The organism is Chryseosolibacter histidinae (genome assembly GCF_018598225.1).
GTDB lineage: Bacteria > Bacteroidota > Bacteroidia > Cytophagales > Cyclobacteriaceae > Chryseosolibacter > Chryseosolibacter histidini.
In genome coordinates this window covers 1-57,671 of sequence record NZ_JAHESF010000030.1, presented here as the reverse complement: position 1 = coordinate 57,671, position 57,671 = coordinate 1, and the positions used below count along the sequence as shown (strand labels likewise).

Sequence of the window (57,671 nt, the reverse complement as noted above, 5' to 3'; positions counted from 1 at the left end):
ACATCGCGGTACAGGTTGGTGATGGGCACTTCCGCTGTAGGGATCAGGTACAGGCCATCTTCGGTGATGTGGTACATCTGGCCTTCCTTGTCGGGAAGTTGCCCTGTGCCGTAACCGGAGGCTTCGTTTACCACAATGGGCGGTTGAATTTCCTTGTATCCCTGCTTTTCTGCTTCGTTCAAAAAGAAGTTGATCAGCGCACGCTGCAGCTTGGCACCTTTGCCCTTGTACACGGGGAACCCCGCACCGGAGATCTTGTTGCCGAGCTCGAAGTCGATGATGTCGTATTTTTTGATGAGGTCCCAGTGTGGAACGGCATCGCTGCCGAGCTGGGGTATCGTTCCCCACTCATGCACTTTCAGGTTGTCGTCAGGACCGCCGCCGTCGGGCACTCGCTCATGCGGTACGTTGGGCACGGAGTAGAGAAGTTTTTGAAGCTCTTCTTCAGTTTTGCTGAGATCTGTTGCCAGGTCTGCGATGGATCTTTTCAGCTCGGCTGTACGTGCCTTGATCTTTTCCGCTTGCTCTTTCTGGCCGCCTTTCATCAACGCGCCGATCTCTTTGGCGAGTGTATTGCTCTCTGCCAGAAAACTGTCATGCTGCTGCTGAGTCTGGCGCCGCTTTTGGTCAAGCGACAATATGCTTTCCAGCGTTGCTTCGATGTTCTTTAACCTTCTCTTTTTTAATCCGTTGATAACCTTATCCTTATCTTCCCGGAGCACGGAAACCTGGAGCATATTTTTATTGTTTATAGAATGGATTCCAAAATTAATTTTTTTGGAATGCCTGTGTTATTGATGCCGGAATAAAATATTTTTAATGGTTTGATAATGTTAAATTTTAGCCTATAATTGCATCATCATTCGGCTTTATCTCAAGCCCTCTGAATATAAATCCGGTATTTTGCTTTCGATTTTTTTACTTCAACACTGACTTTCCGTATTGATGCCAATTTCAGGACTATTCTGAATAGAACAACTTCACAACTTATACAAACACACAATTTCAATTTTTTTCTAAAATCGCATGTATACTATTGATGATCTGAACGTCAGACTTCTTTCTGAACTGAAAGAGATCGCTGAGGGGATGGGTATTAAAAATGCCAAAAAGCTTTCCAAACAAGACTTGGTTTACAAGATCCTCGATCAGCAGGCTGTATCATCAGATGATGCAGCTCCCGCCTCCAAGAAAACAGCTGCCCCCGAAGCAGAGCCCGAACGTAAGATGCGCCCCCGTAGACGTGAGAACGTAGCCCCTGCCGCTGCCCCCAAAGCAGAAACAGAACTGTCGTCTGAAGAATTGCTTGACTCCATCAACCTTGACTTCGACAACTCAGTGGCTAAGTTCGATGAAGATAAAGAATCATTCGAGGAGAAACAGCCCAGGAAAGATCGCGAGCGCGATTCATACGAAGACAGAAACGAACGCGAAGGCGCTCAGGAAGACTCACGCAGAGAACAGCGTGGTGAAGAGAGAGGCCCGCAGCAGCCGCGTCCCAATATCCGCGACTTTGATGGCGCCATCAGCAACGAAGGTGCACTCGAGATCATGCAAGACGGCTACGGATTCCTCCGCTCGTCTGATTACAACTACCTGGCTAGCCCCGACGATATCTATGTATCTCCTTCGCAGATCAAGTTATTCGGTCTGAAAACAGGCGATACCGTAAAAGGCCTCATCCGTCCTCCCAAAGAAGGCGAGAAATATTTCGCGCTGCTCAAAGTAGAATCCGTCAACGGAAAGACTACTGAAGAGATCCGCGACCGCGTTGCCTTCGAATACCTGACACCCCTGTTCCCCGATGAGAAGCTCAGGCTGAGCACCACGCCCGACAACATGTCTACGCGTATCCTCGACCTGTTCGCGCCCATCGGTAAAGGACAACGGGGTATGATCGTGGCACAGCCCAAGACCGGTAAAACGGTACTGTTGAAACAGATCGCCAACGCTATCGCTGAGAACCACCCCGAAGTTTACCTGATCGTATTGCTGATCGATGAACGTCCCGAGGAGGTTACCGATATGGCCCGCAGCGTAAAAGCTGAGGTGATCGCCTCTACGTTCGATGAGCAAGCCGAGCGCCACGTGAAAGTTTCAAGCATCGTGCTCGAAAAAGCAAAACGTATGGTGGAGTGTGGCCATGACGTGGTGATCCTCCTGGATTCCATCACACGCCTCGCCCGCGCTTACAACACCGTTGTGCCCTCTTCCGGTAAGATCCTTTCCGGTGGTGTGGATGCTAACGCCCTGCATAAGCCTAAACGTTTCTTCGGTGCAGCCCGTAACGTTGAAGGTGGCGGATCGCTTACCATCATCGCTACAGCCCTTATCGACACCGGCTCTAAGATGGACGAAGTGATCTTCGAAGAATTCAAAGGAACCGGTAACATGGAACTCCAGCTCGACCGCAAGCTCTCCAACAAGCGCGTTTACCCTGCCATCGACGTACCTGCTTCAGGTACCAGAAGGGAAGACCTGCTCATGAGAGAAGAAGAGCTCCAGCGCGTATGGATCCTGCGCAAATTTATGAGCGACATGAACTCCAACGAAGCCATGGAATTCTTGTTAAGCAAAATGAAAGGAACCCGCAACAACGAAGAGTTCCTCCTGTCCATGAACGGATAAAACTTTATTGTCTTACTAATAAAAAACGCAGCCCTCGAAGCTGCGTTTTTTTTATTTCTATCTCCCTAAGGTACGATCCCGACAGCTATCGGGAAGGATATGCGAAGTACGTGAGCCCACCAGTCGATCGAAGACTTTCCCCTTCTGACTCCTGGCTCCTTACTTCTGACTACTATTCTTCCTCTCATGAAACGCCCCCTTAAATTCGGGATCCTCTTTCCGTTTCTGCCTGTCAATCTCCCTCGCCATTTCCTGTGCTTCTTCGAAGGGAGTTTCTGCGATCTCAACTTCACGCGGCATTTGTTTCACCGGGATCTTTTCACGGATCAGTTTTTCGATCTTCTCGATGTGGTACGCTTCCGCTTTCGTTACGAACGTGATCGCCTTGCCTTCCTGGAAAGCCCTGCCTGTTCTGCCGATGCGGTGCACATAGTCTTCGTATAAGATCGGTACGTCGAAGTTGATCACATGCGAGACTTTGGTTACGTCGATACCACGCGCTGTAACATCTGTAGACACCAGCACCTTGAGATCACCCTCCTTGAATTCGTTCACGGCGTTGATGCGGCTGTTCTGTCCTTTGTTGGAGTGAATGACACGCACCGGTCCGAGTCCTTTTCGCTCAAGATACTTGAACACGTTGTCGGCAACTTCTTTGGTCCTGGTGAAGATCATCACCCGGTTGAATTCTTCCTGCTTCAGCAAGTATTCGAGAAAGTTGATCTTGGTCTTGAGGTTGGGCACCAGGTAAAGCTCCTGCTCAACCTGCGAGGCGGTGGTGGCTTGTGGTGTCACCTCGATCTTCACGGGGAACTCCAGGAATTCCAACGAGAGTCTTTCGATGCGCTCTGAGAAGGTGGCGGAGAACAAAAGGTTCTGTCGTTTACCAGGGATCACTTCAAAGATCTTCCGCAGCTGCGGCATAAAGCCCATGTCCATCATGCGGTCAGCCTCGTCGAGAACCAGGGTTTTGATCAGCTTGGTGGGCAGGTCTCCCTTGAGGTAGATCTCCATAAACCTTCCCGGTGTGGCAATGAGGATGTCCACGCCCTGGCTGATGGCTTCGGTCTGCGCTTTTGGACCGATGCCACCATAGATGGGCAGCACGCGCAGGTCGGTATATTTGGTAAGCTGGCGGGCATGATCGGCGATCTGCAACGTAAGCTCCTTGGTGGGTGCCAGGATCAGCACACGCGGGTCGGTGCCTTGTGCATACTTCACTTTCATGAGCACCGGAAGCAGGTATGCTGCTGTTTTGCCCGTTCCCGTTTGGGCGATGCCGATCACCTCCTGGCCACCCAGGATCAGCGGGATCGCTTTCTGCTGAATTTCAGTTGGTGTGCTGAAGCCGGCGTCGGCAACAGCGTTCAGAAGCTGCCGGTTAAGATTAAAGTTTTCAAAAGAAGGGATAGCTGACACTTTACATTTAATTTAGCGGCAATGAAAATTCTGATCACTAACGCAAATATAGTCAATGAAGGCAAGGTCTTTGAAGGTGATGTGCTGATTAAAGACCAGCTTATTGAGCAGGTGGGAAAAGTTTCTTCACAGCAGGCCGATAAGGTCATCGACGCCAAAGGCAAATTCCTGATGCCGGGTGTCATCGACGACCAGGTGCATTTCCGGGAACCCGGCCTTACCCACAAGGCTACCATTTATTCTGAATCGCGTGCAGCAGTGGCCGGCGGCGTCACAACCTTTATGGAGATGCCCAACACCAATCCTCCCACCTTTACGCAGCAGTTGTTGGAAGACAAATACAACATCGCTTCACAGACATCGCTCGCCAACTATTCGTTCTACATCGGCGCTTCGAATGACAACCTCGATGAGGTGATGAAGACCGATCTCCGGAAGGTGTGCGGCCTCAAGATCTTTATGGGTTCATCCACTGGCAACCTGCTGGTAGATGATGAAAAGACCATCGAAGGTTTCTTCTCGCGTTTCCCCGCGCTCATTGCCGCGCACTGTGAGCATGAGCCCACCATCAGAAAGAACCTGCAGGAATACAAGGAGCGTTACGGCGAAGATGTTCCCATCGAATGCCATCCGCAGATCAGAAGCGCCGAAGCATGTTATCTCTCTTCTTCAATGGCCATCGACCTGGCCCGGAAGCACGGCACCAAATTTCACATCCTACACATCTCTACAGCCCGCGAGACCTCATTGTTCGATAACACCATCCCACTCGAAAAGAAAAAGATCACAGCCGAAGCATGTGTTCATCACCTGTGGTTCAACGATACGGATTACAAACGGCTCGGCAATCTCATCAAGTGGAATCCGGCCATCAAAACAGCACAGGATCAGGCAAGCGTATTTGCCGCTTTGTTAGACGACCGCATCGACGTGGTGGCTACAGACCATGCGCCGCATACGTGGGATGAAAAGCAGAACACCTACTTCAAGGCACCTTCCGGCGGGCCGCTCATCCAGCACAGCCTGGTGGCCATGCTCGAGTTTTATCATCAGGGCAAGATCGGCCTCGAAAAGATCGTGCAGAAGATGGCGCACAATCCGGCCATTCTTTTCCAGGTATCGGGCAGGGGATTTATCCGCGAAGGATACTTTGCCGACCTGGTGCTGGTAGACCTGAAAAAATCCTGGAAAGTTGAAAAATCCAATATTCTGGCCAAATGCGGGTGGTCGCCGCTGGAGAATACCACGTTCAGCTCAAATGTGACACATACCCTGGTTTCGGGGCATTTGGTGTATGAACAGGGCAAGTTTGATGAATCGCGGAAGGGGCAAAGACTGCTCTTTAATCGCGATAAGTAACAATTGCTTTGGTATTTTCGGGGGACTATCTAAATTTGCGCTTCCAAACGGTGGATGTAGCTCAGTTGGTTAGAGCATCAGATTGTGATTCTGAGGGTCGCGGGTTCGAGTCCCGTCTTTCACCCCAAAAAAGCCTCTTTTCGGAGGCTTTTTTTGTTTTTCACACCTGGCGTTCCCCGGTCAAAGTATTTTTAAGCCTCAGCTCCGGGCGCTGTTTCCGTTTTACGGCAGAAATGTTTAACTCCGGTGACAAACACCAACAAACACCCCTTTTATGGATCAGCGCATTATCAATCTTTTTGATGAGTACACGCACAAGCCGCTTTCGCGGGAAGAATTCATCGGCAAGCTTATCAGGCTCACCGGCAGCGCGGCGGCGGCCATGGCGGTTCTTCCGCTGCTGGAAGTGAACTATGCCAATGCCCAAACAGTTTCTTCACAGGATGACCGGATCATAACCGAACGCATTACGTACCCAGGCGACGGCACAGAAATGAAGGCGTATCTGGCGCGGCCCAGGGGCGATGCTAAATACGGTGCTGTGGTGGTGATCCATGAGAACCGCGGCCTTAACCCGCATATAGAAGACGTTACACGCAGGGCAGCGCTGGAAGGCTTTATGGCCCTGGCACCCGACGCACTTTCACCACTCGGCGGCACACCCACCGATGAAGACAAGGCGCGGGGTATGTTTCAGCAGCTCGATGCGGCGAAAACGATCTCGAATTTTGCAAAGGCATTCGACTACCTGAAAACGCGCAAAGACTGCAACGGAAAATTTGGTTGCATCGGATTTTGTTGGGGAGGAGCGATGGCCAATAACCTTGCCGTCAACGTTCCTGATCTCAAAGTAGCAGTACCTTTTTATGGCCGCCAGCCCGATGCCGCTGACGTTCCGAAGATCAAGGCAATGCTGCAGCTGCATTATGCGGCACAGGACGAACGTGTGAATGCGGGCATCGCCGCGTATGAAGAAGCGCTGAAAAAAGCCGGAAAAAAATACGAGCTTTTTATGTACGAAGGTGCGCAGCATGCGTTTCATAATGACACGGCGCCGACACGATACAATGAGGCTGCCGCGAAGCTTGCGTGGAGCAGGGCAATGGAATTATTTAATAAAAACTTGAAATAACCGATATTGACGAGGCACTATTTTTTCAATAAGTTTCTGAATGATTACGCGGAGGGAGTTTACGAAGTTGTCGCTTGACAAGAAGATCAGCATGCTCTATGAGAATGGCACGTTCGTCATGGCCATTCGTTACTACGCGTACAAAGTGAACCTCTACCTCCTCGGGAATTTCTACCTCGAAGTGTTCGTCAACCACAAGATGGCCAGCATAGAAAAGATCGTGCCGCTGGACACCACGCATTCAAGAATGAAATTCTATTCCGACCAGATCAAACTTCCGATCGACATTCTTTCATAAGGCGCGGTTCTGCTCAAGAGGCTTCCCGCAGATCTCGCTGATCGGCGCAGATCAGAGCCTTGCATTCATCTGCGTGATTCTGCGCAATCTGCGGAAAATGCATTCAATAGAAAAAGCCCGGCGTTGGCCAGGCTTTCATATCATCATGTAAGATGTTTCTTACGCGGTTGCAGCAGTTGATTCTTCGAATTTCTGAGACATTTTCAGAATTACGGTCTTCTTGGCTTTGTAACCACAGTAGCCGCACTGGAAGTGTTTCAGCAATTCGCCTTCCACGCCAGCCGCAGGTGCTTTCAGGATCTCTTCCCTTACCACTTTGAAAGTTTGGTAGTTGCACTCAGGGCACTGCAGCGCATGCAGGTGGCCGGAATATTTTTCAATTTTAACGTAGCCGGTTTCTTCATCTTTCCATACGTCGTAGTCGATGGAGAATACATTTTCTTCAGCTTGCATACCTTCATCCAGGTAAGCATCTTCTTCATCTTCGCTCAACAGCTTCATAGCCTTGCCTGTTTTCGGAGAAATCCTGGGCTTATAGCGAAGGGCCTTCAATCTTTTTTCGATAAAGAAAGGATAGTAGAATTTCAGCAGGTTCTGAACGATCAGTGCTACGATCATACCCATTGAAACGGTGGTGAAAACGCGGACAAAAATCCAAAGGGCATTCAATTCGCTAACATTTGAGTTCGCAAAAAAGCAGCACCCGATGATCAGGATTATGGATGCCACCCACAATGTCATGATCTCACTCTTGTTGATAAAATCATACTTGGTTTTTGCATCACTCATCGTTGCCAGCCTGATTATGTGACCAATCACGATCAACACGGCAATCGCCCAAGCTCCATAGGCGATATTCTTAGCCATTGCATTCCACGGTGCGTATATTTCTTCCATGATATTGGTAGGTTATTTTTTGTCCACTGTAGCAAATATATAGTGCTGTTTTTACTTTACCTACAGTTGCCTGCAGGAATCTCCGATAAAAACCGGAATACAATTTAATATTTCTTCTGCTAAAGTAAAAACAGCGTTCTGTTCACGATGCTGAATTCAGGGGATTTAATACCATCGTTCATGACTTGGTAACTGTAATTTTTTCAAGAAAAGATCGGATTATTTCAAGCGATTTTTTTTCGTTTTCGAACATGCCCATGTGCGCCACATTCGACAAAATATAACGCTCAATCCGAGGCGAGCGGGCGGCCTGTTCCTGTACGGATTGCACGCTGATGCCCGCGTCTTTTTCACCTGCCAGGAAAAGAATGGGCTTGGGGAAAGTCGTCAACACTTCCAGTCTGTCGGGGCGGTCGCGCATGGCCTGCGTGTATCCCTTCACCGCGGCAGCATCGGCCTCCATGGAAATAGACCGCACCGTAGCAATGGCAGGGTGCTGTTGATTGACGAACAACGGTGCTATGAAATTGGAGGTGAACGCCGTCACCCCTTTTTTGTCTATGAAATCAAGCACTTTATTGCGCGACTCTCTTTTTTCTGCAGAATCTGCATACGCTGTCGAATGAAAGAGCACTAATCCGTTAAAAAGTGTGGGCGCTTTTTCGGCCATTGCTAACGAAACATAGCCGCCCATGGAATGACCGATGAGCACACTTTTATCTAAATTTTTAGATCGCACCCATGCTAACACATGATCGGCAACATCCGCTATGGAAAAGGGTGATTTCAGGCCCGGGCTTTTGCCGAAACCCGGGAGGTCGATCGTAAAAACCTTGAATTGTGCTGACAATTTTTCAGCGAAGCTGTCCCACATGCCCCGGTGCAGGGGAAAACCGTGGAGCAGGATCAGCGGCGCTCCGTTTCCGCGTTCCTGAAAAAAAAGATCGGTCATTATACTGTGCGGGAGACGGATTCCATCAGCTCGGTCACGGTTCTTTCAATGCCATCGGGATCGAACCCGCACTCCTGGTGCAGCTCGATCTGCTCGCCATGTTCCACCACCCGGTCAGGGATGCCCAGGCGTCTTACCTCAGCCGTATAGTTGTGGTCGGCCATGAACTCCAGCACCGCCGTGCCGAATCCTCCCTGGATGCAGCCATCCTCTACGGTGATCACTTTTTTGTACCGTGTGAATATTTCATGAAGCAGGTCTTCATCGAGCGGTTTCACAAAACGCATATCGTAGTGGGCGATCTCCACATTCTTTTTCAGTAATCGCTCGCAAACCTCGGTGGCATAATTTCCGATATGGCCAATGGTGAGGATGGCGAGGTCGTCGCCGTCGCGCAACTTCCTGCCCGTGCCGATCCGGATCTCTTCAAACGGTGTGCGCCAGTCGGGCATCATACCCTGCCCGCGCGGATAGCGGATCGAGAACGCCTTTTCTTTTCTCGGCAATTGAGCAGTATACATCAGGTTGCGCAGCTCCGATTCGTTCATCGGCGCAGCCACGATCATATTGGGAATGCAACGGAAGTAAGCGAGGTCATAGGCGCCATGGTGTGTGGGACCATCGGCACCGGCGAACCCGGCCCTGTCGAGACAAAAATTCACCGGAAGGTTCTGGATGCAAACGTCGTGGATCACCTGGTCGTAAGCACGCTGCATGAATGAGCTGTAGATGTTGCAGAATGGTATCAGCCCCTGGGTGGCAAGTCCCGCCGAAAACGTTACGGCATGCTGTTCGGCAATACCCACATCGAAAGCGCGGTCGGGCATTTCCTTCATCATGATGTTCATGGATGATCCGGAAGGCATGGCCGGCGTGATGCCGATAATTTTGTCGTTCTTCCTCGCCAGCTCCACGAGCGTGTGGCCAAAAACATCCTGGTATTTCGGAGCCTGCGGTGTGTCGTGTGTTTTTTTGTGGATCTCACCGGAGATCTTGTCAAAAGTGCCCGGTGCGTGCCAGGTGGTGGCGTTGCCTTTTTCCGCAGGGCCATAACCCTTTCCCTTGATGGTAACGCAGTGCAGTATTTTAGGACCCTTGATGTTCTTCAGGTCATTCAGGATCATCGTCAGATGGTCCACATCATGCCCGTCTACAGGCCCGAAATAGCGAAGGTTGAGCGACTCGAAAAAGTTGCTTTGGCTTAACAATGTCGACTTGATACCGTTCTCAACTTTGGAGACAATTTCCTGGGCACTTTTGCCGAAAGCAGAAAGTTTGCCCAGCAGCTTCCACACGTCGTCTTTCAGTTTGTTGTACGTTCTGGAAGTAGTGATGTCTGTGAGATAATCTTTCAACGCCCCAACGTTGGGATCGATAGACATGCAGTTGTCGTTGAGAATGATGAGCACGTTGGTGTCTGAAACACCGGCATGGTTCATTCCTTCGAAAGCGATGCCGCCAGTGAGGGCTCCGTCGCCGATCACTGCAATGTGCTGCCGGTCCTGACCTAAATACTTGGAGGCTGCCGCCATACCCAGCGCCGCGGAAACAGACGTGGATGAGTGGCCTACGCCGAAAGCGTCATATGGGCTCTCTTTCATTTTAGGGAAACCGGAAAGGCCCCCGTAGATGCGGTTGGTGTGAAAAGTTTCCTTGCGACCGGTGAGGATCTTATGGCCGTACGCCTGGTGACCCACATCCCATACCAGCTGGTCATGGGGTGTGTTAAAAACGTAATGAAGGGCTACGGTGAGCTCTACCACCCCCAGGCTTGCCCCAAAATGGCCTCCGTAAACAGACACATTGTCTATGATGAACTGACGCAGCTCGTCGCAAAGCTGAACAAGCTGCACCTGATCAAGCTTTTTAACATCGTCAGGACTGTTGATCTGCGCTAAAAGTTTACCCGGGGTAATGAGCATGGCCGTATATGCTTTGTGTATAAATATAAACAGTAAATCAATGTAAGTGTTTCATCAACAGCTTCCAACCTTCTCCCAAACCCGCAAAATTACTTATTTCTGCCTTCAACAAGGATTTTGAAGTATTATAAATAAATTTGTGCCTCCCTATGACGTCACAAGAGAATTTTGAGGTAAAACTGCCACTTTTTGAGGGCCCTTTTGACCTTTTGTTGTTTTTTATCGAGCGCGACGAGCTTGATATCTACGATATTCCCATTGCGAAGATCACCAACGACTTCCTGGATTATGTCCATCATATGGAAACCCTGAATATCGAGGTGGCCAGCGAATTCATTCTTGTGGCGGCTACCCTCATGCGCATCAAATCGAAAATGCTGCTGCCAAGACCACAGCTCGATGAGCAGGGCAATGAGATAGACCCGCGCGAAGAGCTTGTGAAACACCTGCTGGAGTACAAGAAATACAAATCGGTGGTGGATGTCTTCCACAAAATGGAAGAGACCGAGCTGATGAAAGAGAAGCGCGGCAACCTGATGAAGGAGCTGAAGGCACTGGCCGAAAGCACAAACGTGGAGGCCGAGCTTCAGGATGTGACCATCTTCAAATTGATGACGGTGTTTGAAAAAGTGATGAAACGTTTCGAGGCCGAGAAGAACAAACCCGTGCACCAGGTAATCCAATACCCGTATACGGTAGAAGGTCAGAAAAAATATGTGGTAGATGAGGTCAACAAACGTCAGCGGCTTTCATTCATGGAGCTGCTCCAGACATTCCCCACGCGCATCGGATTGATCTTTAATTTTCTCGCCATCCTTGAAATGCTTGCATTGCAGCAGATCAGCATCCAGATCGGCGAAGGTTACAATAACTTCTGGGTCACCAAACATGAACCCGCCGGGGAAGCGGTGAACGGTAACCAGTAATCAGTAACCGGTAAACTGTGTACAGAACAACACAGACAGTACGAACGCTCAAAACCGATTACTCATCACCGAATACCGATTACTGATTAAGCGTAGAGGTCGTTGTTGTCAGCCTGGGCTACTTCTGTAAAAAAGGCGGCTACTTTTTCAGTCACAGCCTTGAAGTAACGTTGCCCTTTTTCCGCTGACGCTTTGCGCGGATCGCCCACGCCCGTATCTTTTGTTACCTGCAGCCACTTGCGCTCAGACCACGCCCATCCTTCGCGAATGGCAGTGATGCGGAATTTTTTGGCAGCACCATCGCCTGCCTCTGACAGAGGTCTTACCAGGTGAGGCGTGAGGTGCATCATCACACTGGTTTCCATTTCGCCTGCATGGTCGTCTTTATTTTCGAAGTACTGTTTCTGATCAACAGCCTGATACCAGTTGCAGCTGCAGAGAAACATTTTCGGATACTGCAGCCCCAGCTCCCGGATCATGGTCTTGAAGTCGTTGCCACCGTGGCTGTTGAGGATCACCAGCTTGTAGATGCCCTGGCGGTTCAGCACGTCCACCACATCGCGCAGCACGGCAAGTTGTGTGCTGGGATTCATGTTCATATCGAGCTTCACATCGAACTGCCCCGTGTTTACTCCAAAGGGAATGCAAGGCAGCACCACCACTTTGTTACCCGCCTCCCACGAGATCCTGGCAGCCTCCGCAGCCACCTGCTCAGCTTCCACGATATCTGTTCCGTAAGGCAAATGATAGTTGTGGGCTTCCGTAGCCCCCCAGGGAAGCACAGCCAACGTATAGGCTGTTTCTTTTACAGTCTTCCAGTTATTCTCGGCAAGTATGTATGGACGCATGGTTTTTAGGTACGTCCCGATAGCTATCGGGATACGAGGTACGAAGTACGAATTTATTGAGGCAAACTACAAATCCAGGTACGAAATACGAGGTACGAAGAACGAGATTCCCACGTACTTCGTATCTCGCCCCTTGAATCGAACTATTTTCCCGGTAACGCAATCTTATACCTCCTGCCTTTCTTCACCGTCAGCTTCTCATCGCGCAGCCATGGGTTGTGGCGTTTGATCAGCTTGTAATTGGTGCCGTGATGTTTGGCAAAGTCTACCAGGCTCTTCACTGTTTCGGTCACCTCTACATATTCCAGCGGCTCTTCGTCGTAGTAATGCTTCGGATTTATTTTGAAACCGTAACGCACCGGGTTCTCTACGATCTCTTTGATGGCGATGATGCGGAACACGTAACGCGAGGTCTCTTCGTTGAGAAAAAGATCATAGTAGGACTTCTCCCGCTGGTTCTCGATGGCGCGTTCAATGCCGCCCATGCCGCGGTTATACGATGCCGCCACCAGAGTCCAGTTGCCGAATTTGCGGTATGCCTGCTTCAGGTATTTGCATGCCGCCTCCGTTGCTTTCAGGGGATTGTAGCGCTCGTCTACTTCGTTGGTGATCTCAAGTCCGAACTCCTGTCCCGAGGTTTTGAGGATCTGCCAGTAGCCCACCGCTTCGGCAGGAGAGACCACGTTCAGCAGGTTGCTTTCGATCAGGGGCAGGTATTTGAAATCATCGGGAATGCCATGCGCTCTCAAGATCTCCTGCATCTGTGGCAGCCAGCGGTTGGCGCGTTTGATAAGGAAGATGGTATTGCTGTGGAGGTAGATGTTGATCTGCAACTCTTTGTCTAGCCGCTCGCGCACATCCGGCAGCTCCATGGGAACCGGCTCGCCCGCAAACGTTACGTTGTTGGGAAGATCGTACGATATCGCCGGCAGCGGACCACTCTCCACGTTGAACTCCGGGGTTGCCACAGCCTCGTCAGACATGGTCTGCGGACTGGAACGATGCCTGAGCTCATTGTAGGAAATATAGGCAAATAGAATAATGATGGCGCTGAGCGCCAGAAAAATGGATAGCTGTTTCATTAAAAATTAGGCGATAACAAATACTTCGAATAGAACTCTTCAATCACTTTCACGGCGTCTTCCGGTGTATCTACCACGCTGAACAGGTCCATATCCTGGGCGTGGATCATCTTTTCGCTGATCAGCACTTTTTTGATCCAGTCAACAAGTCCATGCCAGTATTTTTTTCCCACCATCACAATGGGGAACCGTCCGATCTTTTTGGTTTGGATAAGCGTCAACGCTTCCGTGAGCTCGTCCAGCGTGCCGAAGCCACCGGGCATCACGATAAAACCCTGCGAATACTTCACGAACATCACCTTTCTCACGAAGAAGTAATCGAAGGTGATGAGCTTGTCTTTGTCGATATAGATGTTGCCCTGCTGTTCGAAGGGCAGAAAAATGTTGAGACCAACGGACTTGCCACCCGCACGGTGGGCGCCTTTGTTGCCGGCTTCCATAATACCGGGGCCGCCACCCGTGATCACACCGTAGCCATGCTGCACAAGCCTGAAGGCGATCTCCTCTGCCATCTTGTAATAAACATTGCCGGGTTTGGTGCGGGCGGAACCGAAAATGGTGACGCAGGGCCCAATCTTGGCAAGTTTTTCCATACCCTCCACAAACTCGGACATCACCTTGAATATCATCCAGCTGTTGGCACCTTTGATCTCCGCCCAGTCCTTATCCTTGAATGCTGTACGGATCCGGTTTTCTTCTTCCAGGGCCGTTTTCAGCAGGTCTTCATCTAATTTTTTCTTTCTGGTTTTCATGCGCGATATTCCTGATTAACAATTTCCGATCCCTATCGACCACCTTCGCGGCACGGTCAGGATCAGCAAGCCGCCTACCGGCAGACAGGTTTGAAATTAGAAATTTTATTTGATTAGAAACCTCATTTGAGAACCAGGTCGATCAGTTCCTTTTGTACGTTCCAATCCTTGGCCAGTTTGAGCATCGCAGTTGCTTCCATCTCAGTTACATAACCTTTGAGGTTATTAGCCTGCCACACCATGTTGATCAGCTCTATACGTTTGTCTTTCGGATAGTCGCCGATGATGTTGTTGAGATACTCCCTCGCCCGGTCAAATGCGGTGATATAATCTTCCGAAATAAACTGCAGTGCCCAGGTATACTCTGATTTTGCATCCAGCTCTTCCGATGTTTTGTCCAGGTCTTTCTTTTCTTCCTCGTCAAGTCCGTGGTAATGGAAGATCACCGATTTCAAAAGCATATATACCTTCTTTTCTTCAGAAGATTTCATGGGGTTGTTTGTAATGGGGGCCGGAAATTACCAAAATGGCGTGATAAACCCGGTTAAGAAATCAAAAATAAATCGGATGAGATCTTGTCGGCGAGCAGCCTGCCGGTTCGGGTGAGCTTTAAAAAATTCCTTTCAACCACGGCCAGTTTTCTGGCCAGCAGATCATTGATCAGACCACCGTGTTGCCCAAGCACATCATAGCCGTATTCCTGTTTCAGTTTCTCCAGGTCGCTTCCCCACTGTGTGCGCAGTGTGGTGAGCAGGTATTCGTTTACATGATCTTCTGTTGAAAGCACCTCGCGCTCAAAAGGGATCCTGCCTTCTTTCATCGACCGCACATACTGATGATTATTGCTCACATTGTACTGCCGGCTCACCTTGTCATACGAGTGGGCGCTGGGTCCGATGCCCAGGTAACGCTGCTGTTTCCAGTAGCTGCTGTTATGACGCGACTGATAACCCGGTTTGCTAAAGTTAGAGACCTCGTACTGCTCATAACCTTCGCGCTCGAGCGTAGCCACAAGCATCTCCAGTTGTTTTGCAGCGAGGTCATCATCCGCCGCCTTCAGCTTCCCCTGCGCAGCCCACCGGCCAAAAGCGGTCTTCTCTTCGATGGTGAGCGAATAAGAAGAGATGTGCTCCGGTGCAAGCTTCAGTGCGGCATCGATGTTGGCCTGCCATGCTTCGTCAGCCTGGCCGGGAATGGCATAGATCAGGTCAATGCTGATGTTCTGAAAGCCTGCCTGCCGCGCCTGCCCAACGCACTGCATGGCTGCGGTGGCATCGTGTGCACGGTTCAGGAATTTCAGCACGCTGTCCTGAAACGACTGGATGCCGATGCTCAACCGGTTGATGCCAAGTTGCCGCAGTTCCGCCAGCCTGGAAGGGGTAAGGTCGTCGGGATTGGCTTCCAATGTTACTTCAGCATCGGGTGCCACCGTAAACAATGTGTTTACAGGTTTCAGCAGCAGATTGAGCTCATCTGCGCCTAGCAATGACGGTGTGCCGCCGCCGAAATAGATGGTCTCAACCTTTTCGCCGTAAAGGTAATGTCGCTGAAGCAAGAGCTCGTCTGACATGGCGTTGAGAAGCTCCTGGCGGATGGCTGTGCTGGTGGAAAAATGAAAGTCACAGTAATGGCAGGCCTGCTTGCAAAAAGGGATGTGGATGTAAATTCCTGCCATAATAAATTCAAACTTACGTCCATTTCAACAATGACGCCAATTCGTATAGTTTTGTGTCATGAATAAATTTTACCGGCCGCTGCTTTTTGTTCTCCTGTTACCTTTCACTGCCTTGTTTGCCCAGCCGAAAACTGCTGAGGTGAAAGACCTGCAGTCTGCCTGGATGAAATATGAGAGCGGCACGTACAAGCTGCTGACGGAAACCCACGCATCGCCCGGCAACACGGTTTATTTTAACGTGGAGGCCGGTAATTTTCCAGGTGGCTTTTTGTCGGTAACTTCGGCGCGGCCCTTCTTTGTTTTTTTTAACGGCAAGCTTTCAGGTGAATACCAGAACCGGGCGTTGTTCCGGCTCGACAGCCTGGCGGGGGCGCATTATGCATCGTCGTTCTTTGTCACCATTTACCAGGCCAGCATCAATTCGCGCGATCTGAAGACCACCATCATCACCCGGCAGCAATATGCATCGGCAGCCATCGATATTTTCAAACCCTCGACGTACTTCAGAGACTTCGTTATCCTGTCGGGATTGATCATCATCATTCTTTTCCTGGTCACCATGCGGCTGAATCCTAAACTTTCCGCCGATTATTTCTCTGTTATCAGAATATTTTCCCTGCGTGAAGCAGATGACGCGCAACCCAACGCCCGGTTAACGAGCAGCGCCAACATACAGTTCTACATCGCGTGCAGTCTGCTGCTGGGATTTTATCTGATGATCGTGGTACACCATCTGCCCGACGAGTATGCCCTGCCGTTGTATTTTCAGGAGCGCACTTTCGGTGCAGTAGTGTGGCAGTGGATCAGGATGAGCGCTATTGTACTGGCGGTTTTCTTTACGAAGATATTGTTGATCTTTGCCCTGACGCGGTTGTTTGGGCTTCGTGGACTGGCGCGGGTGCATTTCTTCAACTGGGTGCGGCTGTTGCTGATCGTTTTTGGTGTGGCCAGCGTTGTGCTGTTCGTTTATTTTATCCTGCGAGGTCAGAGTCCGGGATTTTTTGTGGTGTTCCTGTCACTGATAACAGGAACGATGACAGCGTGGGTGCTGATCGTTTTTTTGAAACTTAACAGCAAAAGCGAGCACTCTATGTTTCATTTATTTTCGTACATTTGTGCGACCGAAATAATCCCATTGTTAATTACAATCGAGGTACTGTTCCAATAGCCAGAATACGTTACGTGCTGATATGAGTGAAATCGCTACTGACAGGATGCGTAAGGTAAAAAGCATCCTGGTAACCCAAGAGGCCCCAACTGATGCAAACTCTCCTTACTTAAAGCTTGCCGAAAAATTCAATCTGAAAATTGACTTCAGGCCGTTCATTCAGGTCGAGCCTGTGCCGGTGAAGGAGTTTCGTAAGCAGAAGATAGAGATACTCAATCATACGGCCATTATTTTTACAAGCCGCAATGCGGTTGATCACTTCTTTCACATCTGCCAGGAGCTGAAGGTGGAGATGCCGCCGGAGATGAAATACTTCTGCATCTCTGAACAAACTTCCAACTATCTTCAGAAGTACATCGTGATCAGGAAGCGTAAGATCTTCACAGGTCTGAAAACCGCTCAGGATCTGCTGGAGATCCTCAAGAAGCACAAGAACGAGAAGTACCTGTTCCCCTGCTCTGACATCCGTAAGAACGACATCCCGGATTTTCTGAAAGACAATGGCTATCACTATACGGAAGCGATCATCTATCACACCGTTGCCTCTGATCTTTCTGACCTGAAAGAGGTCTTTTACGATATACTGGCTTTCTTTAGTCCTTCCGGTATCAATTCCTTACTTGTGAATTTCCCAGATTTTAAGCAAAATAATACACGCATTGCTGCGTTTGGTCCTACAACGGCCAAGGCCGTCAGGGATGCAGGTCTCATACTTGATATCGAAGCTCCCCTGCCGAATGCCCCCTCTATGACGGGTGCGCTGGAATTATATATCAAGAAGGCAAACGGTATAAAATAACTTCTTCATACATTGGACTTTAGCAAAGTGTTACTTTTATTACACTTTAATTACATGCCCGTTGAAAGTGTCGAAAAAATAGACGTACTTTAAATCCTATTTTTTCATCTTAAATGCTGAAACGTACTTTTTATACGCTGCTGATTGTCATGTCTGGGGTATCGGTTCAAGCGCAGCAAGACCCGCAATTCACCCAGTACATGCTCAACAATCTGTATGTAACTCCTGCCTATGCGGGTGTAGAGGGCGTTACACAACTTACAGCCATTCATCGCAGCCAGTGGCAGGGTTATCAATCCAGCTTCGGCGATGGCGGTGCACCCACCACACAGATGGTGAGCTTCACAGCTCCGGTCTATAAAGTGAGAGGTGGTTTCGGTACTTATATCGTCAACGACCAGCTCGGTCCGCAAAACAATCTCGAAGCACAAGCCATGTTTGCCTATCACCTGGGTATCAAAGACAGCAAGCTCAGCTTCGGCATGAAAGCAGGCATCTATTCTGTATCGATCAACGGTACGTATTACCGTTATATACAGGATGGCGACCCGCAGATCATCACCGGAAAAGAATCGCAGGTGCGCCCTGACCTCGGGTTTGGCCTGTTCTACCGCTCGGAGAAGTATTACATGGGCTTCGGTATAAATCACTTATTGAAGTCCCAGTTTGATTTCGGTCTCAATGAAGCCCGCAATGCACTTGAAAACCACATGAATTTCACCGCAGGATATTTCTATGAAGTGAACTTCGACCTGAAATTGAATCCAACTGTCCTTGTAAAAACTGACTTCAAGGAATATTCTTTCGATCTGGGCCTGATCGCCACTTTGAAAGATAAGATGTGGGCAGGCTTATCGTTTAGACAATCAGAGGCTGCAAACGTGATGTTGGGTTATAGCTTTTTGAAAGACAAAGCGCTGAAATTCGGTTATGCTATAGATGTAGTGGTTAAAGACCAGGAGGCAAAAGAGAATTTTTCGCACGAATTATTGCTGAGCTACCAGCTACCCGTGGCAATAAATAGCGGCAAAAAAGTCGTCCGAACCCCCAGGTACAGACACTAACCGGCAACTGGTTTTGGTTTTTTTAAGATTTTGAGGAATTTGGTAAGCAATTTTTAAAATAAAGGTTATATAAGTTATCTTTCGAGTCTCAACCCATACATAGCTATAGAATTATGAACAAATCGGTGTCCAATAAACTAGTGATAATCTTCGCAGGTGCGCTGGCAAGTGCATGCGGACTGCTTGGACTGGGCGGTAAAAGTGGTGGAGACCAGGGAGAACTGGTCGGCGTACCGGGCAGAGAGGGCTGGGTGATGACTATTCCCTACGGAATGGTGCCAATCCCCGCAGGGACGTTCCATATGGGACAGGCTGATGAAGATCCTGCTTCCACGCAGATCAACTTCAACAAGCAGGTGACCATCGGCTCATTCTTTATGGACGATACCGAGATCACCAACAACGAGTACCGTCAGTTTACCAACTTTTTCCTGATCGATAATGGTACCATCGAAGGTTTTGAAACCATTGATCCCGAAACATTCAGACAGACTTTATACCCCGATACCACGGTATGGGTGAAAGACTTTGCGCACCACATGGGTGATCCTATTCAAGACTATTATTACTGGCACCCTGGCTATGACGACTATCCGGTGGTAGGTATCAACTGGGATGCGGCCGTGTACTTTGGAAAATGGAGAACCGCTTACCTGAACGACTACAGGAAAAGTGTAGGTGACTTCCCGATGCCTGAATTCAGGCTTCCTTCAGAGGCTGAGTGGGAATACGCCGCACGCGGTGGCCGTGACATGGCTAAATATCCCTGGGGTAACCCGTACATCCGCAACTCGAAAGGTTGTATGCTTGCCAACTTCAAACCCGGCCGTGGTAACTTCTACGACGACGGATTTGCATACACATCACCTGTTCAATCGTATTTCCCTAATGACTACGGGCTGTTCGATATGGCAGGAAACGTTTCTGAGTGGTGTCTTGACGACTTCAACCCTGCATCGGTGCCTACCGTATGGGATTTGAACCCTCAATATATAGATGAGAGAACCAACCCGGAAAGCAGCCAGTACAATCCTAAAGTTCCGCCCAAGAAAGTTGTCAGGGGTGGTTCATGGAAAGACGTAGCCTACTACCTGGAAACAGGTACCAGAACCTACGAATTCAAGGATTCTACCCGCGCTTATATCGGCTTCCGTTGCGCCCTCACGCACCTCGGTCGCTCGTCCGGACAAGAATTTTAATAATTGAAAACTCTCTTTATATTTAAAAACCCGTATTAAAGAATACAGATATAAACTTAAAACCTTACTAAAATGAGCAAGAAAAAAGGCGGATTTACTGCGCTTCTCTACAAAACCATAATGCCTAAAGTTTACGGTATTGGTGCTGCGGTTGTTATTATCGGTGCGTTGTTCAAGATCCTGCACATGCCAGGTGCGGATGAAATGTTGATGATTGGTCTTTCTGTGGAAGCCGGTATCTTTTTCCTGAGTGCCTTTGAGCCGCCTCATAATGAAGTTGATTGGTCAAAAGTATATCCTGAACTGGCAGACGAATATGAAGGACCTGCTGCGGCTCCCCGCATTTCAAATAAGCCTACCGCTTCGCTGACACAACAACTGGATATCTCTCTTGAAAAAGCTAAGATCGGTCCTGAGCTGCTCGATAACCTCGGCAAAGGCCTGAGCAATCTTGCTGAATCAGCCAAGAAAATGTCGAACCTTTCTGACGCTGCCGTTGCTACCAACGACTACGCTAAAAACGTTCAGACTGCATCCAAGTCACTGTCAGAAATGAACAAGTCATACGATGTAGCCATCAAGGCTGTGTCTGCTATGTCTGAAGCATCGAAAGATGCCGGCGAATACCATAGCCAGGTTCAGAAGGTAACTAAAAACCTTGCTGCTTTGAACTCTGTATATGAAATGGAGTTGAAAGATGCTGACAGCCATGTGAAGAACATGAACAAGTTTTACGAAAGCCTGACCGGTGCTATGCACGGACTCTCTAAAGTTGGCGAGAACACTACGAAGTTCACATCAGAACTTGGTAAGCTTACCGACAATATCACTGCGCTCAACAAAGTTTATGGCAGCATGCTCACTGCTATGAAGGGTGGCGCAAACTAATTTTTCTTAAACGAAATATTCAAATTCTAAACGAATATGGCAGGCGGTAAGGAAACACCCAGGCAGAAGATGATCGGTATGATGTACCTCGTACTCACCGCGCTTCTGGCCTTGCAAGTAAGTAATGCGGTTTTGGAGAAGTTTGCGATCATATATGAAACCCTTGAGGAACTTTCGCAGACAGCTACTTCAAAGAACCAGAAGATCTTGAGCGCCTTGATCGAAGAGAAGGGTAAAAGCCCTGATCCGAAGATCGTAAAGGCCCTTGAGAACTCAAGACAGGTAAGGGACCTGACGAAGACAACCATCGAAAGCATTGAAAAGCTCAAAGCAACAATGAAAAGCCTCTCCGGAACCACGGAGATCGATGAGAAGCTGATCAATGACCACAGCTCGAAGGTTGCTACCATGATGATGTCTCAGCCTGAAGGCAAGGCATTTGAAAAATTGTTGAATGACTATGTGACGAAATTGAGAGAGCTGTCAGGACTTGATGCGAAAGCATTGCCCAACCTGGCAAAACCTCCGAAGGAAATAGAAGTTTTCGCTAAAGATGAAGACCACGCTAACAAGGACTTCCTGACCTTTACATTCGAGAACACGCCTGTGATCGCTGCCCTTGCTTCTGTAACACAAATGCAGACAGAAGTGCTGGACTACGAAACAAAGGCGCTTGAAAGACTGAAGGAGATCGCCGGTGCCGGTGATGTGAAGTTCGATAGGATGGTACCTATGATCCGCAGCAAAGAATCGATCGTGGCCGCAGGTGCTACCTACGAAGCTGACCTGTTCATCTCTGCGTCATCTACTTCGTTCCAACCTGAAATGTTCATGAACGGATCGAAGCTTCAGCTCTTCGAAGAGAACGGTATCAAGATGGGTAAGATCAAATTCACCGCTTCTGGTGGTGCTTATAACAAAGACGGTTTTGCAACCAAGAGCTTTAAAGCAGAGATCAAACTGCCTGAGCAAACACTGGAGAGAACCGTTGAATACCTGGTTGCTCAGCCTACTATCAAGGTAACAACCGGTAATGCTCCCACGCTATACTTAAACTGCGGTAACAACGTTACTATCGAGGTGCCTGCGCTGGGAACAAGCTATAACCCTTCATTCTCTTCTTCCGCTGCGGAGATCAGAAAAGGCGACAAGCCCGGAAAAGTTACCATCATCCCCAGTGCACGTAAGATCGCTGTGAACGTTAGCAACGGTGGTACACCGATCGGCGTTCAGAACTTCGACGTGAAACTGATCCCTGAGCCCCGCTTTGTGGCTTACATCGGCAACACACCTGTTGACCTGCGCCAGGGTATTAAACCCAACCAGGTACGCAGCCTCAGGATCGTTATTGAACCTGATGAGAACTTCAAGGAAGAAGTTCCCAAAGATGCACGCTATAGCATCAAGGATATGGAAGTGATCATGGGTGCCGGACCCGTTGCAAAGGCTCAGATGCGTGCTACTAACAGCAGCCCTGACCTCGGCGCCTGGAGCAATTCAGCAAAATCTGGCGACAGGATCGTATTCTCCATCAGGGAGGCAGTGAGGAAAACGTACACAGACAAAGAAGAAAAAGTAGCGATCAAGAGCTCTAATAGTGTAGTTGTTATCCCGGTTAACTAAGGTATATGAAAAGGAAATTAATCTTTGCAGGTCTTTTTTCGGTTGCTTCCGCCTACGCCTTCGCACAGGCTGAGGTTGAAACAAACGAAGTGAACCAGGCATTCAAAGAAGAACTGGAGGAGCAGTATAACCCTAACTCGATCAACCCTATCGCCCTGTACGAACAACACTACAAGGTAAGGGTGTGGAGAACCATCGATCTGCTGGAAAAGCAGAACAAGGGTTTCTTCGCCAAGAACGGGGAGATCTCGAAGATTATCATGGATGCAATCACTTCAGGTGAACTGGTGGATATTTATGCCAGCGATTCCCTGACGACGAAGATGAGCAAGGAAGATTTCATGAAGCGGTTGCAGCAGCAAGGTTCAACGGATTATGCTCAGTGGGATCCTGCCAAGGATTTCTATACTGACGATATCGTTACCTACAACGGAAAGAACTACCGCTCGTTGCAAGACAACCGCGGTGCGAATCCCGAAACTTCTACCGACAACTGGACTCCTACATCAGAAGGTAAAGCCGTAAACTACGTGCCCAGCGATGTAAGCAACCTTCAGCTGATGGAAGACGTGATCTTCGACAGAAGAAGGTCAAGATTGTACTATGACGTTCAGGCCCTGGAGCTTTCAATCCCTGGCTCGAAGACCCAAACAGGCTTCAACCAGTCACTGGCCTGGGTTAAGTACAAAGACGTTGAGAAGATCTTCAGAGCACACCCTAAGAAGGCAATATGGTTTAACAGGCACAACACAGCACAGAACAAGAACTTCGCTGATGCCATCCTGTTGAGACTCTTCTGGGGCGCTATCAACAAAGTGCAGAACCCTGACAACGAGACCATCCTTGAGACTTACATTGCCAACGGCAGACCTTACAGGGAAGCTGTGTGGGCAACAGAGTGGATGGAGATCGAGCTCATGGAAAAAGAGCACAACCTCTGGGAATTCTAAGCTGAGAGAACCAATATTCATAAAAAAGCCAGGAGCAATTCCTGGCTTTTTTTATTTCGGCCCCTCAGGCGTTTCTTGTGGGGTGGTTTCTACTTGTGGAGTGGCTTCTATTGTCTTGCCCTTGACAAGCTCCGCTTTCTTGCGGCCCACAAGCGTGGTGAGCTCTTCCAGCGAAGCTTCACGGATCTTCTTCACCGATTTGAAGTGTCTCAGAAGCTTATCCGCGGTTTGCCTGCCGATACCCTTCAGCTCTTCGATCTCGGTTTTGATCTGCGCCTTGCTCCGCTTTTGCCTGTGGAACGTAATGGCAAACCGGTGCGCTTCGTCCCTCACATGCTGCAACAGCAACAGGCCCGGTGATTTTTTGTTGATATGAAGGGGGATGGGATCTTCCGGATAATAGATCTCCTCGAGCTTTTTGGCAATGCCAACGATGGGGATCTTTCCATACAGGCCCAGCTCTTTTAAGGCATCACAGGCGCTGCTCAGCTGCCCCTTGCCACCATCAACCAGGATGAGGTCTGGCAGTGGGCCTGCTTCTTCCATGATCCGTTTATACCGGCGCCCCACGATCTCCTGCATCGACGCAAAGTCATTGGCCCCCACAACGGTTTTGATATTGAAATGACGATAGCCTTTTTTGTCGGGCTTTCCATTGGCAAACCGCACCATCGAGGCCACCGGTGTGGTACCCTGGAAGTTCGAGTTATCGAAACACTCGATCACCAGCGGAAGTGACGTGAGCTGGAGATCTTTTTGAAGGATCGACAACACTTCAAGCTGTTTCGATTTTTTTCCTTCGCGCAGGATCTCCTTGTCTTTCTTCAGCTCGAGGCCGTTCTTGATCGACAAGCTGATGAGCTTTTTCTTGTCGCCGATCTTCGGGATGATATTCTCCGTGTCTTCGTCCAGCAGCGTAATGGGTACGTTGCTGAGAATGGTCAGGTTGTTCCCTGCCCGAAGCTCCTGCGCTGCAAAGCTCAGCAGGTCTTCATCCGTTTCGTCAGCCTTCTTCTTTACCTCAACGGTTTTGGAGTAAATGATCGCGCCTTCCTTGATCTGCAGATAGTTGATATAAGCGTAGTCAGGAATGCTGGTGATGGTGAGCACATCGATATCGGTGAGGTCGCGGTTCACCACGAGCGACTTCGTTTGGAACCTTTCGAGCGTGCTCAGCTTTTCCTTGAACTTTTGAGCTTTTTCGTATTCAAGGTTGATAGCGGCTTGCTGCATCTGGTTCTTGAAGTACTGATACACAATGCTGATGTTACCCTTCAGGATGTTGCGTGCCTGCTCGATCTCTTCCTGGTATTGCTCTTCCTGCTGAAGTCCTGCGCAGGGAGCCTTGCAGTTGCCGATGTGGTATTCCAGGCAGACCTTGAATTTGCCTTGCGCGATATTTTGCTCAGACAACAGCAGGCTGCAGGTGCGGATGGAGTAGAGCTTGCGCACAAGGTCAAGCACGTTCTTCATGGCCACCACGCTGGAGTAAGGTCCAAAATATTCGCCCTGTTCAGGAATGTATTTCCGGGTATAGATGATCCTCGGAAATCTTTCTTTGAGAATACAGATATAGGGAAAGGTCTTGTCATCCTTCAGCAGGATGTTGTACCGCGGCTGGTTCTGCTTGATGAAATTGTTTTCCAGCAGCAGCGCATCGAACTCGCTGAAGGCAACGGTATATTCTATCGACCTGATCTCAGATGCCAGGCGCAACGTTTTGCGGTTAAGACCGTGACTTTTGCTGAAATAACTGGTGACCCTTTTTTTGATGTTCTTCGCCTTGCCAACATAGATCAGCTCACTGTCTGCGTTGTAAAACCTGTATACGCCAGGTGACTCTGGTAACCGTTGAATAGCCTCCTTGATCTCGGCCATAGTTTTTTTAGTAATTGGTAATCGGTCTGGGGGTTTAACCCTTCTAAATCCCGAAAACCTTACAAATATTTTACATTTTCAGAGAAAAATACATTTCCAGCAGAATGCGCAGATCTACGCAGAAATAGTCCTCATATGGATTTGCGAAAATCAGCGTGATCTGCGGGACACTTATTGTGCTTGTGGTTTAAACACCGGTTACTGATCACCCGATCACCACTTACCGATTAATTGTTGATATCGTCCAGGGATATTTCTTTCTCTACGGGAACTACGCTGGTCGAATCCGAAGCATTGTGGCGGTTGCAGTCGAGCACGATATCAAGACCTGACGCCGGCCTTTTGAACAGTCCTTTGCCGTAGCCCACTTCCGGATGCTCGTAGACCTTCACCATATACTTGTCCCAGATGGGGCGCGCAGTTTTGCTGCCCTGCCCGAACGTCCAGTTCGGAAAGTGGATGGTGCGTTCGTCGCCGCCTACCCAGGCCCCGGTAACCAGGTTATGGGTGATGCCCATGTACCAGCCGTCAGAAGCATCGTTCGTTGTGCCCGTCTTGCCCCCGATCTCATTATCAACCTTCAGCGAATAGCTTATGCCCCGCGAGCTTCCTCCTTCTTCTTCAACACCACCTTGCAGCATATAGATCATTTTGTAAGCGGTTCGTTCATCGGTTGCCTGTCCTGTTTTGGGTACAAAACTTTCGATCACGTTGCCGTTCTTGTCTTCGATGCGCGTGACGTAGTAAGGCTCGATATGCATGCCGAGGTTCACAAAGCTGCAATAAGCCGATACCATCTCATACAAAGACACATCGCTTGTTCCCAGGGCCAGCGACATTACCGGATCCAACGGACTGGAAATGCCGAGTTGGTTTGCAAATTTCGCAACGTTGGCAGGCCCAACCTTGGCGATCAATTGTGCCGTGACCGAGTTCAGCGACCGCGCCATGGCTACACGCAGGTTCATCTTTTCGCCCGAACCGTAAGTTCCGTCTGAGTTCGGCGGATTCCACACGCCGCCCGGTACTTTGATGGTAGGAGAGATATCGAGCAGCTCGAAGCAGGGCGAGTACCCGTCTTCGATCGCCTTCCCGTAAACAAAAGGTTTGAACGTAGAGCCCGGTTGCCGCGTTCCCTGCTTCACGTGATCGTACTTGAAATATTTGTGGTTGATACCACCTACCCAGGCCTTGATGGCGCCGGTTTCCGGATCCATAGACATCATGCCAGCCTGCAGGAACCAGTTGTAATAACGAAGCGAGTCCATGGAGCTGAACAGCGTATCGCGCTCGCCCTTCCACGAAAATACCGTCATGGGCTTCTTCACGTTCAGCATAATGTTCACTGAGTCGGAATTTTCGCCATAACGCGCTACAAGATTTTTGTAGGTCTCTGTTTTTTTGATCTTCCGCTGAAGGAAATTTTTGATCTCCGCTTTGGTATCCGAATCGGTCCAGGGATTGCTGTTCTTCAGCTTCCACTGGGTTTCGAATTCCTTCTGCAGCTTGGACATGTGTTCGGCCATGGCTTCTTCCGCAAACTGCTGCATGCGGCTGTCAATGGTGGTGTAGATCTTCAAGCCCGACTCCCACAGATCGTAGTTATGGTCTTTGCACCACTTCATGAGAAAGGAGGTTAACACACTCCTGAAGTAAGTGGCCAGGCCCTGGTTTTGATTTTGAACGGAGAACTTCAACTGGATGGGTATGTTCTTCAGTGAGTCGTGTTCTGCTTGTGACTTGATGTAGTTGCGGGCGTAAAGCTTGTACAATACTTCATTGCGTTTACGCAATGCGTTGTTCGGGTTGCGCTGAGGATTGTAAAATGAAGGGTTCTGCAGCATGCCCACGAGCACCGCTGACTCCAGCACGTTAAGGCTGTCTGGCTGTTTTTGAAAATACGTTTCGGCGGCCACCTTGATGCCATAGGCGTTGCTGCTGAACTCGGCCGTGTTCAGGTACATGGTGATGATCTCTTCCTTCGTATAATTCTCTTCGAGCTGTACGGAGATGATCCACTCCTTGGTTTTGCTGACCAGGATCTTCAGCGGACCGCCAACACGGGTGAGTGTGCCATCGAGTTCATCGCCCCTTGTTCTGAAAAGGTTCTTGGCGAGCTGCTGCGTGATGGTGCTTCCGCCGCCACGGTTATTGAATGTCAGCAGGCCCCACAGCACGCGTGGGTAAGCCCAGAAGTCCATGCCGGAGTGATCGTAAAAACGGTGATCTTCTGACAGCAGCAGGGTGTTTACCAGATCGGGCGAAAGCTGTTCGTACGCCACCTGGCTCCTGTTATACCTGAAGTACCTTCCAAGTGATACACCATCGGCAGAAATGAGCTCAGAAGAAAGGTCGTTTTGCGGATTTTCGATCGATTTGAGGCTTGGCATGCCTCCAAATAACCCGAACAGGTCAGCCTTGACCGTATACACATATAGCGGCACGCCGATGACCACACACAAGAAAAGGATCCAGACGGCTTTTATTACTTTTTTGAACCACGGCTTCTGAAGCAAGAGAATGTTATTGGTTTTCCGCCGGGTAGTTTTTTTCGAAGAAGTGGATGTACTCATCAAGACCTTTGGTTCTGTAGAAGATGTCGAAGTTATCTTTGGTTATGACAAAATTATTGAATTTATGGTTTCGCAGCGCGGTTATGGACGGTAGCTTTTCGATGAATGTCTTATAATACGCTACGGCCGTACTGTTCCCGGGAAGGTCCGCCACAAAAGTGAGTGTGTATTCATCGTTGAGCACGAGGTTGCTCGTTTTCAGGTTCAGGTCCCGGTAGTTTTCCCTGTTAAAAGTTTCCAGTGCCGCGGAGGCAACGCCGTCCATCCGCTCGGAGCGTTTGTATACGAGCACGAAATAATGTGTTTCATCCAGCGAAAGGATATACTGGATGCCTTTGCGCTTCTCTTCTGTCTGCTGAAACTGTCGCGAAGCATTCAGTAGCTTTTGAGCATAGGCAGACAGCTCGTGGCCCTCGTGTTGTTTGATGAACTGATCGAGCTCATACTGGTATTTTGAGATGTTCTCGTTCTCGCCCGTAATGAGCACCGAAAGCAGGTCGAGCGAAGCGGTGAACGAAGTTTCTCCCAGGGCCCGCGCTTCAGAAATGGTCTGGCGGGCGGCAGCGTAATCTTTTGCCTGAAAACCTTCATAGGCTACCTTGTACAACTCCTTCTGTTTTTCAACGGCCAGGCTCGATTCCTTCAGGTAAGCCGGGTTGATGAGGATCTTGGCAAAGGTGGAGTTCGGGTGTTTGCTTTTCAACAGCGAGGCATACGTTTCGGCTTTGCCAGGATCACTGTCTTTGTAGATCAGGTACAAGGTGTAAAGCACTTCGGGCTCGTGGGCCGTTTCCGGGAAACGCCGCAGCAAGGTGGTATAGGTCTCCGCGGCATTCTCATTCTCCTGGAGCTTGAAGTAATAGATGTCGCCCAGCTTGAAGTAAGCTTCTTCGATCTTCGCCAATGCATCTTTCACCGCTTCGGGTGTTCGGGGGATCTCTTTGTTGAGACGGTTGTACTCCACATCCACCGGGTCAACTTTGGCATCCGGTGTAGCATTACCAGTGTCTTTAGCCACGGCCGCGCTATCGGTAGCAGTGTCAGCCGTCTGTCGTCCCGCGGTACTTCGCTGCGATCGTCGCCAGTTATCTTCGAGTCTGATGCTGCCCCAGATCCTCACGAACTCGTTCTGTCCGATGGCCATGGCAGAAGGGTTGCCAAAATACCACGCCGTGTTCTCGCCGCTGTCATTATCATTCGAGAACACGTTGTTGTTATCATTGGAGGCGATCTCCACACGGTTGGAGCTTTTTTTCTTCTTCGCGGCCTTCCTGTCTTCAGCCTTCTTACGCGCTGTGAGCACCGTATCGATCCGGGCCCGCAACCCTGCCGAGTCGAGTGAAGAGAGCTCCAGCAGGCTGTCCTGCCATTTGATGGTCTTCAGGTGTTTGACAAATTCGTTGAGGATCTCCGAGCGTGTTTTAATAGCCTGGTAGCCCTCGTAGTCCGTTGGCAGCGATGTGATGGCGCTGTCATAATAAGCCTGTGAGAGCTCGTAGTTGCGCAGCGTGTCATAGTAGATCTCACCCAGCCGGAGGTACGCCTCACCATCGATCCTTTTATTGTTACCACGCCTTACCGACAGGTTGAAGTTTTCGATCGCCTCCGGGATGTTCTTCTGTTTCAGCTCGAAGATGCCCATCTCGTAATAGATCTTGTCATGGAACTCCCTGTTCTTGGAATCTTTCAGCAGCTTCCTGAACGACTTGCGCGCTGCGTTGATGTCGCGGCTCCGGGAGATCTCCGTAACCTGGGCCATATACAGGCGTGCATAAAAATCAACCTCGTATTCAGGATTGGTGGAGATACATTTCTTATAATAGTTATAGGCTTCTGCTTCGAAGCCCAGCTCCTGGTATACCTGGCCGATGATGAAGTAGATCCTTCCCCGCCGGTCGCTCTTTTTCAGCAACGGGTCGGCGCTGGTCAGGTTCCGCACCATGTTATCATAGTCGTTCTGCAGCTGATAGAAGTATGCTTTTTCGAGGTGGAATTTTTTCCTGTTCGACCGGTTCAGCTCCTGCTTTTGCAGGTAGTCAATGGCTGCCTGTGCGTTGTTGAGTTCCTTGTGCTCGATGTACGTGCGGATCAGGTTGACGATGGCAAGATGTTTGGCATCCTTATTCTTGCTTTTGGTATTGACGTGTTTGAAAGTTTGTACAGCGTTGCCCCAGTCGAGGCTGTAAAGGCGGGCTTTGCCTACCAGGATGTAAGCGTCGTCTACCCACTTGCTGTTGGGGTGCCGCTGAATGGCCAGGGACGCCATTTTCACTGCCTCCTGAACTTCCTTATCATAACCTTTTGCCAGCGTTGAATCGAAAGTGGGAAACAACCTCAGGATCCGGTTATAGTCATCCACCTGACTTTTTCGTATGGTCGCCTCGATTTTCCGGATCTCCTCGTTGGCATAATAATAGCCGTTGAAGTGAGCCGTTGTGTTGTGGTAGGCTTTGCTGGTCCAGGTGTTTCTTTCCGACGAGCATGAAGCGGCTATACCAGCAGCCAGCACAAGAAAAAAATATAGGGGCAGTTTTTTCAAATGGCAATTATTAACCTACACAGAAACGCAAAAAACCTGAATTCAATATTATAATCAGGCAGAATATCTAATTTTGCAAAAAAACGGGAATATTTTGAAATGCCTATGCAGCGACTGTCCAACTTCATGAAAAATTCAACGAATTTACAGCGGCTGGTCTTCCATGTATCACCTAAAGGTATGGCCATCTGATGAGACCAAAGAAGACGCTTTCGAGCTGGCTTACCAACCGTTACCAGCTGATCATCCGCAATGAAGAGAACTTCGCCGAGAAGACCAGCGTGGGCTTCACGTATTCCAAGATCATTCTTTTTTCCGTGATCATTTTTATCCTGTTCCTGGTCATCAGCCTTTTCCTGGTGGAGACCGTGCTGGAGAAATGGTTCGACCCGAAGTACGAGCAGATGGTGCTGAACCAGCAGCTATATGGATTGGCCCTTAAGGTGGATTCACTGGCGCTGGAAGTAGACCGCAAGGACAGGTTCATCGCTAACTTTCAGCGTGTGCTGAGCGGCGATACGAGTGATTTTCACGACCCGGCAGAAATATTACGCGGAGAGACCCAACCGCTCACCAGCAAGCCGGCGGCACTTAAGCTCGAGCCCGTTGACTCGGCTTTCAGAAGAGACTTTGAAAGGTCTGACCTCTCGCTCATTACCCTGGCCAATGTCAAAAACCGCGAGCTGCAGGAGACATTTTTCTTCTCACCCATCGCGGGTTTTATCTCGGATCGTTACAATGTGAAGAAGAGTCACTTCGGTGTAGACATCGTGGCCAAGACCAACGAGCCGGTGAAGTGTATTGCAGACGGCACCGTGATCTTCTCTGACTGGACCCAGGATGGAGGATGGGTGCTCATGATCCAGCACAGCGCCAACCTGATATCGGTTTACAAGCACAATGCTGAACTTTATAAAAAACTTGGTACATTTGTCAACGCAGGCGAAATAATCTCTATAGTTGGAAACAGCGGAGAAATGACCAATGGCCCACACTTGCACTTCGAGCTGTGGTATAATGGCAACTCGCTGAACCCGGAAGAATTCGTCACTTTTTAAACTAAACAACTTATGTTCACTTCTAAAGAAGAAAAACGCGTAGCCGAAGAGATCAGCAACTCAAGCAACACCATCGGTAAAGGTACCTTTCTGGAAGGTAATGTAGAGACTTACGGTAACATCCGCATCGAAGGAAAGATCACCGGTAATGTCAAATCAAAATCCAAAATCGTGCTGGGTCCTTCTTCGCAGGTACACGGTAACATCACTTCTCAGAATGCAGACATTGAAGGCGAAGTAAAGGGCAAGATAGAGATAGCGGAGCTGCTGGTGCTCAAGGCCACCGCGGTGATCAACGGCGATATCTCTACCGGCAAGCTGGTGGTGGAGCCAGGCGCTGTCTTCAACGGAGGCTGTAAAATGGGTGCAGCTGTAAAAGACATTAAAATCAGCGAAAATGGCGCAGTTACCCGATCCCTCTCGTCCCAACAAGAAGTTAAATCAATATAATAGTTACCTTAAATACAGTGGCCTGGCGGTGCAGCTTCTGGCAACCATTGCCGTTTGCGGCTGGCTCGGTTACAAGGTAGACCAGTGGCTTGGGCTCAAGTATCCCATCTTTATGCTATGCCTTGGCCTCGCCGGATTTGCAGGCACCATCTACCAGGTATACAAGTCCATTAATCGCGAGTAATTTTGTTCAGGTTCTTTATTGCACTTTTGCTGACCGCGGCTGTTATCGCCGCAACCGTGCTGCTGGCGGCCTCTTCCGGATACTTTGCGAAGCCTTCCTTTTTCCTGAAAACGCTCATCCTCCTCACTTTCGCTACGGGAATGATCTATGTTTACCTGTATAAGGCAAATAAACCCGAATTCTTCCTGCAGTTATACTTACTAACTATGGTGGTGAAACTGCTTGCCTACTGTGCCTATAACCTGGTGATGATCATCAGCGATAGGGCCGCGGCTACCGGCAATGTGGTGTTTTTTATGGTCACTTATTTCGTATTCACCATACTGGAGGTAGGGTTCCTGTACCGCAAAATTACCGGCAGGGATCAGCGGTAAATTGGGGGGCAAAAAAGTTTTAAAAGATTTTTTTGTGGAGCTATTATTAATACCTTTGCGGTCGGATTTTAAAACCTTAGGAAAAACCCTAAATGACCGCGTTTCTCAACAAATTCAGCCGATTTTCGTTTGTTCTGACACTCCTTTTTCTGGGTGTTTTTTCCACCGGTTTGAAGGCATCTGAAAAGGCCGACGACCAGGGTGAAAAGTTCAATGCAAGCCAGGTGATCCTGCACCACGTGATGGATGACCATATCTGGCATTTGTGGGAGGGACACAATGGCACGATCTACCTGCCGGTTATCGTTTATTCATCTGAAAGAGGTCTTGATATTTTCTCATCGCATCATTTCTATGACGAGCATCACAACACCGTAGAATACAACGGCTACAAGCTCGATCACAATCATATTTATCTGGCCGATTCACACAAGGCGGTGCTCGATCTGTCGATCACCAAGAATGTGGCCATGCTTTTTATCAACGCCGCGCTGTTGCTGCTTGTTTTTTCAGCGGTATCGAGATCGTACCGTAAAAATGAAGGCAGGGCACCCAGCGGTGTGCAGTCATTCTTCGAGCCGGTGATCCTGTTTGTACGCGATGAGGTGGTGAAACCGAACATCGGCCCGCGTTACGAGAAGTTCCTGCCGTACATGCTCACGCTGTTCTTCTTTATCCTTTTCGGAAACCTGCTCGGCCTGTTGCCGGGTGCGGGTAACCTGACCGGAAATATCGCCGTGACGTTTGTGCTGGCCATCCTTACCTTTTTGATCACAAATTTCAGCGCCAACAAAGCTTACTGGGCGCACATCTTCTGGACACCCGGTGTTCCGCTTCCGCTGAGGCTGATCATTCTGCCGGTGGAGATCGTAGGCATTTTTACAAAACCGCTTTCGTTGATGGTGCGTCTTTTTGTGGCCATCACTGCCGGTCACATTGTATTGTTGAGCCTCATTTGCCTCGCCTTCATTTTCAAAAGCATGGCCGTGGGCGCGGGTTCAACGGTGATGGTATTGTTTATTAGTTTGATCGAGTTGCTGGTTGCCGGTATCCAGGCTTATGTGTTTACATTGTTCTCGTCATTGTACATAGGCATGGCCATCGCTGATCATGACCATGACGATCATCATTAAAAGGAATTTAAGATATCTCTGACGGGTCACCCGGCAGGGTTTGTTTCACTTAACTATATACACAATTATGTTATTAGCAATTTTGTTAGACATCAGCTATGCAATCATGGGTGCTGGCATCGGTGCTGGTCTGGCTGCAATTGGCGCTGGAATCGGTATCGGCCGCATTGGTGGCTCTGCGATGGAAGGTATGGCACGTCAACCTGAAGCTTCTGGTAAGATTCAAGGTGCGATGTTGATCATTGCCGCTCTTATCGAGGTGGCTGCTCTTTTCGCCCTTGTAATTTGCCTGCTGATCTCTCAGCTTCAAGGCTAAAAAAACTCAGGAACCTGCTTTCGGCAATAGGCCGGGCAGGTTTCTTACTTTATTTGAAACGATCTGATAAAATATAACTATGGAACTTCTCACCCCCGGAACGGGCCTGATCATTTGGCAGCTTATAGTTTTTGTGCTTTTGGTGCTCCTGCTTTCCAAGCTTGCCTGGAAGCCGATCATCAACTCATTGAAAGAGCGCGAGCGTTCCATCCAGGACGCCCTTGACACTGCCGAGAAAGCAAGGCATGAAATGTCACAGCTGCGGTCAGACAACGAGCGCCTGCTGAAGGAGGCCCGCGAAGAGCGTGAAAGGATCCTGCGCGAGGCCCGCGAAGTGGCCAACCGCATGAAAGATGAAGCGCAGCACGATGCCAAGAAAACTGCCGATAAGATCATCGAAGATGCCAAGGCAGCCATCAACATCGAAAAACAGGCCGCGCTGAAAGAAGTGAGGATCCAGGTTTCCATGTTCGCGCTCGACATCGCCGAGAAGCTCATGAAGAAAAACCTTTCCGGAGACAAGGCTCAGAAAGACCTCGTTGAAGGCTATATCAAAGACTTAAAGATCAACTAAGATCATGGCAGACTCAAGAGCAGTATCGCGTTATGTGAAGTCTCTCCTCGACCTCGCCCTCGAGCAGAAGGTGCTGGAGAACGTGCATAATGACATGATCTTCTTTTCAAAAACGTATAACGAAAGCAAGGACTTTGCGCTGATGTTGCGCAGCCCGGTGATCCCGCACGACAAGAAAAGGGAGATCCTGTCGAAGATCTTCAAAGGCAAGGTGAACAACCTGACCATGTCTTTCTTCGACATCATTACCAGGAAAAACCGTGAACCCCTGCTGGGCGCTATTGCGAAAGAATTCCACAATGCCTACAACGAGCACAAGGGTATCGGAAAAGCCACGATCACATCGGCAGTTCCCCTCGATGCAAAGCTGCGCGCTGAGTTCGAGAACCTCGTGAAAGCATACAGCGAAAAGAAACAGGTGGAGCTCGAAGAGCGTGTAGACCCCGAGATGATCGGCGGATTTGTATTGAAGGTAGGCGACCGTCAGATCGACGCCTCCATCAAGAACAAGATCAAGACATTAAAAATGAAGTTTAGTCAGAACCCCTATATAAAAGAATATTAATCTCTTAATTACTATGGCAGAGATCAGACCTGAAGAAGTATCAGCAATTTTACGTGAGCAGCTCTCACAAGCCCGCACCGATGCACAATTGGAAGAAGTTGGTACTGTGCTTACCGTTGGCGACGGTGTAGCCCGTGTTTATGGTTTAACACAAGCTCAGGCCGGGGAGCTGATCGAGTTTGAAACAGGACTGAAAGGTCTCGTGCTCAACCTTGAAGAAGACAACGTCGGCGCAGTATTGTTAGGAGATTACAGAGATATACGCGAGGGCGCAACCGTTAAGCGTACCGGCCAGATCGCTTCCGTAAAAGTTGGCGATGGCATGCTGGGCCGCGTGGTAGATACCCTCGGAAACCCTGTTGACGGCAAAGGACCCCTCAGCGGTCAGCTTTATGAGATGCCCCTGGAGAGAAAAGCTCCTGGCGTGATCTTCCGTCAGCCGGTGAACGAGCCCCTGCAAACCGGTATCAAGGCGATCGACTCCATGATCCCGATCGGTCGTGGCCAGCGCGAGCTGATCATCGGCGACCGCCAGACAGGTAAAACTGCTGTGGCCCTCGATGCCATCGTAAACCAGAAAGAGTTCTATGAAAAAGGCGAGCCCGTGTTGTGTATCTATGTGGCTGTTGGCCAGAAGAACTCAACCGTAGCCAACGTTGCTGCCGCCCTCGAAAAGGCTGGTGCAATGCCTTATACCGTGATCGTTACCGCTTCGGCGTCAGATCCCGCTCCCATGCAGTTCTTCGCACCTTTCACCGGTGCGGCGATCGGCGAATTCTTCCGCGACACCGGCCGTCCTGCGCTGGTGATCTATGACGACCTGTCTAAGCAGGCTGTTGCTTACCGCGAAGTATCGCTGCTGCTGAGAAGGCCTCCGGGACGTGAAGCATATCCTGGTGACGTGTTCTACCTGCACTCACGCCTGCTGGAAAGAGCCGCCAAGATCATCAACAACGATGCGATCGCGAAAAACATGAACGACCTCCCTGCCTCTATCAAATCACTGGTGAAAGGCGGCGGATCGTTAACAGCGCTTCCGATCATTGAAACCCAGGCGGGTGACGTATCAGCATACATCCCGACCAACGTGATCTCCATCACCGATGGTCAGATCTTCCTCGAGACCAACCTCTTCAACTCCGGTATCCGTCCTGCCATCAACGTAGGTATCTCCGTATCGCGTGTGGGTGGTTCGGCTCAGATCAAGTCGATGAAGAAAGTTGCCGGTACGCTGAAGCTTGACCAGGCCCAGTTCCGCGAGCTCGAAGCTTTCGCGAAGTTCGGCTCTGACCTCGATGCCGCTACCAAGCTTACCATCGAGCGTGGAAGAAGGAACACCGAAATCCTCAAGCAAGACCAGTACGCGCCCGTTCCTGTTGAAGAGCAGGTGGCGATCATCACGGCCTCAACCCGCGGTTTCATGGACAAAGTGCCTGTGAACAAGGTAAAACAGTTCGAGAAAGAATTCATCGAGCTGATGCGCGGAAGCCATGCCGATGTACTGAAGAACCTGCGCGCAGGTAAATTTGAAGATGCCGATGTCAACACCATCAAGAAAGTGGCCGTTGATCTCGCCAGCCGATACAACTAAGATCAGTCGTAAAGAAGCAGCATATTTTTAACGATAAGAGATGCCCAGTTTAAAGGAAGTTAAAAACAGGATCACTTCAGTGATGTCTACGCAGCAGATCACCAAAGCCATGAAAATGGTGGCGGCGGCAAAGTTGCGTAAGTCGCAGGAACGGATCATCCAGATGAGGCCGTTTGCGCTGAAGCTGAACTCCATTCTGAAGAACCTTTCTGCCGCCCAGCTTAATGCCGATGGCGACAACTGGTACAGCCACGTTCGTGAAGAGAAGAAGATCCTGATCGTTGCCGTAAGCTCAGACCGCGGTCTTTGCGGATCCTTTAACAGCAGCGTCTTCAAGGGTGTGAACCGCCTCATCGACGAGAAATATGCCGACCAGTTCAGGAAAGGCAATGTTACCGTGCTGGCCATTGGTAGAAAGTCTGCTGATTATTTCGGCAAACGCAAGTGCTCACTGGTAAGCGATTACACCGGTATCTTCGGCAACCTCGCGTTCGACAATGTTGCACGCGCAGCGGAGTACATCATGCAAGGCTTCCAGGAAGGCAAGTATGACAAGGTAGAGCTGGTTTACAACGAGTTCAAGAACGTAGCCACGCAGGTGCTCAGAACAGAGCAGTTCCTGCCCATATTGCCTCCTGCAAAAGACAATACCGCAAGCCAGGTAGACTACATCTATCAGCCCAGCCAGGAAGAGATCATCACCGGCCTCATCCCCAAGTCGCTGAAGGTGCAGCTGTACAAGGCGGTGCTGGATTCAAACGCAGCAGAGAACGGTGCGCGGATGACAGCCATGGACAAAGCTACCGAGAACGCAGGCGAGCTTCTGAAGCAGCTGAAGCTTACATACAACAGAACGCGTCAGGCAGCCATTACCAAAGAGATCCTCGAGATCGTGGGTGGTGCCGAAGCATTGAAGTCAGCATAATACAGTTTCTTTATAAATTTGTAAAAGAGACGCCATTACCTGCGTCTCTTTTTTTATGCACAGGATCATCCGATTATATCGCCTGTTCAACATCCTGAGCCTCGATATCGTGGCAGGAGCGGTGATCAGCGCGATGTTCTTTGCAAAGCTGCTGGGCGTGGCCATCCTGTCATACGGTCTCATGGCGCTGGGCCTCACGGTATGGATCATCTACACGGCAGATCACCTGCGCGATGCGAAAGCCATTGGTAAACAAGCCGCCTCTGAGCGTCACCGGTTCCATCAAAAACATTTCATGGTGTTGTTCGTGCTGATGGTGGTTGCGCTGGCCGCCGATACCATCATCATCTTTTTCATCCGCAAGCAGGTCTTCATGTGGGGCCTGTTCCTGGCAGCGCTGGTGGCCGTTTATCTTTTAGGGCAGCGATACCTGAAGTTTTTGAAAGAGATCTTCATCGCTGTATTGTACACCGCGGGTGTGTTGCTTCCATCGCTCTCTGTTACTAAGCTTTCCATCACTTCAGTTCACATGGTGCTCATCATGCAGTTCGGGCTCACGGCGCTGACAAACCTGCTGATGTTCTCGTGGTTCGACAGCGACACCGATACGGCCGACAAGCTCAGCTCATTTGTAACCGTGCTGGGCAGGCGTTTCACCGCCTATTGCATCTGGACATTACTGGTGGTGAACTTTGCGCTGGGTGTTGTACTTTGTCTCACCAGTGGCTGCAGCGGGCCAGTTTTTATTTTCTGGGCCATGAATGCAGTACTGTTGCTGATCTTTATTTTCCGTCACAAGCTGGTGCCCTACTACCGGCTCACGGGTGACGCGGTGTTCCTGATCCCCGGAATCTATCTGTTATGAGATCGCTGAACAGCTTCAACAAAGTGGCCGGTGTTTACGACGCGCTGGCACATGTGGTGTTCGGAAAAAGCCTGGACAAGGCGCAGCGCTTTTACCTGGATAACATACCACCTCACAGCAAGGTGCTGATCATCGGCGGTGGCACGGGGCAGCTCTTGCATGTATTGCTCGACCTGAACCCTTCATGCGAGGTGTGGTATGTAGAGGCTTCTTCTTCCATGATCGCGCAGAGCCGCAGAAAGATCAGCGATGCGCAGGGCAGCCGGGTTCATTTTATTCATGGCACCCAGCAGAACATTCCCGAAGGCCTTCTGTACGATGCTGTGATCACGCATTTTTTTCTCGATCTGTTCACCGCCCCGGCACTGGACGAAGTGATCCGTAGCATACAACCGCACCTGCAGCATAACGCGGTGTGGCTCGCCTGTGATTTTGTGGATGGTGGGAAATGGTGGCAGCGTTTGTTGCTGCGCATGATGTATCTGTTCTTCAGGATCACCTGCAGCCTGGATACAAGACAGCTTCCGCCATGGCAGCTGAAGCTGAGCCTTCATGGATTGGTGGAAGTGAAGGCTGCGTCTTTTTTTGGTTCTTTTATCAGGAGCGCTGTGCTGGTGAGAAGAACAGCTCAGTGAAGCATCATGGTGTCTTTGCCAACCTGCTGAACGAGCTCCGCTTTCTCTTCCATCAGCTTGATGATCTTGCGCAGGTAGTCGATCTCTTTTTTCGCCAGCTCGAGCTGACGCAGGTGTTCGGTATTTTCCTGCGAAAGTTTTTTGAGCTCAGCCACCTGGAGAACGTCGCCCGTCTCGGAGCTGGAAATATAGTACTGGAAGAAGTTGTGGTTCAACACCTGTGAGATCTTCAGCAGCAGCCCCGTGTCGAGGTGACGCTTCTTGAAGATCCTGTACACGTTCTGCCTCACGGTGCCAAGCTCATCAGCAAAATCCGTGAGTTTCATATTCTGATGATCAAATACTTCTTTGATTTTGTGTCCGATTTCCACCGCCATAACGTATAAGCATTTGTGTTCTATAAAGATATGTAAAATATAAGTTTACACTGGACTACTTCAGAGCCAGTTTTGTAACTAATATTTTTACAAAAGACAAAAAAACCGCTTAAAAACCCTTAAAACCATGAGTTTTGTTGAATCAACTGAAGCCCTGAGCAGTTTACAAAACATGATCAAGCCTTTTTACAAGGATGAGTATGCCACCATCGAGCTGGACGACTCCATTCCGTGCGTAAAGCTTACGCTGAATGGTGTGCCCCGATACAGTGAGCATTACAACTTTGTCCAGTCAAAAAGGATCGAGCTTGTAAACCGTGAGATCGGGAACTACCAGAGGCTGCACCTGCTCACCGACAGCCGCACTGCCGGGCCAGTTCTTGACGAGGACGTTGAACACTTCAAGACCCATGTGCTTCCAGCCATGGAACAGGCAGGGGTCCGCTACCTCGCCATTGTTATGCCCAGCAGCAAATTCACACAACTCACTATAAAAGAGATGACACAGCACGCGCAGGTAATGACTATCCGCTATTTCGAATCAATGCGCGAAGCGAGGCTGTGGCTGAGGAAAATTGGTGATCAGTAATCGGTGATCAGTAATCTGTACATCTCACAAAACCGATTACCGAATACCTGATTACCGATTACTTCTCAGACGGGTTTTTCTTTCCCGCCAGCAATTTTTCGATGGTACTGGCCAGGCGTTTTTCACGGGTATCTTCTTTCTTGGCAGAGCTCACCCAAACGGCGTACTCTTTTCTGTTGGTATAAGAAAGCGTGTTGAAGAATTTTTCTGCTTTGGGCGATCGTTTCAACGCGTGCTGGAGATCCTGCGGAACGTCTACCACGCGTTCTTCCGTGTCGCGCTCCAGTATTACCTTCACTTTGTCTCCGGCCTGTTTGCCAATGGCCTGGCGAATATCTTTTCTCAGGCCGATGATGTGGCAGCCTGTGCCCATGTTCGCCAGCACGCCGCGGTAAGGATGGTCGTCGAACCACGCTTTCACTTTTACCTGGCCACGGGTGCCATATACTTTTTCGACATCAAAAGGAATAGCGATGTAAGCAGTGTCCATTCCATCATCGGGCTTTTCGATCAGGGCTGTAAAACTCTTTCGTCCGCTTGCTTCACCTGTTTTATTCATACATCTGTTTTTTTCAGTTGAAAATATCGCATGATATGCTTACCCGAATATAGAAAGGGCTTGGCTGCATCCATGTATCGAAAATTGCTTTTGACTCGCCGGATCCACCGTACCAAATTAATGTTTGAACATACTGTAAAAGAACAAACTGCTGCAAAACCTTTCCTTTCCCTTGTTTTATAAGGCTTATAGGCTATCTTGCATAGTTGAGCTTTAACAGGCTCTGACTTAAGCGATTAACCTAGCCCAACCCCCACGTCAGTAACATGCAGGACCTCGTCAAGCATCTACCCGCAGTGATCTACGAGTATGCTATTCATGCGCATGGGGAAAAACGTTTTACCTACGTAAGCCCGAACTGCAAAAACATCCTGGGCATCGACGCCGGATCCATCATGAAAGATCATACGCTGGTCGAATCCATCATTCACGAAGACGACCTGGCTTATTTTAAAGATACAGCAATCGAGAGCAAAGACAACGAGTCTGAGTGGCACTGGCAGGGACGTGTTCGTGTCAACGGTTCTGTGAAGTGGGTAGAGTTCAGGTCGAGTCATGAACTGAAAGAAGACGGAACCGTGATCCGGAGAGGCATCATCCAGGATATCACTGAAAGAAAAGAGACTGCCCGCGAAAGCGAGATCCGTTATCAGGCGCTCGTAGAAAAGCTGCCCATTGGCATTGTCATTCACAGGCAGGGCAAGCTGATCTTTGCCAACGCGCAGGCGCACATGATCCTCGGCGCAAAGAAGTCGAAAGCGCTGCTGGGAGCAAATGTTCTTGATTTTGTTCATCCCGAATATCGTGAGTCCATTCAGCGGCGCATGCAGGAGGTTTCCGCCGGCGTGCCTGTGCCGATGATGGAGCAGAAATATATCCGGCTCGATGGAAAGGTTGTTGATGTGGAAGCCATGGCGTTCCCGTTTTCATTCCTGGGTGAGCCTTCCGTGCAGGTGATCTTCCGCGACATCACCGAAAAGAAACAGGCCGAGGCCCGCTTCAAACGTAATGAAACATTGTTCACACAGCTGTTCCAGAATGTGCCCATGGCCGTGGTGATGCTCGATGAGTCCGGCAAAGTATTTCAGGTGAACCGCGGGTTCGAGCAGATGTTCGGCTTCGAAAGAAGTGAGCTTCGCAGTCGCAACCTCAACGACTTCATTGTTCCCGAAGAGCTGCGCAACGAAGGCATCGATCTCAACAACCTCATCACTTCCAACCAGGTGGTGAGCATCGAGACCATCCGGAAACACCGCACCGGCAGGCTGGTGAATGTGCTGCTCTGCGGCGTGCCGGTAATGCTCGAGAATCAGACCATAGGCATTTACGGTGTGTATGTCGATATCACTGACCGAAAGCACGTAGAGGAAGAGCTGAAGATCAGGAATACCGAGCTCGATAATTTTGTATACAAGGTGTCGCACGATCTGCGCGCACCGCTTTCGTCTGTGCTGGGCCTGGTCAATCTCGCAAGGCTGCCCGGCAATACAGACAACCCGATGGACTACATCGATATCATCGGCGAGAAGATCTCCGCGCTCGATCACTTTATCGGCGATGTGCTGAGCCACTCCAAGAACCTGAAGATGGAAGTGAGCATCAGCAAGGTGGATCTTGGCAAGATCATCGACCAGACATTCACAGAGCTCAGCTACCTCGAAGGCGCCAAGGAGGTACGGCGCAGCATCAAGATCGAGGGCATCGATTTTTACAGCGACCACTGGCGCATTTCCGAGATCTTCAGGAACCTGATCTCGAACGCTATCAAGTACCGGCAGCTGGTGAGCAAGGATCCCGAAGTATCGGTGAAGATCCATGTTGACAACCTGCGCGCCGATATCAGTTTTTCCGATAACGGCATCGGCATTGAAGAGAAGAGCCTGAACAAGATCTTTGAAATGTTCTACCGCGCCACCGAGCAGTCAGACGGCTCCGGTATTGGCCTCTACATTGTAAAGAATGCTGTAGAGAAGCTGGGTGGCCAGATCTCTGTGGCCAGCAAAGCACAGCAGGGCACCCGTTTTAATATTATCTTGCCGAATCGAATTAACAGTATCATCAAAAGTACTCCGCTCGTTGCCGCACAGAGATGAAGATCTTAGAAGTCAATTCCCCGAAACTTGTCCGTGAATTTCTGATGCTTCCCGTAAGGCTTTACAAGCAGGAGCCTCGCTGGATCCGTCCACTCGATAAAGATATCGAATCAGTTTTTGATCCTGAGCGGAACAAGACCTTTCGCCATGGCGAGTGCATTCGCTGGATCCTGACAGACAACCAAGGCGAGACCATAGGCCGCGTGGCTGCTTTTGTGAACCAGAAAACGGTGAGCAAGGGTAACGATCAGCCTACGGGCGGAATGGGCTTCTTCGAGTGCATCAACAACAAAGAGGCGGCGTTCCTTTTGTTCGATCAGTGCAGGCAGTGGCTGCAGTCAAAGGGCATGGAAGCGATGGACGGCCCCATCAACTTTGGCGCCCGCGACCGGTGGTGGGGATTGCTCATCGAAGGGTTCGACAAAGAACCGAACTACCAATGCAACTACAACTTTCCCTACTATCAGGATTTCTTCGAAGCGTACGGATTTCAGGTATACTTTTATCAGCTTACTTTCTATCGTACGATTCAGGGACCCCTGGATGAAAGGCTTCATCACAAGGCCGAGCTGGTGGCGCGTGATCCCGATTATGAATTCCGGTATCTTCAAAAATCTGAGATCGAGAAGTTACCCGAATATCTGATGACGGTCTATAACAAAGCCTGGGCGAAGCGAGCTGAAAATCCGGAGCTTACGTTGGCACAGGCGAAGATGATCGTAAAGCAGATGAAGCCCATCATGGACCTGAAGCTTCTTTATTTCGGATTCTACAAAGGCGAGCCGGTGTCATTCTTCCTGTCGCTGCCGGAGATCAACCAGATCTTCAAACATCTCAATGGCAAGCTTGACCTTATCGGCAAGATCAAGTTCCTGTGGCATACATTGATGAAGACCAACCGCAAGGCTTTTGGCATCCTGTTCGGTGTTGCCCCGCCGCACCAGGGCAAGGGCCTCGATGGCGCCATGGTGCTCGCATCGCGCAAAGTGCTGCAGGAAGAGTATAAAAGGTACGATGAGTACGAGATGAACTGGATCGGCGATTTTAACCCGAAAATGATCAATGTGGTTCAGCAGGTAGGGGCCGATGTATCCAAAAGGCACGCTACTTACCGGAAGCTGTTCGACGAAACCAAACCTTTTAAACGGTCGCCCATTTTAAATTAGGCCGGCGGCAAACAACTTTTTCACATTCCTTGTTAATGCCTTACCTTCGCGGTTCGTTGGTGAAGAAAGCATGAAAAACAAAACCGGAGTTTTGCTGATCAACCTCGGCACACCTGACAGTCCGTCGGTGTCTGACGTAAGATCCTATTTATCGCAGTTCCTGAACGACCCCCGGGTGATCGATATTCCGTGGCTCTCGCGCAAGATACTGGTGAACCTGATCATCGTGCCGTTCCGCGCCCCGAAGTCGGCCAAGGTTTACAGCAAGTTGTGGACAGCCAATGGCTCGCCGTTACTGTACTACAGCAACCGTGTAAAAGAGCTGTTACAGCAGGCCCTGGGCAATGAATTTGACGTTCACCTGGCCATGCGCTACAAGAACCCATCGATACCCGATGTGCTTGAAAAAATGCGCAAGGCCAATTACGCGAAGATCGTGGTGCTGCCCATGTTTCCCCAATACGCTTCAGCTTCTACAGGCTCGGCCCTCGAAGAAGTGCTGCGCGTGATCAGGAAGTGGTGGGTGATCCCCGAGCTGAAAGTGATCTCACAATATTACGATCACCCTGATTTCATAGAAGGTTTCGCGCAGCGTGGCCGGCAGCACAACATCAACGAATACGACCACGTGCTCTTTTCATACCACGGACTGCCTGAGCGACAGGTAGACAAGGTTTACGCGGATGGGCTTTGCGCCAATCATGATTGTGAACATGAAGTTACCGAAGAGAACAAGTTCTGTTACAAAGCCACGTGCTACGCTACCACACGCCTGCTGGCAGCGAAGCTTGGCATCCCGCAGGAAAAATATACTGTGTGCTTCCAGTCACGGCTCGATGAAAAGTGGCTCAAACCTTTTTCAGATGTAGTAGTGGCCGATTGTGCAAAGAAGGGAATGAAAAAGATCCTGGTCTTTTCTCCAGCGTTTACGGCAGATTGCCTGGAAACCGTGATCGAGATCGGTGAAGAATACCAGGAGATCTTTCACAAACACGGCGGCGAAAAAGTACAGCTGGTGGAAAGCCTCAACGACCATCCCGTGTGGATCCGGTGCCTGCAAGACCTGGTGCTGCGCGAGCGCTAACCTTTGATCTTCTGCAGAAATAAGTGCCGATAGAGTGGTCCCACCGGCAGCTCCACCTTGCCGATAAAAGCGCTGGTCTGCGTATACGATGCTATTTTTTTGCGCGAGGCAATAAAAGAGCGGTGTATCCTGATGAAGTCATCTTCGGGCAGCATCTCTTCCAGCGCCGTGATGGTTTGTTTGGTGATGACCTGCCCGCCAGGTAAAAAGATCTTCACATAATCTTTTAAGCTTTCGATGTACAGGATCTCGTCAACCATCACCTTCACCATTTTCCGGTCTGCGCGCACATATAAAAATCGTTCGCTTTCACTGACAACCTTTTCTTTTTCAACGCCCACAACGCGTTCGTTGCTGGTGACCCGCTGCACGGCACGCCAGAAACGTTCGAGGGAGTACGGCTTGAGCAAATAATCAGCAGCACCCAGCTCAAAACCCTCTACGGCAAAATCGCGGTGTGCTGTGGTAAAAATAACTTTCGGAGGATTGGTGAGCGCTTTCAGGAACTCGGTGCCCGACACCTGGGGCAGGCAGATGTCGAGGAAGATAAGATCCACATGATGCTGCTGCAGGAATTCGAACGCGGCCACAGCGTGATTGCATTCACCGGCTACCCTGAGCGTGGGGGTACTGCAAATGTAGGATCGAAGGATCTCCAGCGCAGGGGGTTCGTCGTCAACCAGCAGACAGCTTAACTTGTTCATCACTTTCCGGTATTTTGATCTTATCGAGCTGCAGGGTCAGCTGCACAATAAAAGTTTCGGTGTCTTCAGTGATACGCAGCTCATGCGAAGAAGGATACATGAGCGCGAGTCTCTTTTTTACGTTCTGCAAACCGATCTGCGATGAAACAGTTCTGGCTTCACTTTCGGCGGTGCGTCCATTGATGAGCTTGAACTTGAGCACATCACCTTTCACCGTCAGGTCGAGACTGATCCAGGCGTTGGCGAGCATTTCGTGAGCACCATACTTGAAACTGTTTTCGAGAAATGGCAACAGCAACAACGGGGCGATCTTTTTATGATGAAAGTCGCCGCTGATGTTCACCGTGAGGTCAAGCCTTTCGCGCATGCGGGTTTTGCCCAGCTCGATATAGTTGTTGATGATCTGCACCTCTTTCGCCAGCGGAATGGTGAGGCCGTTGCACTCCGTGAGCGTGTACCGCATCAGGTTCGATAATTTTAGGATGGCGTCAGAGGTCTGATCCGATCCTTTGATCGAGAGTGAATAAATGCTGTTGAGTGTGTTGAAGATAAAATGCGGCTCGAGCTGCCCTTTGAGTAACTGAAGCTCGGCTTTCAGCTTCTCCTTTTCCAGGATCTCGTTCTCCACTTTTTTGAAGTACCAGTGTTTCACCAGCTTGATGGCAACGGCAAATCCTGCCACGGTCATCGAACCCCGGAGCCCACCCATGAACGAGTGGAAGAGGTTCAGGCGCTTGACCAGGATGGGCACCTCGAAAGCTTCCTTGAAGGGTATGATCAGGAATTTCTGAATGACTGGCGACATGAGCGCTGCCACCAGGATCAGCAGCAGCGTACCCCCGATGCCAGGCCAGTACCGGTTCTTCAGGATGTAACGCGGCAGCATAAAATAAATGATGCCGTAGCTCAGCAGCATGTGCTGTGGCAGAAATAAAAACGACTCGGCAAAAGACATCAGGAACAGGGGCTGGTACTCCGTGTTCAGGTAAACGAACCCATAAATGAAACCCATGAAGATCCAACATGCCACCCAAAATAGGGTATGCCTTCCGATGCGGTAGGCCGGCTCATCTGACAACACAAGCCTGGAAAAAAAATCGTCCATCACGTTAAACTACAACAAGGCGATTATAAAGTTTCGTTTTGTAACTATTTGTCGACTAAAACAGTCTTGTCGTAGACTAAAAGTGTTCATCATGGTGATGCCATCTTCGGGCTACGTAATATCAAAGCCTGTCATAAGAGTGAAAACACAACGCAGTAGTTTGCGTAATTCACCATCGGTAGTAAATGCAGTTCCCGCAGTCCCGATAGCTATCGGGAACGCAGATAGCGGAGATTTAGAATTAAGATATATCGGGAGAAGAACATCCCGTTAAAGAGTTCAAATCGGTTTCCTCGATTTGATGTTTGAATAGAGCGCCTGGCCATGGGGATGGCCAGGCTTTTTTTATTACGATGCCGCGATCTTATGCACGGCCTCTACAAACCTGTCAAGATCTTTTAAAGACGTGTATACGTGTGGTGTGATCCTCACGCCGCTAATATTCTCCCACTTGATGGCGGTAACGATGATCTGGTGCTCGAGCATCATGCGGCTGCTGATCGTTTCGGGTTCGATGCCATCGATGGAGAAATTGCCCAGCGCGCAAGCATACTCGGGCCGCAGCGATACATTCAGTTTCACGCGCGGATGTTGCTTCACCTTCTCACACCAGTAGTTCTTCAGGTAGCGCAGCCGTTCTTCCTTGCGTTTGTTGCCGATGGCGTTGTGAAAATCAATAGCCTGCCCGATGGCCTGCTCCTGTGCAAATGAGCGTGTGCCCAGCGTTTCAAATTTGCGGATATCGGCGCTCTGCGGTTTATCGTTGGGGAACAGCGGCCACAGCCCGGCGATGTTCTCTTTCTTCACGTAAAGCATGCCAGTGCCAAAAGGTGCGCACAGCCATTTATGAAGGCTGGTTCCGAAATAGTCGGGGTTGAAGTCAGGGATGCGGAAATCCATCTGCGCGAAAGTATGTGCCCCGTCTACAATGGAGATGATGTTGCGTTTCCGTGCTTCGTCGCACAGCTTCTTTACCGGCAGGATCTGGCCCGTCCAGTTGATCATGTGCGTAATGTGCCACACCCTGGTTCGTGCGGTTGTTGCATCGGTGAACGCTTTCACAATGGTGTCGTCGTTTTCGATGGGCAGCTCCAGGTTCAGCCACTTGATCTTGATGCCATCGCGAAGCTCTTTCTGCTTCCATGCCTGGATCATGTTGGGGTAATCCTGTTTGGTCATGATCACCTCATCACCTTTTGAAAGCGTGAGGCCATAGGTAACGGTGCCCAGCGCCTCTGTGGTATTGCGGTTCACGGCAACCTCTTCGTTGGAGGTGCCGGCAAGATCCGCAAGCTTTCGTCTAAGCGGTTCCCTGCCTCGGTCAAGCACTCCCCACATGTAGTAGGTAGGCCCTTCGTTGCTGTAATGGTAATAGCGGTCAACGGCATCCTGCACCACTTTGGGTTGTGGACTAACCCCTCCGTTGTTCAAATTGATGAGGGTGGGGGAAACTGTGTAAGCCTGTGCTATCCGCGCCCAGAGATCTTCGTCAGTGGCAGCGTCTGAAGGTGAAAGCCTGTTCAGCGAACGAAGCGCATCGGAGAGGTCTTCTGCCAATGCTTTGCCTGCCAGCGGTGATAGTGAAAGCGCACCCGCCACACCCAGTGATTTCCGAAAAAAAGATCTCCGGTTTGTCATGATACCAGTTTGAGGTTAATGAAGTCGAAGATACGAAAACCAGTCCATAATCGTAAGTACGAAATACGAGGTACGAAGTACGATGGCCCGATCTGCATTTCATCGTACTTCGTCTTTCGTACCTCGTACTTCCATTCTACTCCATGTCCTTCAACTCGATCTCCAGCGCTTTGGTGCTGATGTAGATCTCATTCAGTGAGAGCACCAGCGAGAGCAGCAGAAAACCGAGGCTCAGTCCGAAGATGCCATAGGCCCAGCCTTCGTAGCCGATATAAAAGAACAGCATGCAGAGCACGCAGCAGAAGAAGCTGGTGATGCCACTGGCCTGCATCTGTTTGATGAGCAGCAACCTTCTGCGCAAATTTTTGATCTGCTGACGAAGCAGGTTGCGGTCTTCCTGGCCTTGTTTGTATTTGGTGTGCAGGTTACGGATCAGCGTTGCCAGCGCAAGAAAGCGGTTGGTATAGGCAAGCATCAGCAGCGTAATGGCCGGGAACAGGAGCGCTGGTGTGTTGATGGAGATCTGCTGCATAAAATTTTAATGAACACGTTGCAGGCTTCTGAGCGACCTGGAGAACCAGCCCGTGAGACCCACCACAAAGATGGTCATGCAGCCGCCGAAGATCACCGATGGCACCGTGCCCATCAGCCTGGCCGCCACGCCAGATTCAAACATGCCGATCTCATTGGAAGACCCTACAAAGATATGGTTTACAGCAGAGACCCTTCCTTTCATGTTCTCAGGCGTAAGCGTCTGCAGCAATGTGCCCCTGATGATCACGCTGATGCAATCAAAACCTCCGCTGGCTACGAGAATGACCAGCGAGATCCAGAAGTTGGTGGAAAGCGCAAAGAGGATCATACAAAGCCCGAAGCCGGCAACACAATACAGCAGGATCTTGCCGGTATCTTTCTTGATGGGATGGTGCGTGATATAGAACGCCATGCACAACGCGCCAATGGAAGGAGCTGCGCGCAGAATGCCTAAACCCGGCGCGCCTACATGCAGGATCTCTTCGGCAAACACAGGCAGCAGCGCCACCGCGCCACCGAAGAGCACGGCAAAGAGATCGAGTGAGATGGCGCTTAAGATAAGCTTGTTGGTGAAAACGAACTTCAGGCCTGCCATGATCTTTTCGGTAACACCTTCTTCGGTGGTCACGGGAGGAAGCGGCTTGTTGCCAACACCAGACATCAGCAGCAGGCCGATGAGCGTGAGCACCACATCCACGGTATACGCTTGTGTTACACCGATGATCCCGTATAACAATCCGCCCATCGCCAGCCCTGCAATGGTGGCGGTCTCCCACAACGTGCTGTTCCAGGTGATGGCGTTGCTGTAGAGCTCCCGTGGGATCAGCTGGGGCATGAATGAAAAGAACGCGGGACTGAGAAATCCGCGGGCAACACCGCTGATGAAGATCACACTGTAGATGGGTATTACGCCGTATAGTGAAAAGAAATCGCCCGGCTGAAGCGTGAACAACAGCAGTGCAGCCGAGCAGAACAGCAGCGTGCCGATGCACAGCAGGATGATCTTTTTACGCTGCACCACATCGGCAACGTGCCCCGCATAAAGCGAGACACCGATAGAGGGAATGGCTTCCGCCAGCCCGATGAGCCCGAGCGACAACGTATCTTTAGTAATGGCATATACCTGCCAGGCTACCACAACAGACTGGATCTGGATGGCCAGCGTAACACAGAAGCGCGATGAAATATACAGGCGAAACTCAGGTATACGCAAAGCGGCGTATGGGCCTGAGGGTAGGGTACTGCTCATGCTACAGTACCTGTTTTATAAAACACACAAATCTCTGAACACATCATTGAAGCAATTTTTGAACAGCCTCCACAGCCGTTTTTCTCCGCACTTCACGTTCGCCGCGGATTTCGACAAAAGGTACGGATTGATTTGCCATTTCGTTGCGGTAAATGTTGAATAACCGTTCACGTTCGCCAGGATGCTCGCGCAACGGATCTTCCTGCCAGGGAATGTCTACATACGTGAGCAGGTACAGGTCGTAGCGGCGCGTGGCAATGGTCTTCAGGATCTCAGGGTCGCAATGGCCGAACTTGAACTCGCTCCATACTTTGATCACATACAGGTTCGTGTCGCAGATCAGCACCTTGCTGGCATCCTGCATCCATTCATCCTCCAGTCGCACCTGGCCATGCGCAATGGTGAGCAGGTCATGCTCAACATAGGGCCGCGTGAGGTTGCTCACGTAACCCCGGGCATATTCCGGCACCCACACGGTGTTGAAGTGATCGGCGAGAAAAGCAGACAGATCAGACTTGCCCGTGCACTCCGGCCCCACCACCGCTACTTTTTTAATATCTTTTATCTGGCTCATGCTGTCAAATTAAAATGACCTCCCGCAGCAGGATCCACGATCCCATCAGCAAGGTCAGCCACCCGAATGCCTTGCGCAGTTTCATGGAGGAGATCTTTTTCTGCAACCGGTTGCCAACGAGTATACCCGTTACGGCCAGCAACGTGATGGAGAAAAGGAACGGCCAGTCCATAGTATAATTAAGCACATCGCCCAGGAAGCCCATGAGCGAGTTGATGGCAATGATGAACAGCGATGTACCCACTGCAGTTTTGAAGGGCAGTCCGGTGAGGAAGACGAGCGCCGGGATGATGAGAAATCCGCCACCCGCGCCCACAAGCCCCGTCAGGAAACCGATGACGATACCTTCTACCACCACGAGGAAGGTTCTGAACCCCTGGTCGTCGGAGGCGAGCTCTTTCCGGCCCCGGATCATGGAGAAGGAAGCCAGGATCATGAGCAGGGCGAAAATACCCAGCACCAGGATCCGCTTGGTAAAAACGAAGCTCTCCGTTTGCCAGATCACATCCGGTATGGCTGGAACGATCCATCGCCGGGTGGAGAAAATGCTGATGATGGAAGGAATGCCGAACGCAAGGCCTGTTCTGACGTTCACCAGGTGCTCTTTGTATTTGGGGATGGCGCCCACAAAACTGGTGATGCCCACGATAAAGAGTGAATAAGCCGAGGCCGTGATCGCATCGACATGGAACAAGTAAACCAGGATAGGGATGGACAGGATAGACCCGCCGCCGCCGAGCAGCCCGAGAATGAGACCAATGCAAACGGATGCGATGTATCCTAATATTTCCATGAATACGCCGGACAATACCGGTGGAGGTTGATGGCGTACCGGATCATATCTTATCGTATTCTACAATAAAGGCGTCCGGGAATTTCTTTCTAAGGTTGTCCCTGAATTGTTCTGCTTTCGGCCTGGTGGGGAACTGCCCGATGATGAGGCCGTAATATTTGACCCCGTTCATGATCTTTACCTGAACGGTGACTTTCTTCTTATATGAATTCTTCAGGTTCTCCGAAAGGCGCATGAGGTTCACCAGCTCCTGGTAGGTGCCGATCTGCACGCCGTACCCTTTCGGATTCAGCCGTGAGATCTCGAAATCGTAGAATTCCTTTTCCTCAACCAGTACATGGTCAATGGTTTTCGCCGGGTCGCTTGTCTTGCCATCGCCGGCGTCGAGCACCTCGATCCTCACCTCGGCCAGGCCCTGGTTCACAAATCCGAGCCTTTCGGCAGCCGATTTGGAAAGGTCAATCACACGGTTCTCCACATAAGGACCACGGTCGTTGATCACCACTTCCACTTCCTCGTTGTTGGCGAGGTTGGTGACCTTTACCCGGGTTCCGAAGGGAAGACTTTTGTGCGCCGCCGTGAACTTGCTGTGCTTGTATTTTTCACCGCTTGCCGTGGGGCTTCCTTCAAACTTGTCGGCATAAAAAGAAGCCTTCCCGGTTTGAACCTGCGCAAAAGATACCGTCAGCAAAAAATGGAAGCTGAACAATAGTAACAGTCTCTTCATAAGCTTTTGGGTTTCGGCATCAAAAATAAAATTCATCCTCCAAATTCATAATTAATTTAAGGATGCTTTGTCGTTAAAAAACATGTTCTGCAATTCTTCAACTTTGTAAGAGGGCGAATTAGTTAATTATGAAATTTAACTATACCTTTGCCCGGCAAATAATGGTTCCTAAATTATTTGCCATGCCGCTCGATACTTCTAAATTTCTTTTCGAAGCGCTCACGTATGATGATGTGCTTCTTGTTCCTGCTTACTCAGAGATCCTTCCCAGAGAGACCGATACCTCAAGCCAGCTGACCCGCAATATCCGGCTGAATATACCGATTGTTTCGGCTGCCATGGATACGGTGACAGAGGCCGAACTGGCCATCGCGGTAGCCCTCGAAGGCGGCCTCGGCTTCATCCACAAGAATATGAAGATCGAGCAGCAGGCCGAACAGGTAAGAAAGGTAAAACGCTCCCAGAGTGGCCTCATCCTGGATCCTGTAACCCTGAATATTCACTCCACTGTACAGGATGCCGAGAACATCATGCGCGAGTTCAAGATCGGCGGTATTCCCGTGGTAGATGAGAACGAAAAGCTCGTGGGCATCATCACCAACCGCGATCTGCGCTTCCAGAAAGATATGAACGTTCCTGTTGAGAAGATCATGACCCGCGAGAACCTGATCACCGCCGCTGAAGGCATTACGCTCGACCAGGCCGAAGGCACCCTGAAGAAATACAAGATCGAAAAGCTTCCCATCATCAACAAGAAAGGCAAGCTTACCGGCCTTATCACGTTCAAGGACATCCAGAAGAAGAAAAATAAACCCAACGCATGCCAGGACAAATTTGGCCGCCTGCGGGTGGGCGCTGCCGTGGGCGTAACCCCCGATATTCTCGACCGCATCGAAGCATTGAAAACAGCCGGTGTTGACGTGATCAGCATCGACACAGCCCACGGCCACTCAAAAGGTGTGATCGAAGCCGCGAAACGTGTGAAGAAAAAATATCCGGAGCTCGACCTCATTGTAGGCAACATTGCAACAGGTGATGCCGCCAAGGCGCTTGCCAAAGTAGGCGCCGATGCCGTGAAAGTAGGCGTTGGTCCGGGCAGCATCTGTACCACCCGCATCGTAGCCGGTGTAGGCCTGCCACAGCTGTCTGCCGTATACGAATCCGCGAAAGCGCTGAAAGACACCGATGTGCCGGTGATCGCCGATGGTGGGATCCGTTTCTCGGGCGACCTGGTAAAAGCCCTGGCTGCCGGTGCCGATAGTATCATGATCGGATCGCTGCTGGCCGGAACCGAAGAAGCACCCGGTGAGATGATCATTTACGAAGGAAGGAAATTCAAGTCGTACCGCGGCATGGGCTCTATCGAAGCCATGGAAGACGGCTCCAAAGACCGTTACTTCCAGGATGTGGAAGACGATGTGAAGAAGCTTGTTCCTGAAGGCATCTCGGGCCGGGTGCCCTACAAGGGGCTGGTAGCCGAAGTGTTGTATCAGCTTGTAGGTGGCTTGCGCGCCGGCATGGGATATTGCGGTGCCAAGAACGTTGAGAAGCTGAAACAGGCCAAGTTCGTGAAGATCACCTCGGCAGGTATGTCAGAGAGCCATCCGCACGATGTGAGCATCACACGCGAAGCGCCGAATTACAGCAGAAAATAAAACTTTCGTTAGAGCCGATCCGGGAAAATACTTACGGAAAAGTACCGGATTTGGGAATCAATGCCTTGCAAAACCTCCCAATAACCTCAAAAATGAGGCATGGATTGATTTGCCCGTGATTTGCTGGTATACCCACGCCGTTGAAATAGTGCAATAGATTCTCACGTATTGCTGGGGCAGGCATTTCCCTGTTTTGTTTAGCCGGGTTAATTTGTTTAGATTTAGTATTGAAGGTGTGTCCAGCGGATTTTGCGTGCTTTTGCTGCCCATCACAGTCCTTTGATTTGATTTCAGATTTCAATCTTGTCTATATGAGGCCTTACAAGACTCTCGTGTTATTGGTCGTTCTCCTTGCCCCTATCGTTGCCACCGCCCAGACTGCGGGCCAGGTGATGTTTGTGGGATACAATGCCGATGGAACGGATGGCTTTTCATTTGTGACGTTTGTTGATATTGCGAGTGGCACCAATATCCGTTTTAACGATAACGAATGGAACGGAACTGCTTTTGATGCCGATGGAACGGATGGGTCTATGACCTGGACCACCGCAGCCAGCATCCCGGCCGGTACCGTTATCACGATCAACAACAGCCGGACAACTCCCTCGGCCAGTACCGGAACCGTTTCTGGCGGAACAATAGACCTGGACGCTGCCAATGAAGTGCTCTATATGTTTCTGGGAACCTCCGTTTCGGCGCCTACCACCTTCTTATCCGCCATAGCGAACAACGGCTTTTCGGCAGCCAACGGTCAATTGCCAGGTACCCTGAGCACCACTGCCAGCGCCATCTCGATCTCCGGGAACGAAGACGTGATGGTCTATACAGGAAGCACCAACTGTAACTCTACCGTTGCCGCTTGTGCCGCAGCGGTTACTGCGGCGGCCAGTTGGACAACGCAGGATACCTCAGCTGACGATTCAAATAACGGAGCACCCGATTTCCCCACGAACGTGCCCTGCGACTTTTTTGGCACGGCAATGTATCCGGCGGTCACGTATTATTCTTTCGCCACCGGAGCCTGGAATGCCAACACTTCATGGTCTCTCAGTGCCGATGGCTCCAGTGGCGCTGTGGCTGCCGGCGTATGGCCCAGACGTAGTGATAATGTGGTGATCAGAAGTGGGCATACCATTACAATAGATGACGTTACAGACAACAAAAGCGCTTGCGGTCTTTCGCCGGACGGACTTCCGAGAACAGACGTAGGTCCGGTGGCCTCCCTTCCCATGTTTTATCAAACCGGCAACATTCTGGTGCAGGGCACGCTTACCGTCAGTGGCGTTGAGATCATGGTGGAGGGCTACACACGTCTGATAGCGGGCAGTACCTGTAATCTTGGCTCGACCCTCGTAAATCTCGGATACCTTGAAGTAGATGCCGCCGCGGTGATGAGCGGCCTGGATGACATGATCCTGTCCGGAGCCAGCGTTACTATCATCAACACCAGCTCCACCCTGGCGGATGACCTGATCATCGACTATAGCACGGCCACGCTTTGTGGAAGTGGTACTACAGCGCTCACGACCAATGGAGGAAGCCGGATCAGTTACGTTAATGGGGCAGGGGTGAGCCAGATATGTACTTCGTTTCAGGTGACCTGCCCTAACGGAGGCTGCACGGGAGGAAACCCCAGCTTTCCGACGAACGGTACAGGAACGTTCATTTCAGGATATACAGGGCCCGGTGGCGTGGGATTTAGCGGCAATAATAAGCTCTGGCTCAAGGCAAATGATCTTTCACTGGCAAACAATGCCGCGGTCACAAGTTGGGCGGATGCGTCGGGTAACAGTCTCACCGCTACTGCCACGGGTGCCACCACTACACGGCCCACGTTCAATACTAATTCTGTTAACACAACACTTCCGTCCATAAGCTTTGACGGCGGTGATTTTTTAAACCTGGGAACTCCCAACGCGCTGAATTTTATTCCCAGAACCAATAACTGGTCTTTTCTTTGTGCTTTTAACGTTAATACAGGAAGCTCGGGAACATTTCTGTCCAAGGCTACCAGTGATGATAATAACAAACAGTATCAGTACACGATCGACTCCTCAACGCCTAACAGGTATACGGCATTTATAGGAGGCGACTTTCATACCGGCGCCGCTACTGCCACGGGTGCCTGGACTGTCGGCATGAGCACTACCAGCACGAACGCCACAACCGGTTTTAACACTTATCTGAATGGCACGGCTGACCTTACAGGACAAACGGTTGGCGACGGTTCAACCACAGGTACCGATGTATTGATAGGCGCCAGAAGAAATAATTCAACAACTGATTTCGGCTTCCCGCTCACGGGCCGTATTGCAGAGATCGCCATGTATAACGGGGTGTTGAATACAGCGCAGCGGATGATCGTCACCAATTACCTGGCAGCTAAATATGGCATCACCCTGGTAACAGCCAACGATGTGTATACGATGGACAATTCCAGTAACGGTAACTTTGACTTTGACGTAGCCGGAATCGGACAGGCCACTGACGCTTCAAATCATCGGGATGCCAGGGGATCCGGAATTGTGCGGATGTGGAATGCCAGTGGTATGGGTGACGGCGAATATCTGATGTGGGGACATGACGGCACCATACTTTACAGCAGCACTACCGCGGGTGTTAGTGCTCCGATCGAAGAGAGATTGTCAAGAACCTGGCGTATAAGTGAAACCGGAGATGTGGGTACGGTATCTGTCTCTTTCGATATCAGCCTGCTGGGCACGCCGCTCGGTTCGAACCTCCGACTCTTGATCGACCGCAATGGCACCAATGGTTTTTCTGATAATGATGTGACCCCTATCGCAGGTTCAACGGTAGGCACCACAGTGGTTTTTTCGAATGTGGATTTTCAAAACGGCGATCGTTTTACACTTGGCAACACAGACGTTGACGATCCGCTTCCCGTGGAGCTGGTCAGGTTCCGCGCCGTGGCCGAAGAGAACACCGTACGCCTCAGCTGGTCAACAGCATCAGAGACGAACAACGACTTCTTCACAGTTGAAAGATCCAGGAATGCGCAGGAATGGGAGTCCGTTCGGCGTGTACCTGGTGCGGGAACAACCAAGCTGATGAATCATTACGAGATCGTGGATGATGGCCCGTACCGCGGCGCCTCTTACTACCGCCTGAAGCAGACAGACTTCGATCTGCAATCAAAATACTCCGAACTGGTGCGTGTGGTGGTAGACCACGAAACCCCCATCACCCTGCATCCCAATCCCTTCCGCGATCATGTCAGGCTGCTGATCGATTTTGAGCCGGAGCAAAGCGAAGTCAAGCTTTACAACAGCAACGGCGTGGAGGTTCCTTTCTCCATGAAGAAAGAAGGCGCTGACCTTGTCATCACCCCGGGCAACATCCCCCAGGGCCTCTACATCCTCAAAGTGCTCGACCGCTTCGTCATCAGAACCGCCAAGCTCATCAAAACCGACTAACTGTAAAATGGTAATCGGTGACAGGTAATCAGTAATCAGTCAGTACCCGCCAGTGATATCCGGGGCCCGGCCCTTGTCCGTCCCTGAAATAGGTTGACCATAAACGGTTAACTTATGACAAGGAAAATTACAGTAAGAAGCTGTCGAGT

The 57,671-nt window shown here is 50.1% G+C and carries 53 protein-coding genes and 1 tRNA gene (1 of these 54 running past the window's edge); 31 read left to right on the top strand and 23 right to left on the bottom strand.

Annotated features, from left to right (window positions below):
• Positions 1-737: the 5' portion of a serine--tRNA ligase gene (gene serS, locus KK083_RS23375; protein WP_254168050.1), read on the bottom strand. Its footprint begins 538 nt before the window's first position; only the first 737 of its 1,275 coding nucleotides appear in the window; it begins with the start codon at positions 735-737; its stop codon lies beyond the left edge, outside the window.
• Between the two features lie 289 nt (positions 738-1,026).
• Here serS and rho point away from each other — a divergent pair, with 289 nt between their 5' ends.
• Entirely contained in the window at positions 1,027-2,628 is a 1,602-nt protein-coding gene (rho, locus tag KK083_RS23370) for a transcription termination factor Rho (protein ID WP_254168047.1), read from the top strand.
• 159 nt (positions 2,629-2,787) lie between these two features.
• Here rho and KK083_RS23365 read toward each other — a convergent pair whose 3' ends face one another.
• Complete coding sequence (locus KK083_RS23365) at positions 2,788-4,047, bottom strand: DEAD/DEAH box helicase (RefSeq protein ID WP_254168046.1); 1,260 nt, start codon at positions 4,045-4,047, stop codon at positions 2,788-2,790.
• A gap of 21 nt (positions 4,048-4,068) precedes the next feature.
• On the opposite strand from KK083_RS23365, the gene KK083_RS23360 reads away from it, so the two are divergent.
• From KK083_RS23360 to KK083_RS23345, 4 genes are all read left to right on the top strand, one after another.
• The gene (locus KK083_RS23360; RefSeq protein ID WP_254168045.1) at positions 4,069-5,406 is read left to right on the top strand and encodes a dihydroorotase; all 1,338 of its coding nucleotides are present in this window, start codon (positions 4,069-4,071) and stop codon (positions 5,404-5,406) included.
• A 50-nt stretch (positions 5,407-5,456) separates the two neighbouring features.
• Positions 5,457-5,533 (top strand) — tRNA-His (locus tag KK083_RS23355).
• 147 nt (positions 5,534-5,680) lie between these two features.
• Complete coding sequence (locus KK083_RS23350) at positions 5,681-6,538, top strand: dienelactone hydrolase family protein (protein ID WP_254168043.1); 858 nt, start codon at positions 5,681-5,683, stop codon at positions 6,536-6,538.
• 40 nt (positions 6,539-6,578) lie between these two features.
• The gene (locus KK083_RS23345; RefSeq protein ID WP_262899595.1) at positions 6,579-6,836 is read left to right on the top strand and encodes a hypothetical protein; all 258 of its coding nucleotides are present in this window, start codon (positions 6,579-6,581) and stop codon (positions 6,834-6,836) included.
• Positions 6,837-6,995: 159 nt separating this feature from the next.
• Here the strand turns inward: KK083_RS23345 and KK083_RS23340 are convergent, their stop codons facing one another.
• The 3 genes from KK083_RS23340 to dxs form a co-directional block, all read right to left on the bottom strand.
• The gene (locus KK083_RS23340; protein ID WP_254168041.1) at positions 6,996-7,733 is read right to left on the bottom strand and encodes a hypothetical protein; all 738 of its coding nucleotides are present in this window, start codon (positions 7,731-7,733) and stop codon (positions 6,996-6,998) included.
• Positions 7,734-7,911: 178 nt separating this feature from the next.
• Positions 7,912-8,685, bottom strand: a complete 774-nt coding sequence (locus KK083_RS23335) for an alpha/beta fold hydrolase (RefSeq protein ID WP_254168039.1) — start codon at positions 8,683-8,685, stop codon at positions 7,912-7,914.
• The gene (gene dxs, locus KK083_RS23330; protein ID WP_254168037.1) at positions 8,685-10,607 is read right to left on the bottom strand and encodes a 1-deoxy-D-xylulose-5-phosphate synthase; all 1,923 of its coding nucleotides are present in this window, start codon (positions 10,605-10,607) and stop codon (positions 8,685-8,687) included. The genes KK083_RS23335 and dxs overlap by 1 nt, the downstream gene beginning before the upstream one ends.
• Positions 10,608-10,756: 149 nt before the next feature.
• On the opposite strand from dxs, the gene KK083_RS23325 reads away from it, so the two are divergent.
• Complete coding sequence (locus KK083_RS23325) at positions 10,757-11,533, top strand: segregation and condensation protein A (protein ID WP_254168035.1); 777 nt, start codon at positions 10,757-10,759, stop codon at positions 11,531-11,533.
• A gap of 86 nt (positions 11,534-11,619) precedes the next feature.
• Here the strand turns inward: KK083_RS23325 and KK083_RS23320 are convergent, their stop codons facing one another.
• From KK083_RS23320 to hemW, 5 genes are all read right to left on the bottom strand, one after another.
• On the bottom strand, positions 11,620-12,381 hold the full coding sequence (locus KK083_RS23320; protein WP_254168033.1) for a creatininase family protein: 762 nt from the start codon (positions 12,379-12,381) through the stop codon (positions 11,620-11,622).
• 143 nt (positions 12,382-12,524) lie between these two features.
• Positions 12,525-13,463 carry a lytic transglycosylase domain-containing protein gene (locus KK083_RS23315; protein WP_254168031.1) on the bottom strand — a complete coding sequence of 313 codons (939 nt, stop codon included), beginning with the start codon at positions 13,461-13,463 and terminating at the stop codon, positions 12,525-12,527.
• Positions 13,463-14,215 carry an LOG family protein gene (locus KK083_RS23310; protein ID WP_254168029.1) on the bottom strand — a complete coding sequence of 251 codons (753 nt, stop codon included), beginning with the start codon at positions 14,213-14,215 and terminating at the stop codon, positions 13,463-13,465. Before KK083_RS23310 ends, KK083_RS23315 begins: the two co-directional genes overlap by 1 nt.
• A gap of 122 nt (positions 14,216-14,337) precedes the next feature.
• Positions 14,338-14,706 (bottom strand): hypothetical protein, encoded by a 369-nt coding sequence (locus KK083_RS23305; protein ID WP_254168028.1) that lies wholly within the window; start codon positions 14,704-14,706, stop codon positions 14,338-14,340.
• A gap of 53 nt (positions 14,707-14,759) precedes the next feature.
• Entirely contained in the window at positions 14,760-15,890 is a 1,131-nt protein-coding gene (hemW, locus tag KK083_RS23300; RefSeq protein WP_254168027.1) for a radical SAM family heme chaperone HemW, read from the bottom strand.
• A gap of 58 nt (positions 15,891-15,948) precedes the next feature.
• On the opposite strand from hemW, the gene KK083_RS23295 reads away from it, so the two are divergent.
• From KK083_RS23295 to porN, 7 genes are all read left to right on the top strand, one after another.
• Positions 15,949-17,058 carry a DUF4271 domain-containing protein gene (locus tag KK083_RS23295; RefSeq protein WP_254168026.1) on the top strand — a complete coding sequence of 370 codons (1,110 nt, stop codon included), beginning with the start codon at positions 15,949-15,951 and terminating at the stop codon, positions 17,056-17,058.
• 46 nt (positions 17,059-17,104) lie between these two features.
• A complete protein-coding gene (locus KK083_RS23290) occupies positions 17,105-17,857 on the top strand; it encodes a uroporphyrinogen-III synthase (RefSeq protein WP_438834729.1) in 753 nt (250 codons plus the stop codon).
• Between the two features lie 113 nt (positions 17,858-17,970).
• On the top strand, positions 17,971-18,921 hold the full coding sequence (locus tag KK083_RS23285; RefSeq protein WP_254168024.1) for a PorP/SprF family type IX secretion system membrane protein: 951 nt from the start codon (positions 17,971-17,973) through the stop codon (positions 18,919-18,921).
• A gap of 113 nt (positions 18,922-19,034) precedes the next feature.
• Positions 19,035-20,120, top strand: a complete 1,086-nt coding sequence (gene porK / locus KK083_RS23280; protein WP_254168023.1) for a T9SS ring complex lipoprotein PorK/GldK — start codon at positions 19,035-19,037, stop codon at positions 20,118-20,120.
• A 72-nt stretch (positions 20,121-20,192) separates the two neighbouring features.
• Entirely contained in the window at positions 20,193-21,008 is an 816-nt protein-coding gene (porL, locus tag KK083_RS23275; RefSeq protein WP_254168022.1) for a type IX secretion system motor protein PorL/GldL, read from the top strand.
• 36 nt (positions 21,009-21,044) lie between these two features.
• On the top strand, positions 21,045-22,631 hold the full coding sequence (gene porM / locus KK083_RS23270) for a type IX secretion system motor protein PorM/GldM (RefSeq protein WP_254168020.1): 1,587 nt from the start codon (positions 21,045-21,047) through the stop codon (positions 22,629-22,631).
• A 5-nt stretch (positions 22,632-22,636) separates the two neighbouring features.
• Positions 22,637-23,581: a type IX secretion system ring subunit PorN/GldN gene (gene porN, locus KK083_RS23265; RefSeq protein ID WP_254168018.1), complete on the top strand. Its 945-nt coding sequence runs from the start codon at positions 22,637-22,639 to the stop codon at positions 23,579-23,581.
• A gap of 51 nt (positions 23,582-23,632) precedes the next feature.
• Here porN and uvrC read toward each other — a convergent pair whose 3' ends face one another.
• The 3 genes from uvrC to porW all read right to left on the bottom strand — a co-directional run bounded on the left by uvrC (position 23,633) and on the right by porW (position 30,571).
• A complete protein-coding gene (gene uvrC / locus KK083_RS23260) occupies positions 23,633-25,459 on the bottom strand; it encodes an excinuclease ABC subunit UvrC (protein WP_254168017.1) in 1,827 nt (608 codons plus the stop codon).
• Positions 25,460-25,686: 227 nt separating this feature from the next.
• Positions 25,687-28,032, bottom strand: coding sequence for a transglycosylase domain-containing protein (locus KK083_RS23255; protein WP_254168016.1), 2,346 nt, complete (start codon positions 28,030-28,032; stop codon positions 25,687-25,689).
• Positions 27,983-30,571, bottom strand: a complete 2,589-nt coding sequence (porW, locus tag KK083_RS23250; RefSeq protein ID WP_254168015.1) for a type IX secretion system periplasmic lipoprotein PorW/SprE — start codon at positions 30,569-30,571, stop codon at positions 27,983-27,985. The genes KK083_RS23255 and porW overlap by 50 nt, the downstream gene beginning before the upstream one ends.
• Before the next feature lie 191 nt (positions 30,572-30,762).
• Between porW and KK083_RS23245 the strand changes: the two genes are divergently transcribed.
• The 12 genes from KK083_RS23245 to KK083_RS23190 all read left to right on the top strand — a co-directional run bounded on the left by KK083_RS23245 (position 30,763) and on the right by KK083_RS23190 (position 39,241).
• Positions 30,763-31,629 carry a M23 family metallopeptidase gene (locus tag KK083_RS23245; protein ID WP_254168014.1) on the top strand — a complete coding sequence of 289 codons (867 nt, stop codon included), beginning with the start codon at positions 30,763-30,765 and terminating at the stop codon, positions 31,627-31,629.
• A gap of 12 nt (positions 31,630-31,641) precedes the next feature.
• Entirely contained in the window at positions 31,642-32,079 is a 438-nt protein-coding gene (locus KK083_RS23240) for a bactofilin family protein (RefSeq protein WP_254168013.1), read from the top strand.
• Positions 32,027-32,263: an AtpZ/AtpI family protein gene (locus KK083_RS23235; RefSeq protein WP_262899594.1), complete on the top strand. Its 237-nt coding sequence runs from the start codon at positions 32,027-32,029 to the stop codon at positions 32,261-32,263. The genes KK083_RS23240 and KK083_RS23235 overlap by 53 nt, the downstream gene beginning before the upstream one ends.
• Positions 32,264-32,265: 2 nt before the next feature.
• Positions 32,266-32,637, top strand: a complete 372-nt coding sequence (locus KK083_RS23230; RefSeq protein ID WP_254168010.1) for a hypothetical protein — start codon at positions 32,266-32,268, stop codon at positions 32,635-32,637.
• Positions 32,638-32,729: 92 nt separating this feature from the next.
• Complete coding sequence (gene atpB, locus KK083_RS23225) at positions 32,730-33,770, top strand: F0F1 ATP synthase subunit A (RefSeq protein WP_254168008.1); 1,041 nt, start codon at positions 32,730-32,732, stop codon at positions 33,768-33,770.
• 67 nt (positions 33,771-33,837) lie between these two features.
• Positions 33,838-34,086, top strand: coding sequence for an ATP synthase F0 subunit C (atpE, locus tag KK083_RS23220; RefSeq protein ID WP_262899593.1), 249 nt, complete (start codon positions 33,838-33,840; stop codon positions 34,084-34,086).
• A 79-nt stretch (positions 34,087-34,165) separates the two neighbouring features.
• Positions 34,166-34,660, top strand: a complete 495-nt coding sequence (atpF, locus tag KK083_RS23215) for a F0F1 ATP synthase subunit B (RefSeq protein WP_254168006.1) — start codon at positions 34,166-34,168, stop codon at positions 34,658-34,660.
• A 4-nt stretch (positions 34,661-34,664) separates the two neighbouring features.
• On the top strand, positions 34,665-35,225 hold the full coding sequence (gene atpH / locus KK083_RS23210) for an ATP synthase F1 subunit delta (RefSeq protein ID WP_254168005.1): 561 nt from the start codon (positions 34,665-34,667) through the stop codon (positions 35,223-35,225).
• A 13-nt stretch (positions 35,226-35,238) separates the two neighbouring features.
• On the top strand, positions 35,239-36,816 hold the full coding sequence (atpA, locus tag KK083_RS23205; protein WP_254168003.1) for a F0F1 ATP synthase subunit alpha: 1,578 nt from the start codon (positions 35,239-35,241) through the stop codon (positions 36,814-36,816).
• A gap of 40 nt (positions 36,817-36,856) precedes the next feature.
• Positions 36,857-37,741 (top strand): ATP synthase F1 subunit gamma, encoded by an 885-nt coding sequence (atpG, locus tag KK083_RS23200; protein WP_254168001.1) that lies wholly within the window; start codon positions 36,857-36,859, stop codon positions 37,739-37,741.
• A 55-nt stretch (positions 37,742-37,796) separates the two neighbouring features.
• Entirely contained in the window at positions 37,797-38,606 is an 810-nt protein-coding gene (locus KK083_RS23195) for a hypothetical protein (protein WP_254167999.1), read from the top strand.
• Positions 38,603-39,241, top strand: coding sequence for a class I SAM-dependent methyltransferase (locus KK083_RS23190; protein WP_254167998.1), 639 nt, complete (start codon positions 38,603-38,605; stop codon positions 39,239-39,241). The genes KK083_RS23195 and KK083_RS23190 overlap by 4 nt, the downstream gene beginning before the upstream one ends.
• On the opposite strand, the gene KK083_RS23185 is transcribed toward KK083_RS23190, so the two are convergent.
• Entirely contained in the window at positions 39,235-39,567 is a 333-nt protein-coding gene (locus KK083_RS23185; RefSeq protein WP_254167997.1) for a hypothetical protein, read from the bottom strand. The two genes, KK083_RS23190 and KK083_RS23185, sit on opposite strands and share 7 nt — an antisense overlap.
• Positions 39,568-39,745: 178 nt before the next feature.
• Here KK083_RS23185 and KK083_RS23180 point away from each other — a divergent pair, with 178 nt between their 5' ends.
• Complete coding sequence (locus tag KK083_RS23180) at positions 39,746-40,207, top strand: STAS/SEC14 domain-containing protein (RefSeq protein ID WP_254167996.1); 462 nt, start codon at positions 39,746-39,748, stop codon at positions 40,205-40,207.
• 58 nt (positions 40,208-40,265) lie between these two features.
• Here the strand turns inward: KK083_RS23180 and KK083_RS23175 are convergent, their stop codons facing one another.
• Complete coding sequence (locus tag KK083_RS23175; protein WP_254167995.1) at positions 40,266-40,766, bottom strand: YdeI/OmpD-associated family protein; 501 nt, start codon at positions 40,764-40,766, stop codon at positions 40,266-40,268.
• 266 nt (positions 40,767-41,032) lie between these two features.
• On the opposite strand from KK083_RS23175, the gene KK083_RS23170 reads away from it, so the two are divergent.
• The 3 genes from KK083_RS23170 to hemH all read left to right on the top strand — a co-directional run bounded on the left by KK083_RS23170 (position 41,033) and on the right by hemH (position 45,109).
• Positions 41,033-42,859 (top strand): PAS domain-containing sensor histidine kinase, encoded by a 1,827-nt coding sequence (locus KK083_RS23170; protein WP_254167994.1) that lies wholly within the window; start codon positions 41,033-41,035, stop codon positions 42,857-42,859.
• A complete protein-coding gene (locus tag KK083_RS23165) occupies positions 42,856-44,025 on the top strand; it encodes a hypothetical protein (protein ID WP_254167993.1) in 1,170 nt (389 codons plus the stop codon). The genes KK083_RS23170 and KK083_RS23165 overlap by 4 nt, the downstream gene beginning before the upstream one ends.
• A 70-nt stretch (positions 44,026-44,095) precedes the next feature.
• On the top strand, positions 44,096-45,109 hold the full coding sequence (gene hemH / locus KK083_RS23160; RefSeq protein WP_254167991.1) for a ferrochelatase: 1,014 nt from the start codon (positions 44,096-44,098) through the stop codon (positions 45,107-45,109).
• Here the strand turns inward: hemH and KK083_RS23155 are convergent.
• From KK083_RS23155 to KK083_RS23120, 8 genes are all read right to left on the bottom strand, one after another.
• Positions 45,106-45,813, bottom strand: coding sequence for a LytR/AlgR family response regulator transcription factor (locus tag KK083_RS23155; protein ID WP_254167989.1), 708 nt, complete (start codon positions 45,811-45,813; stop codon positions 45,106-45,108). The genes hemH and KK083_RS23155 overlap by 4 nt on opposite strands.
• On the bottom strand, positions 45,785-46,918 hold the full coding sequence (locus tag KK083_RS23150) for a sensor histidine kinase (protein ID WP_254167987.1): 1,134 nt from the start codon (positions 46,916-46,918) through the stop codon (positions 45,785-45,787). The genes KK083_RS23155 and KK083_RS23150 overlap by 29 nt, the downstream gene beginning before the upstream one ends.
• A gap of 348 nt (positions 46,919-47,266) precedes the next feature.
• Positions 47,267-48,556, bottom strand: coding sequence for an aminotransferase class V-fold PLP-dependent enzyme (locus KK083_RS23145; RefSeq protein ID WP_254167985.1), 1,290 nt, complete (start codon positions 48,554-48,556; stop codon positions 47,267-47,269).
• Positions 48,557-48,692: 136 nt separating this feature from the next.
• The gene (locus KK083_RS23140) at positions 48,693-49,088 is read right to left on the bottom strand and encodes a DUF2721 domain-containing protein (protein WP_254167983.1); all 396 of its coding nucleotides are present in this window, start codon (positions 49,086-49,088) and stop codon (positions 48,693-48,695) included.
• Positions 49,089-49,094: 6 nt separating this feature from the next.
• Positions 49,095-50,339 carry an MFS transporter gene (locus KK083_RS23135; RefSeq protein ID WP_254167981.1) on the bottom strand — a complete coding sequence of 415 codons (1,245 nt, stop codon included), beginning with the start codon at positions 50,337-50,339 and terminating at the stop codon, positions 49,095-49,097.
• A 43-nt stretch (positions 50,340-50,382) separates the two neighbouring features.
• A complete protein-coding gene (locus KK083_RS23130; protein ID WP_254167979.1) occupies positions 50,383-50,913 on the bottom strand; it encodes an AAA family ATPase in 531 nt (176 codons plus the stop codon).
• A 4-nt stretch (positions 50,914-50,917) separates the two neighbouring features.
• Positions 50,918-51,706, bottom strand: a complete 789-nt coding sequence (locus tag KK083_RS23125; protein ID WP_254167977.1) for a sulfite exporter TauE/SafE family protein — start codon at positions 51,704-51,706, stop codon at positions 50,918-50,920.
• A 43-nt stretch (positions 51,707-51,749) separates the two neighbouring features.
• Positions 51,750-52,433 (bottom strand): septal ring lytic transglycosylase RlpA family protein, encoded by a 684-nt coding sequence (locus tag KK083_RS23120; protein ID WP_254167975.1) that lies wholly within the window; start codon positions 52,431-52,433, stop codon positions 51,750-51,752.
• A 182-nt stretch (positions 52,434-52,615) separates the two neighbouring features.
• Between KK083_RS23120 and guaB the strand changes: the two genes are divergently transcribed.
• Entirely contained in the window at positions 52,616-54,088 is a 1,473-nt protein-coding gene (guaB, locus tag KK083_RS23115; RefSeq protein WP_254168081.1) for an IMP dehydrogenase, read from the top strand.
• 311 nt (positions 54,089-54,399) lie between these two features.
• Positions 54,400-57,522, top strand: coding sequence for a DUF8202 domain-containing protein (locus tag KK083_RS23110; protein WP_254167973.1), 3,123 nt, complete (start codon positions 54,400-54,402; stop codon positions 57,520-57,522).
• The last annotated feature ends 149 nt before the right edge of the window (positions 57,523-57,671 follow it).

Bases quoted from the DNA above. Each gene is read 5' to 3' on its own strand.
- KK083_RS23175 (WP_254167995.1), bottom strand. From the start codon at position 40,766: ATGAATAAAACAGGTGAAGCAAGCGGACGAAAGAGTTTTACAGCCCTG.
- KK083_RS23195 (WP_254167999.1), top strand. From the start codon at position 37,797: ATGCACAGGATCATCCGATTATATCGCCTGTTCAACATCCTGAGCCTC.
- KK083_RS23165 (WP_254167993.1), top strand. From the start codon at position 42,856: ATGAAGATCTTAGAAGTCAATTCCCCGAAACTTGTCCGTGAATTTCTG.
- KK083_RS23285 (WP_254168024.1), top strand. From the start codon at position 17,971: ATGCTGAAACGTACTTTTTATACGCTGCTGATTGTCATGTCTGGGGTA.
- KK083_RS23255 (WP_254168016.1), bottom strand. From the start codon at position 28,032: ATGAGTACATCCACTTCTTCGAAAAAAACTACCCGGCGGAAAACCAAT.
- atpE (WP_262899593.1), top strand. From the start codon at position 33,838: ATGTTATTAGCAATTTTGTTAGACATCAGCTATGCAATCATGGGTGCT.
- KK083_RS23170 (WP_254167994.1), top strand. From the start codon at position 41,033: ATGCAGGACCTCGTCAAGCATCTACCCGCAGTGATCTACGAGTATGCT.
- KK083_RS23305 (WP_254168028.1), bottom strand. From the start codon at position 14,706: ATGAAATCTTCTGAAGAAAAGAAGGTATATATGCTTTTGAAATCGGTG.
- KK083_RS23360 (WP_254168045.1), top strand. From the start codon at position 4,069: ATGAAAATTCTGATCACTAACGCAAATATAGTCAATGAAGGCAAGGTC.
- dxs (WP_254168037.1), bottom strand. From the start codon at position 10,607: ATGCTCATTACCCCGGGTAAACTTTTAGCGCAGATCAACAGTCCTGAC.
- KK083_RS23185 (WP_254167997.1), bottom strand. From the start codon at position 39,567: ATGAAACTCACGGATTTTGCTGATGAGCTTGGCACCGTGAGGCAGAAC.
- porL (WP_254168022.1), top strand. From the start codon at position 20,193: ATGAGCAAGAAAAAAGGCGGATTTACTGCGCTTCTCTACAAAACCATA.
- atpH (WP_254168005.1), top strand. From the start codon at position 34,665: ATGGCAGACTCAAGAGCAGTATCGCGTTATGTGAAGTCTCTCCTCGAC.
- KK083_RS23350 (WP_254168043.1), top strand. From the start codon at position 5,681: ATGGATCAGCGCATTATCAATCTTTTTGATGAGTACACGCACAAGCCG.
- KK083_RS23315 (WP_254168031.1), bottom strand. From the start codon at position 13,463: ATGAAACAGCTATCCATTTTTCTGGCGCTCAGCGCCATCATTATTCTA.
- atpF (WP_254168006.1), top strand. From the start codon at position 34,166: ATGGAACTTCTCACCCCCGGAACGGGCCTGATCATTTGGCAGCTTATA.
- KK083_RS23190 (WP_254167998.1), top strand. From the start codon at position 38,603: ATGAGATCGCTGAACAGCTTCAACAAAGTGGCCGGTGTTTACGACGCG.
- atpA (WP_254168003.1), top strand. From the start codon at position 35,239: ATGGCAGAGATCAGACCTGAAGAAGTATCAGCAATTTTACGTGAGCAG.
- uvrC (WP_254168017.1), bottom strand. From the start codon at position 25,459: ATGGCCGAGATCAAGGAGGCTATTCAACGGTTACCAGAGTCACCTGGC.
- KK083_RS23135 (WP_254167981.1), bottom strand. From the start codon at position 50,339: ATGAGCAGTACCCTACCCTCAGGCCCATACGCCGCTTTGCGTATACCT.
- porK (WP_254168023.1), top strand. From the start codon at position 19,035: ATGAACAAATCGGTGTCCAATAAACTAGTGATAATCTTCGCAGGTGCG.
- KK083_RS23120 (WP_254167975.1), bottom strand. From the start codon at position 52,433: ATGAAGAGACTGTTACTATTGTTCAGCTTCCATTTTTTGCTGACGGTA.
- porM (WP_254168020.1), top strand. From the start codon at position 21,045: ATGGCAGGCGGTAAGGAAACACCCAGGCAGAAGATGATCGGTATGATG.
- KK083_RS23145 (WP_254167985.1), bottom strand. From the start codon at position 48,556: ATGACAAACCGGAGATCTTTTTTTCGGAAATCACTGGGTGTGGCGGGT.
- KK083_RS23335 (WP_254168039.1), bottom strand. From the start codon at position 8,685: ATGACCGATCTTTTTTTTCAGGAACGCGGAAACGGAGCGCCGCTGATC.
- KK083_RS23155 (WP_254167989.1), bottom strand. From the start codon at position 45,813: ATGAACAAGTTAAGCTGTCTGCTGGTTGACGACGAACCCCCTGCGCTG.
- KK083_RS23130 (WP_254167979.1), bottom strand. From the start codon at position 50,913: ATGAGCCAGATAAAAGATATTAAAAAAGTAGCGGTGGTGGGGCCGGAG.
- KK083_RS23110 (WP_254167973.1), top strand. From the start codon at position 54,400: ATGAGGCCTTACAAGACTCTCGTGTTATTGGTCGTTCTCCTTGCCCCT.
- KK083_RS23340 (WP_254168041.1), bottom strand. From the start codon at position 7,733: ATGGAAGAAATATACGCACCGTGGAATGCAATGGCTAAGAATATCGCC.
- KK083_RS23320 (WP_254168033.1), bottom strand. From the start codon at position 12,381: ATGCGTCCATACATACTTGCCGAGAATAACTGGAAGACTGTAAAAGAA.
- KK083_RS23140 (WP_254167983.1), bottom strand. From the start codon at position 49,088: ATGCAGCAGATCTCCATCAACACACCAGCGCTCCTGTTCCCGGCCATT.
- KK083_RS23345 (WP_262899595.1), top strand. From the start codon at position 6,579: ATGATTACGCGGAGGGAGTTTACGAAGTTGTCGCTTGACAAGAAGATC.
- KK083_RS23295 (WP_254168026.1), top strand. From the start codon at position 15,949: ATGAATAAATTTTACCGGCCGCTGCTTTTTGTTCTCCTGTTACCTTTC.
- KK083_RS23180 (WP_254167996.1), top strand. From the start codon at position 39,746: ATGAGTTTTGTTGAATCAACTGAAGCCCTGAGCAGTTTACAAAACATG.
- guaB (WP_254168081.1), top strand. From the start codon at position 52,616: ATGCCGCTCGATACTTCTAAATTTCTTTTCGAAGCGCTCACGTATGAT.
- KK083_RS23325 (WP_254168035.1), top strand. From the start codon at position 10,757: ATGACGTCACAAGAGAATTTTGAGGTAAAACTGCCACTTTTTGAGGGC.
- KK083_RS23125 (WP_254167977.1), bottom strand. From the start codon at position 51,706: ATGGAAATATTAGGATACATCGCATCCGTTTGCATTGGTCTCATTCTC.
- KK083_RS23150 (WP_254167987.1), bottom strand. From the start codon at position 46,918: ATGGACGATTTTTTTTCCAGGCTTGTGTTGTCAGATGAGCCGGCCTAC.
- hemH (WP_254167991.1), top strand. From the start codon at position 44,096: ATGAAAAACAAAACCGGAGTTTTGCTGATCAACCTCGGCACACCTGAC.
- KK083_RS23310 (WP_254168029.1), bottom strand. From the start codon at position 14,215: ATGAAAACCAGAAAGAAAAAATTAGATGAAGACCTGCTGAAAACGGCC.
- hemW (WP_254168027.1), bottom strand. From the start codon at position 15,890: ATGGCAGGAATTTACATCCACATCCCTTTTTGCAAGCAGGCCTGCCAT.
- atpG (WP_254168001.1), top strand. From the start codon at position 36,857: ATGCCCAGTTTAAAGGAAGTTAAAAACAGGATCACTTCAGTGATGTCT.
- KK083_RS23290 (WP_438834729.1), top strand. From the start codon at position 17,105: ATGCGTAAGGTAAAAAGCATCCTGGTAACCCAAGAGGCCCCAACTGAT.
- rho (WP_254168047.1), top strand. From the start codon at position 1,027: ATGTATACTATTGATGATCTGAACGTCAGACTTCTTTCTGAACTGAAA.
- KK083_RS23235 (WP_262899594.1), top strand. From the start codon at position 32,027: ATGGCGCAGTTACCCGATCCCTCTCGTCCCAACAAGAAGTTAAATCAA.
- atpB (WP_254168008.1), top strand. From the start codon at position 32,730: ATGACCGCGTTTCTCAACAAATTCAGCCGATTTTCGTTTGTTCTGACA.
- porN (WP_254168018.1), top strand. From the start codon at position 22,637: ATGAAAAGGAAATTAATCTTTGCAGGTCTTTTTTCGGTTGCTTCCGCC.
- KK083_RS23240 (WP_254168013.1), top strand. From the start codon at position 31,642: ATGTTCACTTCTAAAGAAGAAAAACGCGTAGCCGAAGAGATCAGCAAC.
- KK083_RS23245 (WP_254168014.1), top strand. From the start codon at position 30,763: ATGAGACCAAAGAAGACGCTTTCGAGCTGGCTTACCAACCGTTACCAG.